This is a genomic window from Flavobacterium sp. GT3P67, from assembly GCF_004349155.1.
Lineage (GTDB): Bacteria > Bacteroidota > Bacteroidia > Flavobacteriales > Flavobacteriaceae > Flavobacterium > Flavobacterium ranwuense.
The window spans coordinates 173,014-230,684 of sequence record NZ_SMLF01000006.1 but is presented as its reverse complement, the minus strand read 5'-3'; the positions used below and the strand labels follow the sequence as shown (position 1 = coordinate 230,684).

At 35.1% G+C, this 57,671-nt stretch carries 45 protein-coding genes (2 of these 45 only partly in view); 26 read left to right on the top strand and 19 right to left on the bottom strand.

All coding sequences use genetic code 11. The features are described 5' to 3' along the window. A protein-coding gene (locus E0H99_RS11570) for a transcriptional regulator (protein ID WP_131995537.1) crosses the window boundary here: on the top strand, positions 1-139 show its final stretch. The gene continues 329 nt to the left of window position 1, outside the view; 139 of the gene's 468 nt are visible here — the last part of the coding sequence; its start codon lies off the left edge, out of view; it ends in the stop codon at positions 137-139. Between the two features lie 23 nt (positions 140-162). Beyond that, positions 163-813, top strand: a complete 651-nt coding sequence (locus E0H99_RS11565) for a nucleotidyl transferase AbiEii/AbiGii toxin family protein (RefSeq protein ID WP_131995534.1) — start codon at positions 163-165, stop codon at positions 811-813. A 146-nt stretch (positions 814-959) separates the two neighbouring features. Here the strand turns inward: E0H99_RS11565 and E0H99_RS11555 are convergent, their stop codons facing one another. The 3 genes from E0H99_RS11555 to dinB all read right to left on the bottom strand — a co-directional run bounded on the left by E0H99_RS11555 (position 960) and on the right by dinB (position 5,804). Next, positions 960-1,409, bottom strand: a complete 450-nt coding sequence (locus tag E0H99_RS11555) for a DUF1810 domain-containing protein (RefSeq protein ID WP_131995531.1) — start codon at positions 1,407-1,409, stop codon at positions 960-962. A gap of 152 nt (positions 1,410-1,561) precedes the next feature. Continuing rightward, positions 1,562-4,618 (bottom strand): DNA polymerase III subunit alpha, encoded by a 3,057-nt coding sequence (locus tag E0H99_RS11550; RefSeq protein WP_131995528.1) that lies wholly within the window; start codon positions 4,616-4,618, stop codon positions 1,562-1,564. Between the two features lie 4 nt (positions 4,619-4,622). Next, a complete protein-coding gene (gene dinB / locus E0H99_RS11545; protein ID WP_131995525.1) occupies positions 4,623-5,804 on the bottom strand; it encodes a DNA polymerase IV in 1,182 nt (393 codons plus the stop codon). Between the two features lie 88 nt (positions 5,805-5,892). Here dinB and E0H99_RS11540 point away from each other — a divergent pair, with 88 nt between their 5' ends. Continuing rightward, positions 5,893-6,669, top strand: coding sequence for an XRE family transcriptional regulator (locus E0H99_RS11540; protein ID WP_131995522.1), 777 nt, complete (start codon positions 5,893-5,895; stop codon positions 6,667-6,669). 142 nt (positions 6,670-6,811) lie between these two features. On the opposite strand, the gene E0H99_RS11535 is transcribed toward E0H99_RS11540, so the two are convergent. The 3 genes from E0H99_RS11535 to E0H99_RS11525 are packed head-to-tail and all read right to left on the bottom strand — an operon-like array spanning position 6,812 to position 8,339. Then, positions 6,812-7,798: a HipA domain-containing protein gene (locus E0H99_RS11535; RefSeq protein WP_131995519.1), complete on the bottom strand. Its 987-nt coding sequence runs from the start codon at positions 7,796-7,798 to the stop codon at positions 6,812-6,814. Continuing rightward, positions 7,795-8,124: a HipA N-terminal domain-containing protein gene (locus E0H99_RS11530; RefSeq protein WP_131995516.1), complete on the bottom strand. Its 330-nt coding sequence runs from the start codon at positions 8,122-8,124 to the stop codon at positions 7,795-7,797. Before E0H99_RS11530 ends, E0H99_RS11535 begins: the two co-directional genes overlap by 4 nt. Next, entirely contained in the window at positions 8,121-8,339 is a 219-nt protein-coding gene (locus tag E0H99_RS11525) for a helix-turn-helix domain-containing protein (protein ID WP_131995513.1), read from the bottom strand. Before E0H99_RS11525 ends, E0H99_RS11530 begins: the two co-directional genes overlap by 4 nt. A 431-nt stretch (positions 8,340-8,770) precedes the next feature. Between E0H99_RS11525 and E0H99_RS11520 the strand changes: the two genes are divergently transcribed. The 3 genes from E0H99_RS11520 to E0H99_RS11510 all read left to right on the top strand — a co-directional run bounded on the left by E0H99_RS11520 (position 8,771) and on the right by E0H99_RS11510 (position 12,590). Further along, positions 8,771-9,514: a sensor histidine kinase gene (locus E0H99_RS11520; RefSeq protein ID WP_131995597.1), complete on the top strand. Its 744-nt coding sequence runs from the start codon at positions 8,771-8,773 to the stop codon at positions 9,512-9,514. Continuing rightward, entirely contained in the window at positions 9,477-10,196 is a 720-nt protein-coding gene (locus tag E0H99_RS11515) for a LytR/AlgR family response regulator transcription factor (RefSeq protein ID WP_131995511.1), read from the top strand. The genes E0H99_RS11520 and E0H99_RS11515 overlap by 38 nt, the downstream gene beginning before the upstream one ends. A gap of 123 nt (positions 10,197-10,319) precedes the next feature. Next, positions 10,320-12,590 (top strand): cation:proton antiporter, encoded by a 2,271-nt coding sequence (locus tag E0H99_RS11510; RefSeq protein WP_131995509.1) that lies wholly within the window; start codon positions 10,320-10,322, stop codon positions 12,588-12,590. A 435-nt stretch (positions 12,591-13,025) separates the two neighbouring features. Here the strand turns inward: E0H99_RS11510 and mobC are convergent, their stop codons facing one another. The 3 genes from mobC to E0H99_RS11495 are packed head-to-tail and all read right to left on the bottom strand — an operon-like array spanning position 13,026 to position 16,722. Then, positions 13,026-15,008 (bottom strand): conjugal transfer protein MobC, encoded by a 1,983-nt coding sequence (gene mobC / locus E0H99_RS11505; RefSeq protein WP_131995594.1) that lies wholly within the window; start codon positions 15,006-15,008, stop codon positions 13,026-13,028. 17 nt (positions 15,009-15,025) lie between these two features. Beyond that, entirely contained in the window at positions 15,026-16,342 is a 1,317-nt protein-coding gene (locus E0H99_RS11500) for a relaxase/mobilization nuclease domain-containing protein (RefSeq protein WP_131995507.1), read from the bottom strand. Next, positions 16,330-16,722, bottom strand: coding sequence for a plasmid mobilization protein (locus E0H99_RS11495; protein ID WP_317128665.1), 393 nt, complete (start codon positions 16,720-16,722; stop codon positions 16,330-16,332). The genes E0H99_RS11500 and E0H99_RS11495 overlap by 13 nt, the downstream gene beginning before the upstream one ends. A gap of 663 nt (positions 16,723-17,385) precedes the next feature. Here E0H99_RS11495 and E0H99_RS11490 point away from each other — a divergent pair. Further along, on the top strand, positions 17,386-17,676 hold the full coding sequence (locus E0H99_RS11490; protein WP_131995504.1) for a hypothetical protein: 291 nt from the start codon (positions 17,386-17,388) through the stop codon (positions 17,674-17,676). A 172-nt stretch (positions 17,677-17,848) separates the two neighbouring features. On the opposite strand, the gene E0H99_RS11485 is transcribed toward E0H99_RS11490, so the two are convergent. Continuing rightward, positions 17,849-20,272 (bottom strand): aminotransferase class I/II-fold pyridoxal phosphate-dependent enzyme, encoded by a 2,424-nt coding sequence (locus E0H99_RS11485; protein ID WP_131995501.1) that lies wholly within the window; start codon positions 20,270-20,272, stop codon positions 17,849-17,851. Between the two features lie 247 nt (positions 20,273-20,519). Here E0H99_RS11485 and E0H99_RS11480 point away from each other — a divergent pair, with 247 nt between their 5' ends. From E0H99_RS11480 to E0H99_RS11465, 4 genes are all read left to right on the top strand, one after another. Beyond that, the gene (locus tag E0H99_RS11480; protein ID WP_131995498.1) at positions 20,520-20,894 is read left to right on the top strand and encodes a hypothetical protein; all 375 of its coding nucleotides are present in this window, start codon (positions 20,520-20,522) and stop codon (positions 20,892-20,894) included. Positions 20,895-20,920: 26 nt separating this feature from the next. After that, positions 20,921-21,841: a helix-turn-helix domain-containing protein gene (locus E0H99_RS11475; protein WP_131995495.1), complete on the top strand. Its 921-nt coding sequence runs from the start codon at positions 20,921-20,923 to the stop codon at positions 21,839-21,841. 159 nt (positions 21,842-22,000) lie between these two features. Next, the gene (locus E0H99_RS11470) at positions 22,001-23,491 is read left to right on the top strand and encodes a DoxX family protein (protein ID WP_131995492.1); all 1,491 of its coding nucleotides are present in this window, start codon (positions 22,001-22,003) and stop codon (positions 23,489-23,491) included. A gap of 96 nt (positions 23,492-23,587) precedes the next feature. Next, entirely contained in the window at positions 23,588-23,860 is a 273-nt protein-coding gene (locus E0H99_RS11465; protein WP_131995489.1) for a hypothetical protein, read from the top strand. A gap of 79 nt (positions 23,861-23,939) precedes the next feature. Here the strand turns inward: E0H99_RS11465 and E0H99_RS11460 are convergent, their stop codons facing one another. The 3 genes from E0H99_RS11460 to E0H99_RS11450 all read right to left on the bottom strand — a co-directional run bounded on the left by E0H99_RS11460 (position 23,940) and on the right by E0H99_RS11450 (position 30,991). Then, positions 23,940-26,156 carry a S9 family peptidase gene (locus E0H99_RS11460; RefSeq protein WP_165930292.1) on the bottom strand — a complete coding sequence of 739 codons (2,217 nt, stop codon included), beginning with the start codon at positions 26,154-26,156 and terminating at the stop codon, positions 23,940-23,942. A gap of 386 nt (positions 26,157-26,542) precedes the next feature. Continuing rightward, complete coding sequence (locus E0H99_RS11455) at positions 26,543-27,916, bottom strand: RagB/SusD family nutrient uptake outer membrane protein (protein WP_131995483.1); 1,374 nt, start codon at positions 27,914-27,916, stop codon at positions 26,543-26,545. Between the two features lie 39 nt (positions 27,917-27,955). Next, on the bottom strand, positions 27,956-30,991 hold the full coding sequence (locus E0H99_RS11450; protein ID WP_131995480.1) for a SusC/RagA family TonB-linked outer membrane protein: 3,036 nt from the start codon (positions 30,989-30,991) through the stop codon (positions 27,956-27,958). A gap of 1,393 nt (positions 30,992-32,384) precedes the next feature. Between E0H99_RS11450 and E0H99_RS11445 the strand changes: the two genes are divergently transcribed. The 11 genes from E0H99_RS11445 (at position 32,385) to E0H99_RS11395 (ending at position 44,867) form a co-directional block, all read left to right on the top strand. Then, complete coding sequence (locus E0H99_RS11445; protein WP_131995476.1) at positions 32,385-32,891, top strand: helix-turn-helix domain-containing protein; 507 nt, start codon at positions 32,385-32,387, stop codon at positions 32,889-32,891. A gap of 695 nt (positions 32,892-33,586) precedes the next feature. After that, complete coding sequence (locus tag E0H99_RS11440) at positions 33,587-34,636, top strand: hypothetical protein (RefSeq protein ID WP_131995473.1); 1,050 nt, start codon at positions 33,587-33,589, stop codon at positions 34,634-34,636. After that, a complete protein-coding gene (locus tag E0H99_RS11435; RefSeq protein WP_131995470.1) occupies positions 34,626-34,961 on the top strand; it encodes an STAS-like domain-containing protein in 336 nt (111 codons plus the stop codon). The genes E0H99_RS11440 and E0H99_RS11435 overlap by 11 nt, the downstream gene beginning before the upstream one ends. Beyond that, a complete protein-coding gene (locus E0H99_RS11430) occupies positions 34,958-35,536 on the top strand; it encodes a hypothetical protein (RefSeq protein WP_131995467.1) in 579 nt (192 codons plus the stop codon). The genes E0H99_RS11435 and E0H99_RS11430 overlap by 4 nt, the downstream gene beginning before the upstream one ends. Positions 35,537-35,816: 280 nt before the next feature. Beyond that, positions 35,817-36,785, top strand: a complete 969-nt coding sequence (locus E0H99_RS11425) for a hypothetical protein (protein WP_131995464.1) — start codon at positions 35,817-35,819, stop codon at positions 36,783-36,785. Next, positions 36,782-37,297, top strand: a complete 516-nt coding sequence (locus E0H99_RS11420) for a hypothetical protein (protein WP_131995461.1) — start codon at positions 36,782-36,784, stop codon at positions 37,295-37,297. The genes E0H99_RS11425 and E0H99_RS11420 overlap by 4 nt, the downstream gene beginning before the upstream one ends. Positions 37,298-37,711: 414 nt before the next feature. Beyond that, complete coding sequence (gene kwaA, locus E0H99_RS11415) at positions 37,712-38,296, top strand: anti-phage protein KwaA (protein WP_131995458.1); 585 nt, start codon at positions 37,712-37,714, stop codon at positions 38,294-38,296. Then, on the top strand, positions 38,289-39,260 hold the full coding sequence (gene kwaB, locus E0H99_RS11410; RefSeq protein ID WP_131995455.1) for an anti-phage protein KwaB: 972 nt from the start codon (positions 38,289-38,291) through the stop codon (positions 39,258-39,260). The genes kwaA and kwaB overlap by 8 nt, the downstream gene beginning before the upstream one ends. A gap of 289 nt (positions 39,261-39,549) precedes the next feature. Further along, on the top strand, positions 39,550-41,424 hold the full coding sequence (locus tag E0H99_RS11405; RefSeq protein ID WP_131995452.1) for an ATP-dependent nuclease: 1,875 nt from the start codon (positions 39,550-39,552) through the stop codon (positions 41,422-41,424). Continuing rightward, the gene (locus E0H99_RS11400; RefSeq protein WP_131995449.1) at positions 41,424-43,004 is read left to right on the top strand and encodes a UvrD-helicase domain-containing protein; all 1,581 of its coding nucleotides are present in this window, start codon (positions 41,424-41,426) and stop codon (positions 43,002-43,004) included. Before E0H99_RS11405 ends, E0H99_RS11400 begins: the two co-directional genes overlap by 1 nt. A 243-nt stretch (positions 43,005-43,247) precedes the next feature. Then, complete coding sequence (locus E0H99_RS11395; RefSeq protein ID WP_131995446.1) at positions 43,248-44,867, top strand: hypothetical protein; 1,620 nt, start codon at positions 43,248-43,250, stop codon at positions 44,865-44,867. Positions 44,868-44,902: 35 nt separating this feature from the next. Here the strand turns inward: E0H99_RS11395 and E0H99_RS11390 are convergent, their stop codons facing one another. The 3 genes from E0H99_RS11390 to E0H99_RS11380 are packed head-to-tail and all read right to left on the bottom strand — an operon-like array spanning position 44,903 to position 47,309. After that, positions 44,903-45,631: a GNAT family N-acetyltransferase gene (locus tag E0H99_RS11390; RefSeq protein WP_131995443.1), complete on the bottom strand. Its 729-nt coding sequence runs from the start codon at positions 45,629-45,631 to the stop codon at positions 44,903-44,905. Between the two features lie 10 nt (positions 45,632-45,641). After that, positions 45,642-46,280, bottom strand: coding sequence for a hypothetical protein (locus E0H99_RS11385; protein ID WP_131995440.1), 639 nt, complete (start codon positions 46,278-46,280; stop codon positions 45,642-45,644). A 27-nt stretch (positions 46,281-46,307) separates the two neighbouring features. After that, positions 46,308-47,309: a hypothetical protein gene (locus E0H99_RS11380; RefSeq protein WP_131995437.1), complete on the bottom strand. Its 1,002-nt coding sequence runs from the start codon at positions 47,307-47,309 to the stop codon at positions 46,308-46,310. 644 nt (positions 47,310-47,953) lie between these two features. Here E0H99_RS11380 and E0H99_RS11375 point away from each other — a divergent pair. From E0H99_RS11375 to E0H99_RS11360, 4 genes are all read left to right on the top strand, one after another. Further along, positions 47,954-48,625, top strand: a complete 672-nt coding sequence (locus tag E0H99_RS11375; RefSeq protein WP_131995434.1) for a hypothetical protein — start codon at positions 47,954-47,956, stop codon at positions 48,623-48,625. A 300-nt stretch (positions 48,626-48,925) separates the two neighbouring features. Next, positions 48,926-50,080 carry a hypothetical protein gene (locus tag E0H99_RS11370; protein ID WP_131995431.1) on the top strand — a complete coding sequence of 385 codons (1,155 nt, stop codon included), beginning with the start codon at positions 48,926-48,928 and terminating at the stop codon, positions 50,078-50,080. Positions 50,081-50,110: 30 nt separating this feature from the next. Further along, the gene (locus E0H99_RS11365; RefSeq protein WP_131995428.1) at positions 50,111-52,726 is read left to right on the top strand and encodes a M43 family zinc metalloprotease; all 2,616 of its coding nucleotides are present in this window, start codon (positions 50,111-50,113) and stop codon (positions 52,724-52,726) included. Positions 52,727-52,731: 5 nt separating this feature from the next. Further along, positions 52,732-53,778, top strand: a complete 1,047-nt coding sequence (locus tag E0H99_RS11360; RefSeq protein WP_131995425.1) for a lipid A-modifier LpxR family protein — start codon at positions 52,732-52,734, stop codon at positions 53,776-53,778. An 881-nt stretch (positions 53,779-54,659) separates the two neighbouring features. Here E0H99_RS11360 and E0H99_RS11355 read toward each other — a convergent pair. The 3 genes from E0H99_RS11355 to E0H99_RS11345 form a co-directional block, all read right to left on the bottom strand. Further along, entirely contained in the window at positions 54,660-54,923 is a 264-nt protein-coding gene (locus tag E0H99_RS11355) for a hypothetical protein (protein WP_131995422.1), read from the bottom strand. 1,310 nt (positions 54,924-56,233) lie between these two features. Further along, positions 56,234-56,410, bottom strand: coding sequence for a histone H1 (locus E0H99_RS11350; protein ID WP_131995419.1), 177 nt, complete (start codon positions 56,408-56,410; stop codon positions 56,234-56,236). A 176-nt stretch (positions 56,411-56,586) separates the two neighbouring features. Continuing rightward, positions 56,587-57,671: the 3' portion of a tetratricopeptide repeat protein gene (locus E0H99_RS11345; protein WP_131995416.1), read on the bottom strand. Its footprint extends 928 nt past the window's final position; 1,085 of the gene's 2,013 nt are visible here — the last part of the coding sequence; the start codon falls outside the window, past its right edge; its stop codon occupies positions 56,587-56,589.

Below are 57,671 nucleotides of genomic sequence, written 5' to 3'. Positions count from 1 at the left end.
GGACATCAAAAAAATAGACTGGCAGCAACAAAAAAAAGCGGTCATCAAAAGAATTTTTGAACGTGGCAATGAAAAAGAAAAAAAGGAGATTAGCCGTTTTTACGGCCCAGATACCGTAACTGCTATTCTAAATTCATAAATAAAAAAATCATAAATCAAACCATGCCATTATATTTCAATACCGTTACCCCACTTCTGAAAACCATTTTAGAGGATTTAATGCAGGCCAAGGAATTTGAATCTTTTAGACTCATAGGAGGCACGGCATTGAGCTTGTATTACGGGCACAGGATGTCTGTGGATATCGATCTGTTCAGTGATGCGGAATATGGAACTTTGGATTTCAACGCGATCGATGCATATCTGAGGGCGCATTATTTTTATGTGGACAGCATGGATATTGCTCCAATGGGCATAGGCAAATCGTATTATGTAGGAAGGAGTAGTGAGGAGAGTGTGAAACTGGATCTTTATTATACAGATGATTTTATAGACGAAGTACAAGAGTTCAATGGACTCAGACTGGCCAGTAAGGCAGAGATTGCAGCCATGAAACTTGATGTGGTGCAAAGGACAGGGAGAAAAAAAGATTTTTGGGATATCGACAGGTTAAAGGATGATTTTACAATCAATGAAATGTTTGTCCTGCATGAAAAAAGATACCCCTATACCCATGATAGGAAATTACTGAAAGAGAAATTCACGGACTTCACCCAGGCCGATGATGATTTTGAACCTTTATGCCTCAGAGGAAGACATTGGGAACTTATTAAACTCGATATGATTGAGTTTATTGGGCCACTGGAAGATTAATTTAATTATACAGTTGCCCTTACCAGGATAGTATAATAATTATCCGATTCCTCCTTCGTAAAAAAAAATCTATTAGTATAAGTTCCGTATTGGGAAGGTCAAATATATTTTTACCACCGAGACCAGAAAAAAATAGGTCAGTATCGTTAAAGAGTGTTATTGCTTAATTTGTTTTTTACCAGTAACAGCAGGGTAGCTTCATCTTGCAATCCATTGAAATATTTATCGAGGACTTTAGCAAATACAGGATCTGTATTTTCAACATTGGCAAATAATGTCATGCAGGAGAATAATTTCAGATCGTCAGGAGTTCCAAATATATCTGAAGCTATTTTTCCTTTTATATGCAATACCTCCGTAGAAATTTCAACCAGATGTTTGCCTAGAATGGGATGTTGTAAATAGGCAGTAGCCTCATTCAAATCTTTGATTCCATAGTACTGTGCCGTTTCAGTGGAACCCAATCCTTTCATTTGGGGGAAGATATACCACATCCAATGGGTGTTCTTTTTACCTTTTTTTATTTCAGAAAGCGCTTTTAGGTACACTTGGTTTTGTGCTTCTAAAAATCGGATTAATTGGTTGTTGTCCCTCATTTTTTTATGTATGTTGCCACTGAAAAATCGCAGGGCTAAATTAATTTATTTGTTTTTGTATTCAAAGAGTCAAAAAACTTTTTTTGTCATGATCCCATATCACTAGTATAGTAGTGTTGAAAAGTATCATCTTGAAAAAGTGTTACTAATTATCATGTACTCATTTTATACCTTGGCAGGTTGATTTCATGTTCCTGTGGGTATGGTGCCCGATGGGTCATGCTGACATCTTCCCGAATCTGTTGGTGAACTTTATATTGTCTGTCGCTTGTATTGGAATACCGCGGATCAGGAATGAACGGCATTTTTGCCATTTTGGTAACGGTAACGGTAGGAAAATGATAATCTACTTCTACAGTTCCCAGAACCAGGTAACAGCCACCGCCTTGGAACGGATATTCTTTAAGACTTTTTGTAAAATGTGCGGTATCGAAATATTCCCCTTCTATGTCTATCCAAGTTCCAAAATACATGGTTCCCATTTTGGTGGGCACGTGCTTTCTGGAAATGAGATAGGCCAGCATCTTTACCGTTTTTTTATGGTGACTCAATAAATCTTTCGCCATTACGTCCCCTCGATATTTTGTCTGCAATAAATCGAAAGGGGTACAGGAGACCGGAAAACTCAATAGCTCAATTTCATCAAAAGCATCTTCAAAAGGGGAGCGTTCGAGTATGGGTAGTTCGTATTCTTTTATTGGCTCCTGAAGGAGCATCCCGTTTCTGTTTTCGGGTTTAAAGTTTACCAAAATGAGCCTGGCGATTACCAGCAATTGGTTTTTTGTTTTACCGGTAAAACGGAATGCTCCGATAAAAATCAAAATCTGTATCCCTTCTATACCTATCGGAATGCGGTTGATGAAATCTTCCAAAGATTTGAATCCACCATTTCCCTCCCGTTCTTTAACTATACCATGCGCTAACTTACTTTCCAAACCTTCCAGATGCATCAAACCCAAATAAATTTCGATACCATAAACCGTAGTTTCATAGTCGCTCTTGTTTACACAAGGATTCTGAATAGTTGCACCCGACATTTTGGCTTCATGTACGTATACTTCGGTACGGTAAAAACCACCCTGATTATTGATAACGGCTACCATAAATTCAATAGGGTAGTAGACCTTCAAATATAAGCTTTGGTAACTTTCCACAGCGTAAGAAGCCGAGTGCGCCTTACAGAAGGAGTATCCAGCGAAAGATTCGATCTGTCGGTATATTTCTTCACTCAACTTAAGCGGATGTCCTTTTTGTGTACAACAGGCAAAGTAATTGTCCTTCACTTTTTGCAAAGCAGCTTTGGAACGTCCTTTACCACTCATGGCACGGCGTAGAATATCACCATCGGCTGCCTGAAGCCCTGCATAATGTAAAGCAATTTTAATTACATCTTCCTGATAGACCATCACCCCATAGGTTTCGCCGAGCTGTTCTTTGAACACCTCATGAAAATACTCGAACTTATCGGGATGGTTGTGCCGGAAAATGTATTCTTTCATCATACCAGATTGGGCCACACCTGGGCGGATAATGGAGGAAGCTGCTACAAGAGTTTTGTAATTATCGCATTTTAGACGGCGCAATAAGCCACGCATCGCCGGACTTTCAATATAGAAACACCCAATTGTTTTTCCGCGTTCTAAAAATGTATTGGCTTTGGCCTCATTTTTTGACAGTGAAGTATCTCGGATATCCACTTTGATCCCCCGATTTTTCTCAATCAGCTTGACACTGTCATCGATATGACCGATACCGCGCTGGCTGAGGATATCAAACTTTTCAAAACCAATATCCTCTGCAATGTGCATGTCGAACAAAACGATTGGAAACCCTTTCGGAGGCATTTCCAAAGGCGTGTAATTCGTAATGGGCTCTTCCGAGATCAAAATACCACAGGAATGCATGCTGTGTTGATTGGGGTATTTTTCGAGCAACATTCCGTATTCCTGAACTAGCTTTACGATTTGATTTGTATCATGCAACTGCATGGGGTTTTTAGCCAATTGATACAATTCCTCTTTGGGCAAACCAAAAACTTTACCCACTTCCCGGAATATAGAGCGGTATTTAAATTCCACATTGGTTCCACAGAAAGCGACATGATCGGCACCGTATTTATCAAAAATGTATCGGAGAATGGTATCGCGTTCTTTCCAAGACCAGTCAATGTCAAAATCGGGAGGGCTCTTGCGGTTCACATTGAGGAAGCGTTCAAAATACAAATCCAGTTCAATAGGGCAGATGTCCGTGATGCCTAGACAATAGCTTACAATACTGTTGGCTCCGCTGCCCCGACCAATGTGCAAAAAGCCTTGCCTGATGCTGTATTGAATGATGTCCCACGTAATCAGGAAATAGCCGCTGAATTCCAATTGATGAATCACCTTTAATTCTTTTTCCACTCTTGCTGTTGCTTGCGGATTATCGGCACCATACTTTTTGAATAATCCTTCCTGAGCCAATCGGGTCAAAAGCTGTATGTCACTTTCCCCACTCCCAGAATAGTGTTTTTTGTTTTTGGGTGTTTTGAAGTCGAATTCAAAATGGCACTGATCTATCAGTTTTTGAGTGTTTTCAATGATTTGCGGATACTCCCCAAATTTCGAAAGTAGTTCCTCCAAAGAAATCATTACTTCAGACGTCTTGCAATAATCAGCATCGGAAAGTCTTGATAAAATAACGTTGGTATCAATAGCCCTTAGGATTTTATGCAAATTAAATTCTCTTTTAGTACGAAAGGTGACGGATTGCAGAACCGCCATTTTGTTAAGCAATTCGTTCCATTGCGGGAGAAACAATTTGGGAAGCTGATCGGGAGCAATGCCTATATATTCATGTTCTTTTAATACCGCTGGTTTATTTTCGAAAGGATAAATAACGCATACGTCATTAAAAGAAGGTGCTGCCAATGGCAATGAAGTTCCATCAAAATTATGTTTGGTCAGAAAGCGGTTCATTTCGGCTAGACCATCGGCATTTTTAGCCAAGCCAATATAGCGCAATTGATGGTTGCAGCGAAATTCGATACCCACTACTGGTTTTATCCCAACCTCGTTGCATGCTTTTATAAAATCATAAATACCGGTGACAGTATTGATATCCGTTAATGCCATTGTTTTTACCCCACAAATAACAGCCTGCTGTACAAGTTCCAACAGCGGAATGGTTCCGTAGCGTAGGGAATGAAAGGAATGACAGTTGAGGTACATAGGGTTATAATTTACGTTTTAAAATTTCGGATTTGTTATTGGGTTTGAACGTTGCTCCGGCACACCGCATTACGGCATCAAAGCCATAACGAGTTTTCATTTTATCCATGGCTTGATACAAAGACAGCATTTCTTCGGTGTCCTCAAATAAATTGATTTGATAGGTACCCCTGACGAGTCCACTAAAACGAATTCCTATTAAACGGAGTCGCATGCGACGCTGGTATACTTTATCAAATAAGTCAGTAACGGTTTTGGTCAACATGTGATCAGCTGAGGTGTAGGGTACTTTGCATTGTTTGGTTTCCGTATCAAAATTGGAATATCTTATTTTAATGACTACAGTGGAAGTCAGCCATTCTTCTGAACGCAGTTGGAAGGCTAATTTTTCTACCATTCCGATCAGTATTGATTTTAATTTAGGAATGTCGATGGTATCCTGATTGAAAGTATGTTCCGTTGAAATGGATTTCCGTTCCGTATAGGGTTCCACGGGATTATTATCGATACCATTGGCTTTTTTCCATATCTCGATGCCGTTTTTACCGATCATCCGCTGTAATACTTCTGCAGGCATTTCAGAAAGTGTCTGAATGGTACGAATTCCAATTCGGGACAATAACTGAAACGTTACATCACCCACCATGGGTATTTTTTGAATGGAAAGCGGATTTAAGAAAGACCGTACCTTATTCTCGGGTATTTCCAGGTTTCCTTTGGGTTTGGCTTCGCCGGTACCAATTTTGGAAACGGTTTTGTTTATCGATAGCGCAAAGCTTATCGGTAATCCTGTTTCTTTGGTAACGGATTGTGCCAGTTCGTTGGTCCATTTGTAGCCCCCATAAAACTTATCCATACCTGTAATATCGAGGTAAAATTCATCGATGCTGGCTTTTTCCACGATTGGTGCTTTTTCTTGGATGACTTCGGTTACGTCATGCGATAATTTGGAGTATAGTTCCATATCGCCTTTCATCACTTTTGCCTGCGGGCAGAGGCGGAGCGCCATTTTAATGGGCATTGCGGAACGCACTCCGAAGGTGCGGGCCTCATAGGAACAAGAAGCCACTACGCCACGATCCCCGCCACCAATAATCAAAGGGATACCTTCTAATTTTGAGTTGCCTAATCTTTCACAGGATACAAAAAACGTATCCAAATCCATGTGTACAATTGCTCTTTCCATGCTCCTCTCTTTTTTATACTTTACAAAATTAGTACAGGTAGTAACAAATTTTATTATATTTGTTGTTACAAATTATAACAAAATAGCTATGTCTTTATTTTCCGACAACATCAGGAACCTTAGGGTGCAACAGAAAATTTCACAGGAAAAGCTAGCGGAGTCATTAGCGATAACAAGGGGTAGGTATGTCAAATATGAAGACGGAACTTCAGAAGCACCATATGAAATACTGAAGAAAATAGCCCATTATTACCATATCAGTATTGATCTGTTACTTTCTGTGGACGTGCGGAAAATTCCGACGGATGATTTGTTGAAATTGGAAAATAACAGATTGGTACTACCGATTACTGTTGATACCGACGGAGAGAATTTTATTGAAATTGTTACGCAAAAAGTTAAGGCTGGCTATTTGAATGGTTATGCCGATCCTGAGTATATAGAAAGTTTGCAACATATTTCCTTGCCTTTTTTAGGTCCAGGAAAGCATAGGGGTTTTCCGGTGGAAGGAGATTCGATGCCACCACATGAGGATGGTAGCATCATTGTTGGGCGGTATATTGAAAAGTTAGGAGACGTCATGGATGGTAAAACCTATATATTTATAACCAAAAGTGAAGGCATGGTATATAAGCGATTGAATAAAAACAAAAAAAATGCACTGGTTGTAGAATCTGACAATAGTTTTTACCCCGCTTATGAAGTTAAGGCTTCGAATATTCTTGAGATTTGGGAATATGAGTGTAATATTGGGAGAAGTGACAGGAAGCAGGAAATCTCTGAAACTGTAAGTGTGAAAGATATGTTTTTGGAGTTGAAAAGGGATATTAAGGAAATAAAAAGGATTACTTTAAATGCAACTTAATTTTGTAGCGTTATAATAATTTCCCTCGTTTACAAAGTATAGCACGTTTGTGAAGGTTATTATTACACTATTTGGAGAGGATTTTAGAAGAGAAATGCTAAACAAATAAGTTCTAGATTTAGTAGTTCTAAAGATTTTTAGCTTACATTTTCATTAATTGTTTTAAACGACCCTGATACGATTGTAAATAATTTCTTTTCGTGGTATCGTTGAGAAAAGAAGCTGTTGTCAATTTTTCTACCTTATCTGACTGTGATACCATCAAAGTTATGATATCATTAAAATTTTTTTCACTAATTCCTGCCTGTTCAGCCAGTATAGCAAATTGTCGACTAATTTTTCCTTGACCTAAATTTCGAGGTAACAGCCCGTCATCTAATGCAAATTCTTTATCTTCTATGTGAATACGACTATTGAGTAGGTCATAAGCAGGACTTAATCGGAAATCTCCCATAGGAGTTTCAAGTAAAGAAAAGTTTTTAAAATGAGCATCACCATTTGAAAATAGATAATTGAATACCAATATTTTAAGTAGTTTAGGTGCTTCCAACTTATAAGCAGGTAAATATTGCTGCATTAATTCAAATAGCTCCAAATAGTTTCCTAAGTATTTATAGTGCTCCCCATGTGTTTGTGGAGTTCTGCCAGCCAAGGAGGCAAAATCATCTTGGGCAAGTTTTGTACGATCTTCATTTACATCAAAACGTTTGGTGATATAGGCAGCCGAGCCGTCTTTAAAAAAAATCAGTGCATTTTCGGCTGTTTCAATTCCATAAACCTGACGTGCAATTTGCATCGTTAGGTGCTCGTTAGCGGGCATTTGGTCTGGTTTTCTTCCTGCACTAGGAATTGGTTTGAGGATATAGGCACCACGTTCTCCTTCATTAATAAGTCTTAATTTATTTTTTTCAAGTAGTACAGAGAATTTTTCCTGAACCCCTGAAATGGACATGCGCTTTCGGTTTTCTTCAAATAGCTCATCTGTTTCAGGATTGGATGCTGGCGAATCATAAGGTAATACATGATGCACCTTCTTACCTTGAAACACTCTATTCAAACAAGTTCTACTATAAGAATTGAAACCTTCTGCTAAGGTACCGGGGCAATATTGTATTTCAGGTAAACTCATTGTTTTTCTATTTTAATAACTCTAACGGCACCAATACTATCGTTTTTTGCGGTAGTCATCAGTAATCCAAAATAATCATCTCGGTCAATTTTATTATATTTACAGACTACTTGTTTGTTAGAGCCTTCAGGTAGCATGTTGAAAAAAAACGGAAATAGGAATTTTGAATGAAATTCTTGCGTGGTTTTAGGCAAAGTAAGACTTATGCCTGGTTTATTACTATCAGCCATCCAAGAATCATGATACTGAAATGTAAAAGAACCATCATCGTGTTGGGTTAGCACCCCAGCTTCTTCGTCCTTGTATACTATTTTTGCCTTTCTCATTCTTTACGGGATAGATTTTTAACATTTAGATTTACTTCCATGCCCAGGACATCCGCTAACTTTGATAAAGTAAGTAGAGTAGGATTTCCTTTTCCGCTTTCAAACTGTTTTAGGGTTCTTAAGCCAACGCCAGATAATTCTGCTAAGGTCTCTTGCGTTACCTGCAGTACTTCTCTACGTTCTTTTATTGTTTTTATTAACTCTTCAAAGTGCATTATACGACTCTTTTTTGTACAAATATAAACTATATATTATTAAATTTAACAAAAAGAGCATTAAAATGCACTATATTGTGTATTATGCTCTGTATACGGCTTTTGTTTGTGGATAAGTGCAGTATAAAGCACTATACGAATTATGTTGCATTTATTCTCTAGAGCCCAATTTTTTCAATGAGAGCTTTATTGATATGAACCTTTCAACGATAGTGGAAATTCCTTCTGTGCCAGTAAAGAAAGTGCATGTTTCTTATAAAAAAGGATGCTTGTGTTTTTTACAAGGACCCCTTTTCAATTAAATAACTGACTTAATTATTTGGTCAATTTCAACGCATCGTTAAAGAAAAGAAATAAAATAGTATGAAGATTATTTTTTAGTATTTTTGAATCAAATCTAAAGGATGAATAAAATTCAAGAAAGCAATATTATGATTTATCTGTTTCTAACTATTATTTTGAGCCTCGTAATCATACTTTGCTATTTTGTGTATCGCTTAATTCAGTCGGGAAAGAGCCAAAAAAAGGTTGAAGAAAAATTTTATTTGCTTGAAATGAAAGTAAATGACTTGCAATTGGAAACGCTGGAATCTAAACTCAATCCGCATCTTTTCAAGAACATTCTCAATTCGATTCAATCCCATGCCTACCAAACGTATTTTGCCTTGGATAAATTAGCGAATGTTCTGGATTATATATTGTATGAAAGCCAAAAAAAGTTTGTTTCGCCAAAAGAAGAGATTGAATTTGCACTGAATCTCATCGAAATCAATAAAATTAAAGTAAGTCCACTTTTTGAATTGAAAGTAAAAACCAAAATCAATGACGGTGAAAAGCTTTATGAGCAACGGATTTTGGCGCCTTTAATTTCGATTGATTTAATAGAAAATGCTTTCAAGCATGCCGATTTGCAGAGTGCCGATGCTTTTATTTCGGTAGTATTTGAATTTAAAGACAATTGTTTTTCTTTAACCGTTTCCAACAAAATTTCAGAGAAAAAAGCATTAAAAAAAGAACGAAGCGGTATAGGAGCATCTACATTGGAACAACGTTTGAAAATTATCTATAAAAATCAGTTCAAACTGGATAAATTTGTCGAAAATGACATTTATATTGCGCACTTAAAAATCAATCTTCTTGAATACAAAACTCAAATGCTTGCTGCTGGACGATGAATTACCAGGATTGACATACCTGAAAATGCTATGTGAGCAAATCCTGGAATTAGAAATCGTAAAAGCATTCAATAATCCGGAAAAATTACTGGCTGAAATTCCGGAACTCGATTTTGATTTGTGTATTTCAGATATTGAAATGCCAGGAATTGACGGTTTGACTCTTGCGAGTTTACTACAGAATAAATTAGTCATTTTTACTACTGCATATAGAGACTACGCTGCCGAAGCATTTGATATAAACGCCGTCGATTACATTACAAAACCAGTTACAAAAGAGCGTTTGCAAAAAGCTGTTGCAAAGGCTTTGGAGCGATTCAATACAGCTGCACCTGCTAAAAAATTTATTTATTTGAATACCGATAAAGGGAAAGCTTTGTTGTATTTTCATCAGATTCAGTACATCAGAACAGCCTTGACAGATAGTAGAGACAAGGAAGTATTCCTAGTTGATGGCAGTTCTCTGATTTTGAAAAATATTAATTTTGATTCGCTTTTAAGCCAGCTTCCTACTATTGATTTTTGCAGGGTGAATAAAAAAGAAATCATTGCAATAACAGCTGTAAAGTTTTTCAATCACAATGAAATTACACTCAATCGTCAGGAAAAGAATGCAAAATTCACGATATTAATTTTGAGTGAAACCTACCGTTCTGATTTTTTGATAAAAGTGAAAATCTAACTTATTACAAAGTTTTCCAATCTTGTTACATTCTACGAAAATTAGCGTGGGTTTCTCTTTATTTCCAAAAAATCACTTCCCATATTTGCATCGTTTATCAATGAAAATTTAAAAAAAAGTTGCATGAGAAGTATTAAAAATTCGTTTTTTTATCTGGTAATTATAGGGGTGTCTTCGGCTTTAATATATTGGATTATTCTGAAAGGAAAAATGTTGGAAGAAGGACAAAATATTGTTTCTCACCAAAAAGAAAACGGCCATTGGAATGATTTTATAACCTCGATGAGCCACAATTTGCAACATCCTTTAGCTATCCTTCTGGCTCAAATTGTCACTATTATTTTAGTCGCTCGATTTTTTGGATGGGTTTGCAGAAGAATTGGACAACCTACAGTAATAGGGGAAATGATTGCGGGAATTGTTTTAGGTCCTTCTTTAATCGGGATGTATTTTCCTGAATTTTCAGCAATGTTATTTCCAAAAGATTCGTTAGGCAACTTGCAGTTTTTGAGCCAAATTGGATTAATCCTTTTCATGTTTGTTATTGGAATGGAACTGGATTTGAAGGTACTTAAAAATAAAGCACATGATGCGGTCGTTATTAGTCATGCCAGTATTATTATTCCGTTTACTTTAGGTTTAGGACTTGCTTATTTTATATACCATTCTTTCGCGCCTCCAGGGGTTGAATTTCTTTCTTTCGGATTGTTTCTTGGAATTGCGATGAGTATTACAGCTTTTCCGGTTTTGGCTGGAATAGTTAGGGAACGTGGAATTCATAAAACGAAATTAGGGGCAATTGTAATTACCTGTGCCGCTGCCGATGATATTACGGCATGGTGTATTCTGGCAGCAGTAATTGCCATTGTAAAAGCAGGTTCATTCACCAGTTCTTTGTATGTTATTGCATTGGCTGTATTGTATGTAATTCTGATGCTAAAATTGGTTCGACCTTTCCTAAAAAGAGTTGGTGATTTGAATGCTACAAAAGAAAGCCTGAGCAAACCGGTAGTGGCTATTTTCTTTTTGACATTATTGTTATCTTCTTATGCGTCTGAATTAATTGGGATTCACGCTTTGTTTGGAGCATTTTTGGCTGGTGCAATTATGCCGGAAAACAATAAATTCCGTACTATTTTTATCGAGAAGGTTGAAGATGTTTCAGTTGTGATTTTACTTCCTTTGTTCTTTGTTTTTACAGGTTTAAGAACTCAAATAGGATTGATTGACGACCCTCATTTATGGAAAATTACAGGTTTGATTATTTTAGTTGCTGTAGTAGGTAAGTTTTTTGGTAGCGCACTTGCGGCAAAGTTTGTTGGACACAACTGGAAAGACAGTATGTCTATTGGGACACTAATGAATACAAGGGGCTTGATGGAACTGGTAGTGCTGAATATCGGATACGATTTAGGTGTTTTATCAACTGAAATTTTCACCATGATGGTCATTATGGCATTGGCGACGACCTTTATGACGGGTCCGGCTTTGGATTTAATCAATTACATTTTCAAAACTAAGGACAGTATTATCCCTGATGAGATCAGCAATAAAAGCAAATACAGGATTCTGATTTCTTTTGCCACACCAGAAAAAGGAAAAACGTTGCTAAAAGTAGCCAATAGTTTTGTCAAGAAACAAAGTGGGAATACTATTGTTACTGCAATGCATTTGTCATTAAGTACGGAGTTGCATTCCTTTGACGTTAAAGATTATGAAAGAGATACATTTTTACCGGTTATTTCTGAATCAGAAAAATTGAATCAAAAAATAGTAACTCTTTTCAAAGCGTCAAATGATATTGATTCTGATATAACCGATACGGCCAATCACGGTGAATATGACTTGCTCCTTGTAGGTTTGGGACAATCTATTTTTGAAGGAACACTGCTAGGAAAAGTACTTGGTTTTACAACCAGAATTATTAATCCGGATCGTTTGATTGATAAAATTACTGGTAAAGAAGGCTTGTTTGAAAACTCTCCCTTTGATGAAAGGACCAGACAAATTATTGCCAATAGCAAAATGCAGGTTGGGATTCTTGTGGACAAAGAATTGGAAGAAATCAATCGGGTTTTTATGCCTATTTTTAGCAAGGAAGATGCTTTTTTAATTGAATTTGCCCAAAAACTGATTCACAATAATGGTTCTCAAATTTCGGTTATGGATGTAGTTGGGGAGATAAGAAACAATCGAGAAATTCAAGAAGCGGTTCGTTCCATAGAACAAATAGCACCCAACCATATTATGATGATGAACGAAAGAACGATTAAAAAAGAGTTTTTGGAACAGCAGAATTTGATGATTATCAGTTTAGACAGTTGGAAAAAACTAATAGATTCTCACAGTATTTGGCTCAATAATACACCGTCGATATTAATTATTAAACCATAGAATCACGTTTGAAAATATTTAGATACCTTGCAGGATATTGCTTCTTGCAAGGTTTTTAAAGTCGTAAATTTTCTTTTCCAAGAGATTGCCTTCAAAATATTTATTATGAAACATAAAGCAATGCTATTCGTATTGATTTGATTGTAATTGCGTTATGTTTATTTATGTGATTTTCTGTCTATGCCCAACAAATTGATTAATGGTAACGTGTGAAAAACAATATAGTTCTTATCGCATGTGGTATGTAAATTATAGGACCAAGCTGTTTTTACGGTTTAGAATGAGTTTTGTGAATTATAGATCTATTAAGCTTTGTACATCATGTAAATAGATTAATTCTTCCTCGTTATATGGCATTTGTGCCAGCTGTACCAATTTGATGTGTTGGTAAAGTGAATTTTTCCAACCTAGATGAGATTGGAAAAGCGATGGAAATTATTTCCTCAATACCAAATAAGCCAGCCCTGGATCACCTAACAAGCGCTCCATTTCAGACTGCATGATCTCTTGAATATCCTGTTTTACCTGTAAATAGTTTCGTTGTACCATTGCGGTATCAATCTTCCTAATTACCGGAATATCTTTATAATGATCTTCTTCTTTTTTTAGCGCATCATGGTCATTAACAATTTCACAATGAAACGTTTTTAGTTCAATTTTGCAATCAGGATCATCGGCAACCATGCCTACAAATTCACCGGAACTTAAAGAAGAAATCTTGGAAGGAGGGACGGCTGACTCTAGTTGTTTGGAACGGCTGATGGAGGTGTCCCCGCTATTAATCGAGAGACTTTCCCGGTCCTGCATAATTTTTCCAAAACGTTCTGACAATTGCTTGGCCGTGTCACCGGTTACCTGACCACTAACGATATTTCCGGTGATGTTCATAATCACATCGGCCTGTTCGCGTCCATAATCTTTGCGAAGCTGACTGAAGTCTTGAATCCCTAAACAAGTGGCTACTTTATTGCTTCGTGCAGTAGCGATGAGGCTGTCCATATTGTTGAGATAGATGGTCGGAAATTCATCGAAAATCAGACTGCTTTTCAGTTTTCCTTTTTGATTGACCAGTTTTACCAAGCGGGAAACATACAGTGATAATACCGCTCCGTAAATTTGTATTTTCTGGGGGTTATTACCCATGCAGACAATCTTTGGTTCATCAGGATTATTGATGTCTAATGTAAAATCATTTCCAGATAAAACATAATACAATTGGGGAGAAGAAAGCCGGGCCATTGCAATCTTCGCGGAAGCAATTTGTCCTTCCAGTTGTTCCATAGCGTCATTGAGATAGGCATTTATAAAAGGATTAATCAGCACCTCAATTTCCTTCTCTGTACGCAATATTGTAAATAGGCTGTCATAGTCCAGTTGCATGAGTTCAATAACGTGCGGAAGCGTACAGAATTCTCCATCTTTGTACTTTCTTAAATACCATATTATAGCTGTCAGAAAATTGATAGGTGATTCGACAAAAAAGTCTCCCTGTCTTTTGATCCATTCTTTGTTTAGTCCCAATAAAATGGTTCTGGCTGATTCCGCTCCATCCGTAATGTCTGTCATGGCGGAGGGCTCCAGTGGATTGCATCGGTGTGTGCGGGTCAAGTCATCAAAATTGATTACATAAAATTGAGGTGGGATAGGATAGAGGTGCTTGTATTTAAGCCATGTATTGTACGTGATTTTAGAAAGGTCATCAAATTTAAAATCATAAATGAACATGGTAAACCCTTTGCGGATGTGCTGGGTAATAACATGCCGAATTACAAAATAAGATTTACCCGATCCGGGTGTACCCAAAACCATTAGAGCCCGAAAGGGATTGATGATATTGATCCAGCTGTTTCGCACTTTATCTTTCAAATGATAGCGCGCCGGAAGATTGATGGAATATTCATTTTCCAGCAATCGTTCTTCCTGCGGAAAAGTTTCATTTTCTTTATTGAAAATATCTTTGTTGTTCAACCTGTTTTTTATAATCCGGGATAGTAATGTCCCTCCGGAAAGTACCAGTAAAAATCCGATAATGGTACTACCGATATAAATAATTGCTACTATAGTGCTATCTGCTTTTACTACCAAGGATAGATAGCTTAAAAAGTAAATCAATACTCCTGTAATGATGTAGGCAAAGGCTGTTTTATGATTCAATTTCTCCTCTTTGCGCCCTTTTGCCCCAAGTAAGGAAATCAATAAAAATCCCAATGCAAAAATCTTGGATGTATGAAAATTACGGAACAATCCTGTACGCTGTATGTTGCCTAAAATAGTATCACTGAATCCACTAACGAAGTCCCACTCTTGAAAAGCAGTATAGCAGTAATAATAAAAATGGAGTAGTAAAATTACGATACTGATGAGTCGGGTCATATCGAGTATTTTCCGCAGTGCCTGTTCGTTTTCCCCTGTTTGCATAGCCATAATGATTTTGTTTATTGGTTATCAGATTGACCTTTTCGCTTCTTCTTTTTTCGCTTCTCTTTGAGTTGATTCGGCAGGTAAGCGGAATCTTGTTCCGACTGTGTGAGTGCGTTTACTAATTTCCCAATTTCGGTAGTAGAATCAACTGCCATATTTTTTTGTGAACCACTGCCGATTGATGTTCGATTAACTTCTTTAGGGTTTTCTTGCGAGATAGTTCCATAGGATTTTTCAATTTTGGAAACTGCAGTCTTTTGGTCCAACGATTCATTTAAACCACAGCGATCCTGAATGGCTTTTGCACTGTATAATTTGCCCAAAGCACTTCCATTAAATACACATTGTGTCTGATGATCTACATACGTAATACCATACAGTAAACCTGCTGCATTTTGTCTGAAAACCATATTGATTCCGGACAATTCCACTATTTTTTCCAATTCCTGAATCGACATTTTTTTGTTGTCCAGTAACGCAATATCAATTGCATTTTTTATTCTGGATTTAAAGGGCGTTCGTGCCTTTTCATTTTGAATAAATCGTTCTTCTAAAAATTTTAGCGTTGGATGGCTATAAAAATCACTGGCTTTAATAGGAACACCGACCTTACTGCCGACTTCATCCAGTATCCGATAAACCAATCCTCTATTTTGAAAAATTCTTGAATTTTCGCTTCCTCTGTCCGCTGTAACATTATACTGTTGGAGTACCGCATTTAATTCGGGTAGGCTCGTGTATTTATAATTTTGAATCACTTTATCCAATACGTTGGTTATAGCCCGTTTGGTGTCGGTACGTCCGTATTCAATTTTGCTGACGTCAACCGGTTTTGTGATCAATTCTTTTTCTCTTTTATGCTTTTCTGCCGGAACCAATCCATACGTTATTTCAATTTCTTTCCGGGCTGTTTCAGATTGGTTGCGACCAATATTCTGCATGTCAATACGACTGCCGTCATTCCTGACTTTTAGCGTAATGATGTGAATATGAGGATGTCCCGCATCATGATGTTGATAGACCAGATAGGGCTGTTCGGTAAAGCCAATTTTATCCATGTAGGTGTCTGCTAATTCCATTAGTTTCTCTTTTGAAATTCCTTTTTCAGTCACATCAAAATTGAGCGAAATATGCACGCTGTTTCGTTTCACATTTTCATTTAAATCTGCCTGTCTCAACAACCGGTTTAGTTTCATGGTAAAGACCATTTTGTCGATATCGACAGGGTAATTTCCTGCGCCGATACATTCCGCAACACCTTGTATAACTTTGTTTTCATTGTAGTTTAAAATCCGATGGATAGAGTGTCCCGTTTTGATTATTGCAACCATGATTCCGCAAATTTTTGAATGTGTTTTTTTATTTCACCGACCTTATTAAAAAGAATCTTTTTTTCCAATTCATAACTGATGAGCCAGTGCTTAAAATCGGAAATTTGCTGGAGTGTATGCAACTTTTTTACAGCCTGATTAAAGTTGTTTCCAATAGCATTAAGTTCGGTCCTCAGACTGATCATTTCCGCCATAAAATCATCTAAGGACTGATTTCGGTATTTGTTTACAATAGGCTTCTGTAACAGGTTTTTCCGGGAGTAATCACTTAGTTTTCGACATGTTGATTTGTTGAATTCTTTCACTATTTTTTGATATTCATCAGGGGTTAACCGTAGATGAAGCCACTTGGTGCGATTGTTGTTTTGCTCTTCCATCATCTATCATTTTCATGTTTTTAAACTCTTTTAACCTTTCAGTTTCACTGCCCACGAGTCCCGAGTTAACAGGCAGCAAGATATCGGTTGTGATACAACCGGACATCTTGCCGATTGCAGGAACGTGGCAATCTTCCGGATACTTTTAATGTCTGTTAGACTTTTCAATAGTTTTGAAATCTTAAAAAAGCTGATTTCTCATTTATAGCCTCTTTTTAAAATCTGAGATAGTAAAAAAAGTATTTCGAAGCGTCAGAAGCGCTACTGATATAATCATTAAATTTTATAGTTTTTGCAAAGCGTATCTTCGTCTTTGTATTTAGTACTCAAGGAAAGTGCACGCTGAGTAAAATTTTGTACTGTTGTTTCCTAGTAATCACATAGCCGGTTTGGTTCATAATTTTCGATTAAAGGAGCGTGCTCTTTCAAAGCAATTATTCGATTTTAAAGTAGCAAAGTCCTGACTGTTTTCAGGAAGGTTTTTGGTACTTTCTTTAAAGGGAAAAAGTGTCATAATAATTTGCTTTTAAGTTCATTAGTATAATCAAATACGAAGTTAAGTAAGCGGTAGCAATCTCACCCATCATAGGTATATTTTGCCCATGATAATTCAGAACCGCCTTTATACCTTTGTAATAGTAAATTATTAACTAAAACGTGAAAATTATGCTTACAACAAATGATGTGGCCAAAGTGTTTGATACAATATTGAGCACGCCTGGGATGAATGAGATGGTGAAAATAGATTTGAAGATTTCACGAAAAAATGTACTGTTATTAAACCATGTAATTGAACGTGGTTTGTCTGTTAAAGATGATGACAAATCTTTGTCACTATTAGGGAATGTTTCTGAAGAGAGTTTACAGGAATTAAAAGTGTTGGCAGACGAATGCCTGCATAAAGCCGGGCTTATAGAATTGAGCGAAAAGCTCAATACATTGGGCGACGGGAAGTAAACAAAAAGCCGCCAGTCCATTATGAAGTAAGTACAGTATTAAGTGCTCCTAATGGATTGGCGTTTAGTATAAGCATTAATAAATGGGATATAATTACTTTGGATTTTGATCTAGCACCTCGCTAAAAAACCACAAGATAAATTGGCATTATTTTGTTAACTAGAATCCATTTTTATTTGGTTTGCATGGTACCCAAAAACTCCATCGAAAAATTATCTTTTGCCTGAACGTAAGCTACTTTTGGAAGTACTCTGGCTCCCAGTTTTCTCTTTTCAAATGTGGCGGTAATTCCCAAATCAATTTTTTTATAACCCAGTTCCTGTGCCCGTTTAATTCCCTGAAATAATAGTTGGCGGTATAGGCTGAATTTTTTAGGAACAGCATAATCCATACCAATTAAGGAAGGTACATACGTTCGACCTGAGTTTTTGTAGCAGAAAAGGATTCCTACCAGAGCACTTTCATTTTGTGAATCCTCAGTATTTTTTAGATACAGCAGTATAAATTCCCAATGGGGATTAGTAGCCATTTTTGTAAAGACATCGATCGAATACGTAAAGGTATTGACGGCATAATTATTATTTTTCACATGCTGGTAAAGATGGTATCCCTGAGTCATTTCATCGGCTGTCAATTGTTCTTTTATGAGGATTTCGAATGCATTTTCAAAAGGTAAAATCTCTTTCATAAAATGCTTTTTGGAACGAGTGGAAAGGGTAGTGGCAAACTTCTCAATAGTATTCCAAGAAACGTTTTCGATGATGCAGGTTTCGGGCATGTTTATTTTGATAAAGCCTTGATTGTGGAAGATGCGATTCAGTGATACATCTTCGTCAAAATCCCGTAATACAAGCATGTCGGCATTCAACGTATGATTCAGGATTTCAATCTGTTCTAAAAGGAATCCGATTGCTTTTTCAGATAAGGGATGGGCATCATTTAAGTAGAAATGATGGCCTTCGGTAAAAAGCGAACCCATCCCTAAAACTTTTGAGGTCAGGTAGAAGGGGTCTCGAATTCTTTTTTCTTCTAGCTGCTGAGAAACGGATTCGGGGGCAAGCATATCATCTTTCCACAACCCAAAGGTGAAAAAAGTGGCTAGTACCGGAACATCTGTTGCATCTCTGATGAGATAGTAGTGAAAACTCCAATTATTTTCAGAATTTTCAGAATTTTTAAAAGCCTCTTCCAGGAAGCAAAGTCCGTCCCAGTCAAACGTACTTTGTCCACCAAGAAGTGCATTCCAAGTAGCCTTATCAATATGTTGTATCGATGTCTCATATTGGAAATTAAATGCGGTCTGCGGAATTAATTTTTCCGCATTCGGCATAATTTCAGGAATGCCAAATGCCATTGCAACTTGATGCAGCGTGTTGGAAGTCTCTTCCAGTGCTTTTGGGAAATGGTATTCCAGCGCTTGAACGAGTCCCTTTATATCTTCTTTTTGATTGTTGCGAGAAACGGTAATACGGATGCCTGAATTTTTTACAGGTACTGCCGGATAAAGTCCTGGATTAACAAAATAACCTTCGTTGAAAAGACGCTGCACTAGTCGATAGGCAGTCTGGGGCAGGGCTGTGCCAAGGAAAAAAACGGGAGAGCTATTCGGGGCTATTATCGGAAGTGATGTTGCTGTAATCAATGAATTGAAATACATAATCTTATGCTCGAGCTCTTCCTGTAAAATAGTTATTTCTGGTGAAAGATGGATAGACGCAGAAGCCGACGCAGCAGCCACCGAAGCAGGCTCCAATTGGGCTGAAAAAGTGAGCGGTCCTCCAAAATTCTTAATTCGATTGCGCAACGCAGTATCAGAGGTGATGAAGACGGCTCCGCTGGCACCAAATGTCTTGCTCAGGATACCTACAATCATGATGTTTTCCGGTAGTTCTTTTAGCATGTCAAGAACGTAGCCTGTACCATTTTTTCCCTTCCAACTCATGCCATGTACATCGTCAAAATAGAGTTGCAACTGTGCGTATTTTTTGCAGAGTTCCAGTAGCTCAGGTATGGGGGCATAATCACCAAACATGGAATAAACACCATCGGCCATGTACCATATTTTTTTGCATTTGGATGACAACTCTTTGATTTTCTCCTCTAACATTTGCAGGTTGTTGTGCCGAATCATCTCGACAGGAATCCCCCTTAGTTTTAAAAGTTGGCAGGCATTCTGGACACTCCAATGTACCTGATGATCTAGCAGTACTCCATCTTCATCTCGTATTGCAGTTGGTATGACAGCAAAGTGTCCCAATGTGCTGTTCTTGGTTACAATTCCGGGCACGCCATACATGGCCTCAATTTTGGTTTCCAGTTCATGGTATAAGGGATGCGAAAGGTACGTTTTAGAAAGTGGGAATTGCGTACCGTATTTTGTAATAGCAGAAATTGCTGCATCTTTCAGCCTATTGTCGTATTCAAGTCCAAGATAGCTGGTTGTGGCAAAATGAAATAGGGCTTTTCTGTTAATTAGAAGGGTACGTCCACTAAGGATTTTGTCTTCCGCATAGAGATGAATCGTGCCTTCATTTTTAGCCGTCGCTAATATTTCATCGACAGTATCGATAAAATTGTTGTGTTTTATTTTTGCCATGAGTACTTCATTTTTAGTTACGTTTTTTAAAGCTATAGTGCTAGACTGTAGCTCGTTAAAGTTCTGAATTTAAAAAGGTAGAATAGAAGTCGCTTTGTAGATAATCCCGATTTGATAAGTAATAATCCCGAATTGCTATGTGAATAATAATAATGATTGATTACTATTACATTTTACCTTTTTTTGGTAACTAATGGTAGAAAAGGAATAGCTAATTTGGCAGGTTCTAATAAAAAAATCAGAAGCTATGGATGATTATTTTGAAAATGAATTTGCCCTATTCTGGATTAGTGGGAACCTACTTTTTTTTGAGTATAAACCGGGTGTGGTCATTAATTTAGAAGCAGCGCAGCGCATAGTGACAGATAGGATACAAATGCAAAAGGGGAAAGCGTATCCAGTTTTATGTGATATCAGAGGCATTGCAGATTCTGACAAAGCCGCCAGGGATTATTTGGCGCAACATGGCTCTGTTCTGACGAAAGCCGTAAGTATATTGGCGCAGCAAACATTATCGATTGTAATGATTTCATTTTATCTCAAAATCAGTAAGCCTCAAGTACCAACCAAGGTATTTAATGATAAGGCCAAAGCGCTAGAATTTTTGAAAACATTTGTCTAGAAGTAATAATTTAAATACTATAGGATATGGATCAGGAAATAGACCAACAGAGAATAGATGTTATCTACGAAATGCTTCTCGAAATGGCAGAAGGGAATTTTGCATACCGCATACCAAGGACAAGAAAGGATGATGAACTGGAAGCATTGACCGTATTGGTGAATTGGATGGCAGAAGAAATGAAAGGGTCTCTATTTCATGCGGGTTTTACCAACCCTCACCTTAGCTATCAGTATCTAGCTCAAAGTTCATTCATAGTAGACAATAAATTCATCATAAAAGATTTTACTGAGAATGTAACGGATCTTTTAGGATGTACCTCCAATGAACTGCTGGAATTGGATTTTATGGAGCTTTTGGTAAAAGAATCGGTTCCCTTGTTGGAAACGATACTGCCTGAAGTATTGCAAAATGAATCCTTTCAAACGAGTATTGCGCTGGAGCTCGCTTCTTTCAAAAAATTAGTTGTTCCGGTAAACTGTACTATTTCGAGGCTATACGGAAGTGCTGAGGTAGTAATTAGTTTTATTGCTGCTACTGCAGATGACAACATGAAAAATTTTACGACAGAAAAGAAAATTTTAACGGCTGAAGAACAGAAAATTCACAACTATTTAGATGTAAAATCCACACAGGCAGTGTATGATTATATATTGGCCAATATAGATTCGGGGGTGCCAACCTTAAAAGTACTCTCCCGCATTTTTGGGACCAATGAATATAAATTAAAGAATGGTTTTAAGCATGTGTTTAAGACGACCATACAGCAATTTTATAATACCGAAAGACTCAAGCGGGCACAGCTTCTTATCCAGTACACCAAAATACCATTAAAAACGATTGCCATTATGACTGGTTTTTCTACCTATCCAAATTTTTCAAGAGCTTTCAAAATTAAGTTTGGGTATTCCCCATCTGACCTTGAAAGACAAATGCCAAAGATCTAGACTCCAGCTCTTCAAGATTAGTACGAATGCCCATGAAATAAACGGAGGACTTTCATGAATCAAAAAATCCTGATTTGATATTTCAATATCTTGATTTGATAATACTTATGTCATTATTGTTCGAGAAATTTACAGAACTAATTTTAATCACCTGACGAAATGAAAGCTACTCAAAACATAAAAAGGATTAGTATTGAAACGGTTTGCGTACTCTATGTTGTATTGTTTGTTTATGCGGCAGTCAGTAAACTGTTAGACTTTGAAAATTTTCAGGTTCAATTAGGACAATCACCATTGATGAGTGCTTTTGCAGGATGGGTTTCTTACTTGGTTCCTGTATTAGAAATAATAATTTCAATTTTTTTAGCAGTACCAACATTTAGAAAAGCAGGGCTTTATTGTAGCTTTATGTTAATGGCAATGTTTTCGGCCTATATTTTTATAATGATCAATTTTAGCCCTTTTGTGCCTTGCTCTTGCGGTGGAATTCTTGAAAAAATGGGATGGAATACCCATCTGTATTTCAATTTAGCCTTTTTACTTTTAGGAGCTCTCGGTATAATGCTGCTTGAAAATGATGGTACCACTAAGCAACCCTATTTAAAATCATCTTTGCGTTTGCTATTACTTGCTGTCGGCAGTGCAGGATTTATTTTTCTGGTCTATATCAGTTCAGAGAAAATGACGCATCAACGAAATAACTTTACAAGGAGGTTTCCCCATCATCCTACAAAGTTTATAAAAGAAATGGACATGGGCTTTAATTCCTACTATATTGCAGGTACGACCAAGGACAAAGTGTATCTGGGGAATCGTACTGCTCCCTTGACCGTCACGGAAATCGATTCAGCACTAGGAAAAAAGAAAGTGCATGTCATTAACATCCCTAAAACCGACAAAAAGTACCGGAGTTTAACTTTGACAGTAGCCCCTCCTTATTTTTACATTTGGGACGGCACAGAAGCTTTTGTCTATCGGGGTTCAACAATCAATTGGAAAGCTACAATCTGGATTGATCAAAAAGCCTTCTTTACCGCCTTTGCACCAATCAGCGGCAACCGATCAGCTATCCGCGCGATAAGTAGCACCACAAAAGAAAACGTACTTGGAAGCATAACTGTAAAAGACAGTATAGCTGTGCAGCTCAACCACAATCTTTTAAATAAACAGATTGATGGGCTATTTGATACTGACGGAACACTTTTATACAACAACCAATATCATAAAATCATCTATACCTATTACTACCGCAATCAGTATGTGATTGCAGATACGCTAATGACTACAAAAACGCTGGGTAAAACAATTGATACTACTTCACGAGCCGCTATAAAAGTTAAATATGTGAAGTCTCTTCAAGGTTCCAAAATTAGTGTACCAGTCGTTACGGTAAATAAAAGAACCGCTACTTATGGGAAATATTTGTACATCCATGCTGGCCTTTTAGGAAAATACGAGCCTCGGGAGGTTTGGGACAGTACGTCGATAATAGACGTTTACGATTTTACAACGAACACTTATAGCTTCAGTTTTTATATAGATGATAAGATGAAAAATAAAATAAAAGACTTTCGTATCGAAAACAATCTAATCTATACGCTCAGTGGGAATTATCTACGGGCCTATCGATTCAAAAAAGGATTTTATTAAACAGTAAGCAGCACCATTAAAAATATACCGCGCAGTGTCAGGGGAAAGATCGAAAACCTGGAACAGAGTAGATCAATAATTTAAATTTAATATATCATGAAAACAACAATTTTAAAACCAGCTTTAATGGTGGCCGTATTCGGATTTGCCATTTTTAGTGCCTTTGCGTTCAAAACTACAAAAAGTGATGCAGAACTGGCCGTTTTTCAAGGACACATTCAGGTAACTCCCGGAAATTGTGAAAGCAAGGAAGTGGATTGCCAGGATGTAAACAATGGTAGGCCCTGTCTGTTTGGAGTAACCCAGCTCCGAAAAATCAATTCAGGAGGTACTGCCTGCCCAGAGCTATTGTGGGAAATTGACCAATAGTTCCAATTTAAAAAGTAAAGCCGCATCCATAAGATTGCGGCTTTACTCATTTCTTTAATTTCGGTTTCATTACATTTTATTATTTCAAGTACGTGTCAAACCATTTCTTTATCCGTGAGGTCAAATCAAATTGTGCTTCGAGATTATTGAGGATATGCCCTTCGTTTGGATAGGCCAGTAAGGTGTTTGTCTTTTTCAACCTCTTGAGCGCAAGATGCAGTTCAACACTTTGTCTCCAGTCGACCGTACCATCCGCTTTACCAGTCCAGCTTAGCAGCGGTGTCGAAATTTTTTCGGCATTCATAACAGGAGAATTTTTTATATAGGCTTCCCAGTTGTCAAATGGAGCTATCCCCATTCTGTACTGCTGTGATTCGAATTTCCAGAATTTATTGCCTAGTGTTATATCATTAAGACTTAGATAATCGCTGATCATATTGGTTGAGGCTGCGCCTGCAACTGCTGCTGCAAAAATGGGTGTTTTAGTTAGTATAAGCGATGTTTCATGGCCTCCATAGGAATGACCAATCAGGCCGATTTTGTTTTTATCAATTGTAGCGGCTTGAAGTGCGACATCAACTGCTTTCAGTACACAATCTGCAGCCGATGTTCCTGGATCTCCAACAGTATAGGTAATGTCCGGCAGTAACACAAAATAACCATCATTCGTATAATTTGCAGGTGCGAAGCCTGTCGTTTGCCATAGAGACGGACTGTTGTAGGTATACAAGTGCTGAGAAAGCAGTTCGTAAATGTACACGATCATCGGATACTTTTTACCTTCTTCATATCCTGTTGGATAATGCAATACGGCATTTAGATCCTTTCCCTTTTTATTTTTGTAGGATAATAGTTTTACCCTCGGTATTTCATATTTTTTGTAATGACTGTTTGACTGGTATTGCAGTACAGCTTTTTTTGTAGAACTGTCGATAAGCCATAAGCTTGGTGGTACTGTTGCCGTTTGTCGCTCTATCAAAATGCTTTGTCCGTTTGCTGATTTACAACATACTGAAACCTTAGCTTTGTCCTTGTACAACAGGATAAGGCCTTTAGCGGGAGTCCATTTATAAATACCGGTGGTCTTATCAGGTAGCGACGCTTGCAAGATTAAACCTTCCGAGAGATTAAAATATTTTGTAGCTATTTCCTCATTTAAAAACGGTCTGTCTGACTTGTGAATTTCGTTTGCCGGACGAAATTTTATACCCGTTTCTTTTCCGTTTGTTATCCGCTTCTTTTGGGTGCTGTCAGGACTGATAAGCCAAATGTCCAAACCGATGTAAAGGATCATATACTTTCCATCCTGAGTCCAGCCAGGGCTTGTGCTTTTGTATTTTTCATCCTCTTCTTCTTTTTCGACCGAAGCCTTGTCAAAAATTAATCGATGTACAGCTGTTTTATAATTATAGATGTTCCAGCCGCTGTCATCGAAATAACCAATATAGGAGTCTTTTGGTGAGGGTGCCAGGAGGCCTGCGGCAGTACACTGCGATGGCAATAAGAGTTTGGTACTACCAGTCTGCAGGTCTAATAAATAATAATCAGCCACGGGGTTTTCAAGATGCAGATTTCCTACCTGATTGGGGTTGTATGCCAATACATAATTCCGATCAGGCAACAATCTTATTTTGGGAACGGTGTCGGACACCATTTTTTTCAAACGGTTGTCCTTCAAATCCCAGATGTGAAGTTTGGGGACATAGGGAATACGCTCTGTCTCTTTTTGGGCAGGATAATGTAAAGGCGTAGCGGCTTCCCAGACCTCAACCAGCGCATCATCAATAAGTGCTGGCTTTTCGGTTGATTTTGCATAAAGGAAAATACGTTGGGCTACCAGATCAAATAAAACCGGTTTTGAAGATTGAAGTTCCACTTTCATTTGTGCCAACGCTTCCTCTTTTAGAAATTGCATCTTTCCAGTAGTCAAATGATAGCTGACGGCGGTTGTTTTACCATTCGAAGCGGTTTTAAAAAACACAAGAGTGCTGCCGGAATCATCCCAAGTAAGGCCACTGAAGCTGCTTTCAGTATCCTCTAGAATTGTTATGGCTGGGGATTTGGAATCTTGCATTAACGCTATTCCCTTATTAGTAAACAAAGCCAATGCTCCACTGGAACTGAATGCAAAATCTTTAGTATTTGGTATTTCCTGTGGTTTTTTTTCTTTTGTTTTGTACAGGAGTAGTTTTGAATCATTTGCTGTTAGGATTGCCAAGATTCCATTTGCTTTATTGAATGCGTGTTTCTTTACATTTTCAACCCTGATAGTTGTTTTGTCGTTAAGGTTGTGCACTGCAAGCGCATTATCGATTGAATACAAGAACCAATTGGAGTCGGGAGTGAATGCTGCCTGATTGCCCTTCGGGAATTTCCGCCTCTTGCCGGTGGCTACATGCTGTAAAAACAAAGTGTCTGTTCCTACTCTATAATCCATTGTAAAGGAAATCCATTTGCCGTCGGGAGCCATTTTCTCGTCTTTTAATTCGCCCCATGTATTATACTCTTCGGGCAGGATTTTTTTCTTAGGCTGCGCCTGCAGGAACAGGACTGTCAAAAGTAGAACCGTTGTGATTTTAAAATGCAATGTTTTCATATGTAGATAATATTTGTTTTTTAATGGAATATGGTATTGCCATTCTTCATTTGTGTTTGTGATTTTTGAATCATGGCGATTTCATATTAGTAACCGGTATTTTGCGGAAGCAACTTCTCATTTAGCAAAAGTTCATTTTCGGGTAATGGCAAAACGATATGGGTGGACTGCCAATTGGGTTTTGTGATGGATAGTACTTCGTCAGCTTTTCCGGTACGTTTCAAGTCGAAAAATCGGTGCCCTTGTTCGGTAAAAAGTTCTAATCGCCTTTCTTTTGCAACAGCCTTAACTACTTCCGCTTGTGTAACTGCATCGGTATCCGCAAGTCCTGCACGATTCCTGATGGTATTAACATCGTCTTTTGCACCATCCAGATTGTTTAGCATCGCACGCGATTCTGCTCTGATCAGGTATAGTTCTGCCAGACGGAACAGTATCGTATATTCTACCGATGTTCCTGTATTAGTCGTCTTTTTATACTTATTTGCATGGTACCAGATAGTGTTTTGGGAAGCGATTGTTTTTATCCATAAGGTCCTGCGCAGGTCACCGGTTTCAAAGGTATTCAGTAAGTCAGATGATAAAGTGGAACGGGAGGGAGGACCGGCGGTAAACGCAAAACTTCTGGCATCACGAGTGTTTAGCCCTGCTACACCGGGATGGAAAGCCCAGATTATTGCCGGATTTGATTTTAGAAATTCAACTGAAGGGTTTTCCTGCCAGCGGTACAGTTCATTGTTAAGTACCGCTGTGGCATATTCTTGGGCATTTTGCCAATCTTGTGTATAAAGCGAGACTCGAGCTAACATGGCGGTAACCACCGCCTTGTTGGGACGTACTGGTTCGGACGTAGGATACGCATCAGGGATAAGCGACTTCGCTTCGATTAAATCGGCAAGAATCAGGCGGTAAACTTCTGGTACCGCTGCTTTTGGTATCCCGGTATTCACTCCATAATCAGTTGTAGTGACATACGGAATTTGACCGTACATATTGACCAGATAGAAGTGTAGATAGGCTCTGATGAATAACGCCTCGCCCATAAAGCGGTTGCGGTCTTCACCAGTAATCTTTACCGATGCACGTACGCCTTCAAGAAAAGCGTTTGTAGCATAAATGTGCGAGTACGTCGAACGCCAAAGTGTATTGATGTAGGTGTTGGAAGGTAAAAGAGTGTGCTTGGCAAACTGCTCAATAGTAACATTTGTTCCGTAGAATTGGAGATCGTCAGAATAGTTAGCCAGCAAGACCGTACCTCCTGTGTTGTTGCCGGTGACAACTCCTTCCTCACGGATGCGTGAATAGATGTCGGCTAACGCGGCATTTGCACTGGATGTTTCTTCAAAAACAGCAGGGGAGGTGATCTGGGTTTGGGGTGCATCCACTTCGGTGAAAGACTCGCAGGAATGCAGCAAAAGACATATCGATAGTGCAATCACGGATTTTATAATGTGTTTCATGATGTATAGTTGTTTGTTAAAAAGTAGCTGATTTTGGGCTTAAAAGGAAAGCTGAACACCCAAGGTTATTTGGCGTAAAGGCGGAAGATAAACGCCGGATTGGTTTTCGGGGTCTGGACCTTTGTAGTTAGTGAGTGTTAGAAGATTTTGACCTTGCAGGTAGATGCGTCCCGAAATGGCTTTGGTCCCTAGAGAGGGCAGCCCATAGGAGAGCACAACACTTTTCAGGCGGATAAAGGACGCATCCGTTACTACGGCATCACTTCGGGTAAAGTTGTTGAAAGCCGTTATTGCTTCAGCGTTTTCGCCCGTCGTATACTGTTGTATAGTGGAATCTGAGCCGCTCTGAGGATAGTTGTTCAATACGCTGGTGGGCTGGTTGGAAAAGGCTCCCGTTATCGGAAATGTTGCCAAGACATCAGTTCCTTGCTGCTTAACGAACTGAAATAGGAAATCAAGCGACCAATTTTTATAGCTCATTTGATTTGATAATCCTCCGAAGTATTCGGGTGTGGTGTCGATAATTACTTTTCGGTCTTCGTTGGAGCTAATTATGCCGTCGTTATTGAAGTCCATAAAAGAATACAGTCCGGTCTCAGGGTCGATTCCCGTGAATTGGTAGGCCTTACGGATATTAAGTGACGCTCCAATTACAAAGGTATTTTTATAGGTAGAACCCTCGAGGCCGGGGAATTCAAGGAGCTTGTTTCGCAAAAGGGAGAGGTTTAGAGAAGTGGACCATTTAAAGTTTTGGGTTGTTACGTTTACTGTGCGCAGGTCAAATTCTAAACCGCTGTTCTCAACTGTTGCTCCTAGATTTGCCTGTATACTTGGAAACCCGGTAGTGCCCGGAAGCGGTACACCGATAAGCTGGTTGCCCGAGCGGTTGCGGAACGCGGCTGCAGTCAAGAAAATCCTGTCGTTTAAAAAGCCAAGGTCAATCGCTGCCTCGAGTTTTTTGTTGGTTTCCCAACCGAAGTCAGGATTGAATAAACGAGTTGGTGCCATGCCGATGGTACCGTCGTAGTTATTTGCCGTCACCGCATAGGTATCGAGGTACTGGTAATCGCCAATTTGGTCGTTGCCGGTTATTCCGTAGCTTGCACGCAGTTTTCCAAAACTGATAGCGTGGCTGTTTTGCAGGATCTTTTCTTTAGAGAATACCCAAGCCGCACCGACTGCACCAAAATTAGCAAAACGCCTGTCAGGGCCGAAACGGCTCGAGCCGTCACGGCGTGCAGTAAGGTTTATAATATACCGACCGTCCCAGTTTATATTGAGCCTGCCAAAAAGGGCATTATAACGGTATTCCGTGATGTCGTGGTTCAGAATGGTAATTGTGGTAGCCGCTACAAGGCTATTAATAACCTCGTTACTAGCGAAACCGTAGCCATCAAGGGCTAAAGATTCCTGTTGCTGACTTTGGAAGGTACTTCCCGCCAGTACATTAATAGCTGCCTTATTCCATTTGTTGGCCCACGTTATTTGGGGCTCAGCAATCCATGACTGACGCGCGCCCTTATTTAGTAGGAGTTGAGAATCGGCGCTTGTAACTTCAAAAATCGGATTGTACATGGTGCTTGGTCGCGTTCTGATTTCGGAAAGACGCGTATCGGTGTAACCAAAGCTGGATTTTAGTTCGAAGTCGTTGCCAAGCCTGTAGGATAGCAGCGTATTGGCAATAAGGTTTTGGGTGTTGGTATGGTACGTCCCTTCCAAATAGGACAAAGGATTTTCGAAAGTCCCATTTTCCCAGTTCAGGTTGGCGTATTCGTCATAGAGTGCGGGAGCATTTGGTGCCAGCGTGTAGGCTAGTCGTGTGAGGTCGGCTCCTGGGAGTGTATTTTTGTCATTGGAATAATCCGCGGAGAATTGCAAGGTAAACCGCTCATCAGTGGAACGGTGCGTGATACTGCTATGCACAGCCCCTTTGGTGTAGTGTGCATCGCCCGGAAAAACAGTGGTTTCATCACGCCAAGTCCCTGTCAAGAGGTACTGTGTCTCAGCATTACCACCGGAAAGCGAGAGCTGGACGTTGCTGATATAGGAATTGGTTCCGATAAGTTGCTTCTGCCAGTTGGTGCTGCGTGTTTGATCCCATGTCCCGTTGAGATCGTAATCGGTATCTGAATATTGGGTTAACCCGTCGTTTTGGAATGCTTCACGGCGCATCGCCAGATACTGCTGGGTATTTAATAGCTTTAAATGATTTGTGATTTTGCCGACTGTTGTGGAAGCTTGTACACTAAAACGGGACTTTCCTGCCTTTCCTTTTTTGGTTGTAATTAATACCACTCCGTTGGCTCCGCGTGAGCCGTAAATTGCTGTTGCATCGGCATCTTTTAATACTTCAAGGCTTTCGATATCGGAAGGATTGATGCTGTTTAGCGGACTGGATTGGGTTTGGAGTACTCCATTGGTGAGTTCAGCATTTCCCAAAGATTGGGAAGCATAAGGCACGCCGTTGACAATGTAGAGCGGGTCATTGCCGGTACCCCTAATGGAGTTCAAACCACGAATTTGTATCGCGAAACCACCGCCGGGAGTACCTGTGGACTGAGTGATGTTTACTCCTGACATTCGACCCTGCATAGCGGCAAGGGGATTGTTAACCGGTTGTTTCTCTATGTCCTTTGCAACGATTTTGGCAATGCTTCCCGTGCGTTCACTTTCTTTCACGGAATAGTAACCAGCATTAATTTTGACTTCCTGCAGTGCAGTAGCATCTTCTTGCATTTGAATATTTACAACGGAGCGACCATCAACAGGAATACTAAGGGTTTTAAAGCCCATATAAGTGAAGACTAAAGTATCGTCAGGCAATGCTGTTATAGCATATTGTCCGTTAAAGTCAGAGATAGAAACAGTTGTTGCTTTTCCTTTTATAGTAATGCTAACACCCGGTAATGGGTTTGTACCATCAGTGATGGTGCCACTAATTTGGATTTGTTGAGGTAAGGACTGTATTTGCCTCAGTAGCTTGTTGGCTAGAGCAGGGGTACAGGATAATAAGAACCCGATAATAATCAGGTACCAAAAAGCCGAATCCCCCTTGTAAAATGAAAAATTTTTCATAATATTGGTTTAGTTAAATGAAACGTTAGTTTTGTTAGCGATGGTCCTCTATACTAGTTTGCTGACGGGTTAGAGGGCCTTTTTTTTATGCGCTTACTTTTTGTCACCCTGATAGTTTATACAGAGCGAAGTCGAAGTACAGTCGAAGGGCTTAGTTATCATTCTATCATAGGCACTGAGTTTTTGTTATATCATAGGCGTTTTAGTTATGAGTTGATGTTGCAGCTAAATAACCTGTATCTCAACCATAAATCCACAGGCACATCGTTGCTATAAAAAGTATAATTATTCCTATTTGTATTTGTCTGTAATATTTCATGGATATTTTTTTTAGTTAAGGGGTTAAGAGTTATGAGGTGTTGTTGCGACTAAATAACCTGCACCTTTATTAACAAATTCAAATTAAATTAACTAGGTGTTTTTATTCAAAGGACCTTTCAGTGCAGGTGTTTTTTAGTTATGGGTTATGGGTTATGGGTTTTACCGCGAATTCGCGAATTATTTATTTGGTTTGGGTGATCTGTTGTCTGTTATTGGTTTAAAGTTGACATAGGTATTCCCGACCGGTTAAGAAAAGGGTGTTTTTCCTAACTGGGATTAATGAATAACGGGTTTAGGGTTAAAAAAACTCCTTTTGCTCCCCTTTCTGAAACAAACTCTAAAAATTTTAATATACCATTTGGAAAATAGAAATAAAGGCAATACTTTTAAAGTGCGAGTTTAAAAATAGTAAAAGCTTAAATCTAAGTGCCAAAAGCATTTTAGGATTGGGTTAAGGTTAGATATATTAGGAGATTATTATTTTTATAATTCTCTTTTTTTATATCAAGGTAGGACTAAACACATCAGTACTAAAATTCTGATTTTGGAAGTGTCTCTGATAAAAGTACTTCTCGTTATTTTTCCTATCCTAACACAATGTTTGTTTCAGTTTTGGGATAACAAAAGGCAGCTTGCTTTTAGCAGGTAGTTAAGGTGGTTTGGTGACGGTTGTACATAAAAAAATCGTTCTCATAATTTATAGGTTTATGGTTATGAACGATGTATTTCGTGGTATGAAGAATACTTGCAAAAAAAGCAAGGAGCGGCCTCACACTTTAGAGTCAAGGGCGACCAAACCCATCTTTATAATCTTTCGATTGAAAAGGTACTATCTAAAGCTTACGTGAGAACCGCTCGCATGCCGTTTGCAAAAGTAGGGAACTTTATGACATGGAGCGACTTCACGATACTCTCGATAGTAAAATTGGTCGTTTTGACTCGAGAAAACATCGTTTTAATTATGCCAAAAAGGCTAATTATCAATTCGCTAATACAAATATAATAAATTATTTCAATCATGCAAATTAGTTTTAAAATAAATACCAAATAACATTAAAAATAAGTAATTAAAATGACTCATAAATTTGAAAAAAAGGAAAATAACGCGTCAATATATAGAATAAAACTTGGGATGAAACTTAAGGAAAATAGACTTATGAAAGGTTTTTCAATTTCAGACATAGTTGAAATGACGAGCATATCTAAAAGTAGTATTATAAAAATTGAAAAAGGAGAAGCAAAAGATATTGACAATTATGTTGAGTACGCAAAAGCTGTTGAGTACCCGTTTGAGACTCTAATTGATTTTAAAATTAAATTAGAGCCTTTGAACGAATTATCTGCCTTGCGGAAACAAGCTACCAAATTGACAGCGAAAATTCGTAAGAACATTGTAAATACTTCTTTTTTAGGTGCTGGAAAAACAACAGCTGAAATAAGGGGTGAACTAATCAGAATAAATGAAATTACTAACACAGTTAAATCAACTGAGATTGCTGGAGTTATGAGGAATCTAGTCGAAGACAGTATTTTAAGGAAAGAGAAAAGAGGAAGCAAGAATCTTTACCTGAAGGGTTAATATGTAGCTTTTATTATTTTGCATTATACTGATCGCGAGAAGTACTATTAGAGAATGTAGAAAGTTATTCTTCACTTTAATTGTGAATAAATTGTTCAGTATATCACTAATAGTGGGTATTGTATTAATAATTATACAAGCTTTTATTGATAACACATAAAACAGAAAAAGATGCCTAGGTATCTTTTTCTGTTTTATAGTGATACGGAATACTTGTCAATTCGGGATTAAAGCTTGTCAAAAACGGAGGAATTGATTTCATGCTAAAGAAGGATTTTTTATAGGTTCTATATTTGAGGTATGGAATGGTATGAGATAATAGGGCTAGTTGTGTTATGGTTTGTGGGGCTTTACCTAAAAGGGAAGTTTTATGAGTATTTGAGGAATAGACATTATAATGATAGCTGGAAGAGTAGGAGGAAGGAGTGAGAAGATGCTGATGAGGTTTCTTTTATTTTTTGATACTAGTGTGCTTACTTCCTAGCATTAGTCTTTGACAGCGTTAGGGATATTGTAAATAATAATCCTTTTGATTATTTGTGCGAATTTATTTCTATTTTAGCAAAAGCAAAAGGGATGATGTTTGTCAGACCTATCTCTCTGAATTAGGGGTGATAGGTCTGATTTTATCATACCTATATACAAGTTAGCTGTAATGTTGCCCAAAAATTGCACCAAAAGATTTAAATAAATATATGAAGAAACTTTACATAACATCTAAATTCAAAAAGCGTAATAAAAAAAAGTCTTTGGATGCCTTTAGAAAATATAAAAAGAGAAAAGGAAAAAAATATACACTTGTTCAGAAAAAAACAGAAAACAAGGAAAGAAACAAAGGTAAATTTTACAATACAGAAGTTCGAAAACCCAAAATAATACCTTTAAGTGCTCCAAGCGATTTTAGCTTAATAAATAATACTGAAAAAACAATAAACTACTTTAATTTAGTACACAATGCAATAAAAGCAAACAATGGTGTTTTATTTGATATATCAAAAATAACAACTTTAACAACGGATGCTATAGCTGTTCAAATTGCAAAAATTAAAGATGAACGATTTCATTTAAACAGACGAATTTTAGGAAACGAACCTGATGACGTAGATTTAAAAAAACTATTTACGCAAAGTGGATTTTATGAATATGTTAATACTACAAATAAACATGAAAAAAATGATAAAAAATTATTAATACATGAAATCACAAACAATCGAGTTGAACCAGATATAGCAAAAGAAGCTTGTCTCATTGGCTTGAAACATACTTTTAAAAACGAAGAAATTTTCGAACCATTATATGATATTTTAATTGAAATTATGCAAAATACAAATAATCATGCTGGCAATATTAGAGGAAAATACGACTGGTGGCTTCATGTTTATAATCATCCCGATTCATTGAAAACTAGCTATAGCTTTTTAGACCTTGGAGTAGGGATTTTTGAAAGCTTACCTGTTAAATCATTTAAAAGAGATATATTAGAATTAGTAGGTCTTACTTCCAATTTAGATTTAGTACCTAAATTGTTTGCTGGAGAAATTAAATCTAGGACAGCAAGACCTGAAAGAGGAAAAGGTATTCCTCAAGTATTCGAGTGTAGTCAGGATTCTGTATTTGAAAAATTTATATTAATTTCGAACGATATTTATGCAGATTTGAAAAGTAAGGAAAATAAAATAATTAAAACCCCATTTGAAGGGACGTTGTTCTATTGGGAAATAAATAATAATCAAAATGAAAATTAAAGATACATTAGTAATTGCCTTAGAATTTAAAGATAATCCTGGAGCAAGAGATAGAGAAGATGGACCTAATTCTGGACAGGAATTTTTGGAAGATGTTTTTTTAACAAGATTTAATAAAGCTATTGAAGAAGACTACTTAATGTTAGTCGATTTAGACGGAGTTTGGGGTTATCCATCTTCGTTTGTTAGTGGTTCCTTTGGTAAATTATCTATGGAACGTGGTTCAGAAATATTATTAAAACATTTAAGATTCAAATCAGATAAAAATCCAGTAAGAATAGATAAAATATTAAATGAAATAAAAAATCCAACTCCAAAAAAATGAAATATTTAAAAATATTACTGTTTATATTATTGTTTATTGGGGCAGTTGCGATTGGATATTTTATAAAAAGCTACCCAATCATCGAATTTGATAGAAAATTAAAAATATATGAAGTATTCAATCTAATTTTAACCGCAACAATTGGTCTATCAATTCCATTTTTTATAAAACGTTGGATTGAAGATAGTAGACATGTCAAGAATAATTTAATAAATGAATTAAAAGATACTCTTTCTGAAATTATTATTGTTAAATCAAAAATTAAACATTGCTTTAATGAAAATGCTATTTCTCAAAGGGATAAACAACAAATAATAGTTCAATTTGAAGAAACAGATTTAAAATTAAATTGCTTAGATGAGCAGTTTAAAGAATCTTATAATAATGAAACAAAAAAAATAAGAGAAGAAATTAAAACCGAATATTTTAATTATTGGAGATTTGCAACAGGTGCAGAAATTATGTCTGAAAATTTTAATACAGTATCTGAAAATTATTATAGAAGTCACAATGAAGTTTTTAATAAACTGGAAACAAAAATTAAGCAAGCAATAAATAAAGTTCATAGAATATAGAGTTAAAAAACACTACAGCTAACAGCTAGAGTTTCGTTGCGTGCGCAGCACGAACAATGAAACTCCTGTTGAACGGAACTGGAGGTAGTTTAAAAGAAAAATAATTGTAGTTTAGATCTAATATATTTGCTTTCTGATTAACTAAATAAAGTTCGTTTGAAGGGTCTTAGACGAAGTGACGTTACCTATAATTTTTTAGCTGCGGGAGAAATCAACAAAGAATTAAAAAAAAACTTTTATAACATACAAAACGCAAATTAAAAACTACTAAAATAGGCAAATGGAAAGTACTGAAAACAATCTTACGGAAGTCAAATTTCAATATTTTTCTTTAAAATTCACACCTTTAAATTCTTATAGTACTGAAATCGATAGTAACGACATTATGAAAAATGTGATTACTTATATTTCAAATAAACTTATTAATGACAAACAAGGACATTTAATTGACCGACATGAAGATCGACCAAATAGTCGTAGAGAACTTTTTATGAATCGAGCTGTATTTCTGCCAAAAGAACGTAGAATTAGATGTTCCATTGCTTTGTTAAGAACCGGTAGAGAGCCATTAATTAAACCGAAAGAACAATTTAAATTAGTCGCAATTGATTCTCTTGGAAGTATTGCTGAAGAAACACATTTTTTTATAGATTATAATAAAGGTTTTTCAGTTGTGTGCTGTGAATATCAACACTATGGGCCTCGCTTATCTGATATTGAATATTACTTTAGAAATGTTGCGCATAAAGTTCTCAAACAAAGTAAAGCTACAGAAGTCAACATGTATATGGATATTTCGATAGATAAAGCATTAAATAATTTAAAAAATGTTTTAAATATGGATATTAAAGTTCAACCCAAAAACCTACCACAACTAGATACTGATATTCAAGGAAAGTATTTTAGTGGAATGAATAATATAGCGAATATATTAAAACCAAAATTTATAAAAATTGAAACATCATTTCAAACCCCTGTAAAAGGCATTGCAAGTCGAGAATTGAATAAAGAAGCAAACAAAATGGTTACTGAAATGCTCCAAAGATTCAAGGGACGTTCATTTAATATAGATGCATTTGATGCATTTGTCGTTAGATATGAAGATAAAGAAGGAAACGAAGAAATCTTTAATTTGTTAAATAGTAAGCGTGAACTTATACTCAATGTAGATTTAAAACAGATTACTAAATCTAAAGATTGGTATTCATTAGTTGAGGAAGATTTTAGTACATTCATATCAACCTTATGATTGTAGATATATATTTTAAACGACCGTTTTTATGGGATTATTTGACAGCAATACTATTGTCAATATTTGGTTTTGTATTATTCTATAAAAAGATAATTACCAAACCTACAGCTGAAGAATGTATTTCAGTCACCACTGATATCACTAATATTAGTTTAACAATGTCTGGCTTTATTTTAACTCTTTTGACCGTCTTGATAACATTTAAGAGTGGTTCAAAAATTGCCAAAGTTGAAATTGATAGTGAGGAAAGTTTATTTGAACTTTTTTTTGCAACAGGTTTTTATCATGAAACAGTAAGACATTTAAAAAATTGCATAAAATCATTAATTATCGTCGCAATTATTGGTTTTATATTGAAATTATTTTCTCCAGAATCATTAAAAATAGATATTTTCTATTTTAATATTGGCGGGCTTACAATTGTTATAATGACAATTTTTAGATGTCTCCTTATTCTAGGTAAAGTGATGGATTTACAAAAAGAAAGTGATGCGAAAAATAATGAATAAAACTACAGGTAACAGCTAAGCTTCGTTGCGCGCGTAGTACGAACAATGAAATCCTGTTGAACGGAACAGGAGGGAGTTTTAAAAGGTACTGTTTTTAAGCTTTGTGGTTTGAAGACAGGAGTAATACTATGTATGAAAAGATGCTGATGAGGTGTCTTTTTTTTTACTGATAATGTGGGAAACCGTAAAGAATTAAAATTATTATGGAATACTTTTAATTCCTACACTTTTAGTAATATCACTAAATGTGGGTATTGTAACAATAGTTAAAAAAACCTTTATTTACGAACTAGTATATATAAGCTTACGTTGTGGTAAAACTTTAAAAAAGGGTTACTTGTTGAGGTTATATACTAGTTATAGGCAAGCTTACAGCAGAAATCGAGAATTCAATAACAAACAAAATCAATATCAATGATTAGAAAAATAGGCTTATTCTTATTATCACTTTGGCTTCTTTTTATTCTAATAATTTTAATTACAGCCAAAATACCACTTGACGTTTCATTAAATGCAGTTTTTGTCGGATGGCGTTTTCTTGTAGTAAATAATATAATCCCAATTTTTTGCCTAATTGCGCTGATAATCGGCTACATTTCGTATCGAGACTTTATACATCAAATCAAAGGAACTCCAGAACTTTCATTTAAAGTAAAAGAAATTGAAAAGATTGATTATGAACATTTAACCTTTTTAACGACATACATAATTCCGTTGGTATGCTTTCAATTCGATAATCTAAGATATATATTCGCCTTTTTAATTATTCTTTTTGTTATTGGTTCTATATATATAAGAACAGATTTGTTTTATGCGAACCCAACGCTAGCTATATTAAATTTCCGTATTTATAAAGTTTCTGGAGAATTTCGAAATGGAGAAACTAGGCAAAATAAAATTTTAATTAGTAAAGACTTAATTGAAAAAGAAGATAGAGTAAAATATTATAAACTTGACGAAAGAATATATTACGCAACTAAAGTAAACTCAAATGACTAAAATTGAATTAGACAATGCCCTAGCTTTTATTAACAATCCTCAAGGCGAATTGCAGATAATTATTTATGCTAATGTTGAGGATGAAGATGAACCAAAAAAATTGGATATTAAAGCTGATGATTTACCTGAAATCAAACAAATATTTATTGATGGAATTAATAATTTTATAATAGGCAAAAACGACTACACTATTTTACAACTTTCAGCAGCAGATGAAAGAGGAAAATGTTTTTATCAATATGATTTGGAAATACCTGAAGAATTAGAACTTTTGGAAAGTGTTATTGGAAATGATAATTTGCAAACTTTTAATTTTCAAGTAAGCCAACTTTCATCAATCAAGTCTTTAGTCATTTTACTCGCAGATGACAATAACGAATTGACCTTGTATAAAAAGTTATCTCCTGTTGAAGTAATTGGAAGAGGTGGACATATATTTAAAAAATCAAATCAAAGACTTGAAAAGTTTGAAGATCAGCTTTTAAGAATTACTGCGAAGTTTCAAGTAATGAGAATTGCTGGAGAGATCATAATTATAGATTTAGCATCAATTGAAAGAAGTTTTGGATTTCACGATGTGATAACACGAGAAGCTTTATTAAGTATTGAGGCAATTAATGATATGCAAATTGTTGCAAACATTGATAGCTTAAATGAATTAGTTAACAATGTTAGTTTTGCTAGAAAGCTTACCAAAGTTGCAAAATTCTCTCCTGTAATAAAGCTTAACATTCCAGTAGCAGACATAATAAATTTCGCGAAAAATCATCCTCTCACTAAAAAGAAAATGAGATATAATCTAGAAGGTACTCAATTTAATTTAGATACTCGTGTTTCAAAAGATTTACTAATTAAAATATTAAATGATGACTTGCTAACTTCGGAACTTACAAAACTGTATTATGATAGTTTAGCAAAAGATGGTATTGAAGTAGAGGAAGAGAATGAAGTTGAAAATAATTAAAAAGCATACCGCTAACAGTTAAGGCTCGTTGGGCTTGAAAAGCCAATAATGAAACTTGTATTGAAGGAAACCTGAGGCAGTTTAAAAAGTACTGGTTTTAAGCTGCGGATTTTTAAGACTGAAATAATACTATGAAGGAAAAGATGCTGATGAGGTGTCTTTTTTTATTTGAGTAATTACTTTATAATTAATATATTAGTTCGATATAAACATATATATATATATATCAATATTTAATTATGATAATATATTTACTGACAATTATAAACCAAACCTTTACTCTAATTTTATGTACATATCAAAACTTGTAATTAAAAATTACAGAACCTTTAAAGATTTTGCAATCAGTCTTAAACCGCTGACACTTATAATTGGTGAGAATAATATAGGAAAGTCAAATCTTTTGGATTCTATTGGACTAATATTTGGGCAGGACGTGTCATTTTTTAAAAGGAGGATTTTAGAAGTAGCTGATTTTAATTACGATGTCTTATTGAATTTTAAAAAGCAAATACTTGATTTCAGTATTCCAATAGACCAAATTGAATTTCCAGAGATATTGATTGAGGCCACCTTAACTGATTGGGATGATGATCAAGAATCTGTAATATCTGATTGGTACAGTAATGCAGGTTTTACGGAAGCGACTTTGACTTATATTTTTGCTCCGGCTTCTAAGTTTAATAAACTGGAGGAACTTCAGCAACAAAGGGATTTTATTGAAAATTATAAAAATGAAATCACGACAGAAGCTTTTAATAAACTGCTTGATAGTGCAAAGTTAGATTTAATCAATTTTCCTATTTCTAAGTATCATTACAATATCTATGGTGGAGCGAGTAATAATACCCTTGCTAATGGCTATCATCTGAATCAATTAAAATTTGAACTGCTAGATGCTTTAAGAGATGCCTGTACAGAACTGGTTGCTAGTCATAATAATAAATTGCTTTTCAGAATCCTGAATTCAAAAGAAGAAAATGAATACCAGGATCTAAAGGGACAACTCGTAGGTTTACAACAAGCAATTAACGATAACAAATCTTTGCAGGAAATAAAAAAAGGGATTTCGTTTCAGCTAGACAAAATTTCGTTAGCAACAGATGAAACGTCTAATATTGTTGATTTAATATTTACACTTCCCGATGTATCTGATTTATTAAAAAAAATCAGCTTAATCTACGGTGATAATCCTATAAAAATTGAGAGAAATGGAACAGGCAGGAATAACCTTCTGTTTATATCTCTGGTTTTATCTTACATAGAGGATGTAACGAGGGCGCAAAGCTCGTATTTTAGAGTAGTAGGTTTAGAAGAGCCTGAATCACATTTGCATCCAAACCTTCAAGACCATTTGGCTCACAATATAGAATCATTAATAAAAGTTACTGGTCAAAAAGATTATCGTAAAGACATTCAATTGCTTATTACATCTCATTCGACGCATATCACGACCAAAATTGATTTTGAAAATACAGTTGTTCTATACAAAAAAGATAAAGAAATTATATCACATTATATTCTTGATGGTTTTAGTGATACTGCATTAGGAAAAAAACAAATCAAGTATTTGAATAAATATTTAGATGCCGTTAATGCGAATCTTTTTTATTCGCGTAAAATAATATTAGTTGAGGGTATATCAGAAAAACTTTTGATTCCCATATTTTTTGAAAGAATAGCAAAACACTCTACAGAAAAATCCAGTTGCTGCGTGATTAATGTTAATGGTCTAGCATTTAGCTATTTTTTGGAAATTATAAAAAATGGATTCTTTCAGAAATGCTTAGTTTTAACAGATCGTGATTCAGACACTAAGACAAAAGATCGTGCTGATAACTTAGCTGCTAAATATGCGGGTGTATCTGAGATAAATGTTGGCATCACAACTCATTCTACTTTTGAAAAGGATTTGATTGTAGCAAATAGCAGTGGTAAGGGGCGTGATATATTATTAAAAGTGATACAGGATGTAAGGCCTAATTCAGGAAAAGCATATTTTACTAAATTGGGCAAAGGATCTATTTTAGTCGATGATTATTTTGGACTTATTGAAGAATACAAATCAGAATTTGCATATAGCCTGATGCTTAATCTAACTGATATTAATGATGGATTTGTAATACCGTTATATATTTCTGATGGAATAAATTTCTTATCTTGATGGCAAAGCAAAAAGTTTCTGGAAAATTGATTATTGCGGGACCAGGTGCGGGAAAGACATATAATATGGTTGAATCAATCCTTCAAGCACTTCCAGAACTATCCCCATGTAGGTATCTGGTCGTTATCACATATACAAATTCCGCAACTAATAATATTTACAAACGGCTCTCTAAAAGAATCAGCACCATACCAGAAAATTTGTTTATTGGAACAATGCACTCTTTCTTGAATCGATTTATTGTAATTCCTTTTGCTTCTTTTGGTAGTGATATGGTAGGCAAAGAAAAGTTATTTATTCAATGTGGAATAGATGATGTTTTTCTAAAGGTTGAAAAAATGAAAGATAAAGATAAGAGAAGTAAATCTCCAAAAGATTCAGCTATTGTCAAATCTAATATTTTAAAAAAACTGAATAAAAAAGGTTACATAACATACGATCAAACGTTATCAATATCCAAAAATTGCATGTCCAATAATTCTATTAGTCGTATAATCAGTAATCGATTGCAGTTCTTATTCGTGGATGAATTTCAAGATACTGGAAATGATGTTTTCAGTATAATTGATAGTATTAGAAGGCAAAATAAAACTAAAATTTATTGTGTTGGTGATCCAGAGCAATATATTCAGAGTTTTGACTCATCTATCAGAACCTTTAAAAATATTCCGATTTTAAAAGCATCAGAAAGTAATAATTACAATATTGAGATTAATGGCAGAAACTTTAGATCGACAAGTAAGATAGTTGATTTCCTAAATAATTTTAATGGTAGATATTTTAAATCTCAAAAATTTACGCAAAAGGCTTCACCAAAACAGACAGATCCTTCAGCAAAGATAGAAATTGGAGAGGATATATTATTTATCACAAAATGGGAAACTGTAACGCCAATTATTGAGGAATTTTATATTAAGTGCGAGAGTATATCAATTTCAATTTCAAATAGATGCATCCTTGCTAAAAAAAATGATGTTATAAAGAGGGTTATTGCAGCAGTAAATGGCCGATACATGAATCCTAAAAAGAATTCAAGTGTACTGCCAATGAGCACAATACAAGATACATTACTCTCCACTTTGCAAATGAACCAAATTGAATTTTGTAATTATTATCAAACAAATATTTTTACACTTAGGAAACATGCTGTTTCGATTTTTAAAGCTATGCGTGATGGAATAATAACTAATGAAAATACATATGGTAAATTTGTAACTGATGTTCTCAAATTGCAAATTAAAGAAGGATTACCTGTAAAAATTGAAAATTTAAGATTTGATTTTCATAATGAAGAAGTTGGTAATGTTATCACTGTTGCAAATATACATACGATCAAAGGCTTGGAATCGGAAGCTGTGTTAGCAATTGCGAAAACTGAAGAGGAACTTTTATTATGGATAGAAACTGACCATTCAATAAGAGAAAGCAAGCGGGATACAGATGAAAAAACTGATTATCCGCGCTTGGGTTACGTTGCATTTAGCCGGGCTGAACGGTTATTATGTATAGCTTGTCTGGAAAAGATTACTGATAAAACATTATTGAAGCTGAAAGATTTGGGTGTAATTATTGGAATTTAAAAAACAAAAAAACGAGTTTAATAAAACGGATAAAAGTAGACGTCTAAAAAATTGCGATTCTCAAAACAAATAAAATGTATTATATTGTGACAATATATAGTAACAATATTTTAATTATTTAGTTTTTAAAATATTTCAAAACGCTGACTGTCATTGTTTTAAAACAAATATTTTACAATGAATTTAAAAAAAGCGATGCTTATAAAAATTTAAAAATAAAATTTATAAGGGCAGTGTGACAAAATGAAAACAAAACAACTCTCAATACAGGATAAATATAATTCTTTTCTCAACGAAGTGTTGAAGGAAAGACTTTTCGAATCTGGAATAAATTTAAATCAGCTGCTAGTAGATACTTTTATTGTGTCCGCCGATAATGCTCGACAAATTGTTAAGAGAGCTGTGTCACATAAGGTCATTAAATCGTCATCTCCTTATACATTTGGTAAGAAGCAATACATTTATATTTACAGTGAATATGAATTGGATAAATCAAGTATAAAAATTATAACGGAAAAATCCCGTCCTCCGATATTCAGATTACTTGAATTAATGGATCTAAACGATGGGATTATATCTTATTATGAAGGGTTGAAAATTACCGCTTCTCCGTTGGAAAATAGCTCGACTAAAGTCTCTTCATTAGAGGATATTTTGAATTTGCTTATGAAGTTAGATGTTGTTTACCAAAAAAGGGATCATAACAATGTTGTTTATATACTATACAAGCAGAATAAGGAAACATTGCCAGAAAGGATTGAAGAATTATTAATGGGTGGTCATTATGCAAAAATGGTGATGGATTGTAGCGTTCTACCGGATATCTTGCGATGGTTGGGTAAATCTAATCTGATTGGAAATTCAAATGCAATTTATCGCAATAAAAAAACACCGGCAATAGGTGCTAAACACAATAATTTAGTTTGGGATGCTTTTACTTATACACGTGCAACTGGAATTAACCCAATACTAGGTTCAAAAGCTGATACTATTGAAAAACAAACTTTAGTAGTTTTGGATGTAGTTCTTTCTAGTGAATATTCTCAAATTAATTTAGATGCATTTTACAATAGGATTCAGATTAACAGGAATTCAGTGGAGGGTGATGAAAGAAAAATTCTGCCTATTATTATATATCAATCCTGCCCAGAGCTTACCATTAATAAAATAAGCAAACTTGGTATAATTGCTTTCGATATAAGTGCGATTTTTGGAACAAGAATTTATGATATACTAAATAAGACACAAGAATTGTCTGTATTTTTTAAAGAAACAGAGAAGATTGATCGAACAATCGAGAGTATTTTAAAAACTATAAGTAGTGCAGGACAAGATGATGCACTTAAAGAATTAAGAGGTACATTGTTTGAATTTTTGATGTATCCATTGTTATCTAGCCTTTACCCTGTAGCTGCTATTGAAAGAGGAAAGACTTTGACAAGACTTAATGAAAGGGGTGAGAAAGAAGGTTATGAATATGATTACATAATTCATTCGAGTAATCCTCCTGAAATTGTATTTGTAGAACTTAAGGGATATCATTCTGGTGCAACTATACCGTTGGGAGACCATAAGACAAAGGCAAGCTTAAAATGGTTTTTTTCAAAGACGCTTCCTTTTGCTATAAAAGAGTATAAAGCTGATATTGATAAAGGAAAAGTGGCAAAAGGTGTTTATATTACATCGGCAGGATTTTGGGAAGATGGGAAAGAATTTTTAGCAAATATGGATAAGGGGAAGCTAAAATCAGTTGTTTTAAATACGGGCTATGATAGGGATGCATTGTTAGAACTGCTTAAGCAACGTGGATTTAAGAATGAGATTAGAATAATAGAGAGATTTTATACTAAAGAAGTGCAGTAGCATGCGATTGCTATCAGGTGATAATAAAAATATGATTACGTTATTTCCGACAAATTTTTGATAATAACATAATCGATGATGTTTTCATCAAAGTGCTGTAACATACAATCTTTAATAACTCTATCTCTAATTTTCCATCGTATTCTCCATTTGTAATTTACATACTGAATTATTGGGGCTATAAGAATTCTTGTGCCCTCCCTGAATTTCAATTCCCATGACCATGTTGGCTTATCATCTACCGTACTATATGGCTCATTATTCCAAATTTCAATAGTTTCACCTTCGTTTATTTTATTTGTTGTTTCAAGAATAGGTGTAATTATTCTGTATAATATTATGTTTTTATTTTTTTTATTTTCAGTTGATTCCGGAATATTGGCAAATCCAAGTTTCTTCCATATAGTTTCAGACGAAGCAGGGGCACACATTAGATCCAAAGCATAGTAATTATGTTTTAATAAAAAATCAATAATTTGATTCAAAAAAAATTTTGCAACCCCTTTGTTTCTGTATTCAGGATGAATTTCGGCTACGCTAATTGTGGCAGTTGAATCATTTTTTTCTAGTGCAAAAAATCCAATTGTTTTATTTTCAATAGAAGCAGTAACCAATCGATTTTTACTAAATGCAGAATTTATAGCCAGCCAATTGCCCTGTGATTCTTTGGGTAATTTTTTTTCATTCTCCATCCAATTTATGATCTCATCAAGATTTTGTTTATCAGGGCAGAAAGAAACTAAAATATCTGTTTTTATCTTCATTTTTTATGTTCTAAAAGCTGTCTGCTTTTTCTAGTAAAGTAATTACTTGTTGTTGGCTTTCAGTTAATGTGTATGATTTTGAATAATGCTTAAGAGTTTCAATAACTTCAGCAGGTTTCCCTATTTGGGTAAATTGGTTCTTATATAATTCAACAATTTCAAAGTTTGATAATGTTGAGTTTCCAGATAATGAAATATACAATCCCTTATTCGAATTCATTTTGATTCCGACTTTATATATGTTTCCACTACTAACAGAATAATAAACTGAATTTACTTTGCTTAGTTTTTCTATCTTTTCCTGTGTTGATTTGAATAAGCGGTGTTTTCGCTCAGTTCTTTTTTTAAACTTATTTAATATTTGAAAACCGACATCAATCCTTTTAAATTCGTCTTTAAATTTATCATTCAATAGTAAGATGTCATAATCAGACAATCCTATTAAATTTTCATTTGGATAAATTAAAAGTTCTTTAATACAACCATTGATAAGTGCTTTTTGTCTTGTTTTTAAATTTGAAATAGGAAAATTAATTTCAGCCAAAATTGCATTTAACTCATTAATATGTTTTGCACTATCATCGCTAATTTTTTTTCTTAAACTGATGGATTCTTGGATTGTCAATTTTTCTTCATGAGTAAATTCCATAATATTTTTTTTGTTTTTAAATTATACTTAGAGTGTATCCGTGTCAATTGAATTCAACAAATTATACCTGTCTTCATTACTTTCAAATTCAAATGTCTTAAAGTGATAGTTTCTTCTTTCCACTTGATTGGTATAGAGCATTCTTTGGATTTCAGAAGTATCCAACTCAAGACTCATAGCTCTAATGTCTAAATCATAACATTCTGAATATGATTTGTGTTTACGAGAGGGAAAAGATTCTTTATATTTGATGTTATATTTTGGCTGAAAATATTTGATTAAGGCTGCTTCGGTAAAATTTATAATTTGTTTTGGAGTAAACTTATATCCGTTATTATTGAAAAAATGCTCTGATTTATCGTCTTCCTTTTTTTTATTTTCTTCTTTAACTTTAACTAGGTTAGTGCCAAAGGATGCTAATAGACTTTTCCGGGAAAAGTTTGCTAACATTATCCAAACATCGGAATCTGGATGCTGAGTTGATGCTTGAGAATATATTTTTAGTAACGTCTCATGAGACATAAGCCTATCAATGGCAGTTCTTTTTCCGTCTTTTCCGTACGCCTGCCCAACGTATAAAACTTCAAAATCCAATAGTGGTATTTCTAATTTTTCTTCAGTATATAATTCGTCTAATAATACAGCAGGTCGAGCTGTTATGTGGTGTTCATTTTTATCATAAATATGAAAAATATTATGGGGATAATTGGATTTAAAAAAAAGTTCTGATTTTGCATTTTCAAAATCCATACTGATCTTTAATGGCTTAAATTCGTTCTTGTTCTGGATCAGACAATCAAAAGAAATATTTGGTTTGTTGATAATAACTGATTCTGGGGCGACAGTGACTTTGGATCTTTTGAGAATAAAATAGATATTACAGGGATTTTTTTCCGTAAAGGTTTTCTGTTCGATTGCATATTGTTCCAAATCAGCTCCTAATATGATTTGAAATTGATTCAAATACATTATTAAAAAACTTTCAGTACCATACTTAAATATGTTTTTATTAAATATTTTTTCTGTCATTACGGTACATTATTTTTAAATATTTAAAACTACTGCTAAATATAAATAACATTTCAAGGAGAACCTAATGATGAGCTAGGATTATATCAAAAATAGTAGGCGACTTTTTTATTGATGAGGATGTTCTATTCAGTTTTTCAAGAATAGGAGAGAGGATACAGTTAGAATGTTAATCTAGATTTCAGTCTAACTATTTTTCTCCCATCTGTTCCAACACCTTTTGGTACTTAAGGAAGTTGAAGTTTTTTTACTACTCATTTTTATAATGATTATTTCAGATAAATAAGCCGATTTTGTCTGCAAAAAAAAAATCATTTAGGATAATCTTCAAAGTCCTCTTTATGATTAGGAACTAATTTATGCATTTCGTGAATTAGTTCCATTCGAGACATTACTATCCTGTTTAAAATCCATATCCTCACTCACTTTTTTATCAAGGACGGGACACTCATCTACAAATGGAAGAATTACAATAAAAAATTTAACTATGAAAAAGCAGTTGTATAGTAAGTTCAGGATTAAAAATTATATTTGTATAGCTATAATAGGATTTATTTAATAATCTGTATAGTTATTTTAGGACGAGGCATAGGTATGATTTTATCAGACCTATATACAAGTTAGGTAACATTTTATTGAACTCAATGCTAAAATTTACACCACTTTCAGACAATTTAGAGCAAAAACTTTTTTGCACACAAAGCTGTATAGTTGAATATTCCGTAATAAATGAAGACCTTCATCAACTTTATAACTTTTGCTTAAATTTTCAAAGCTCAACACTTGATAAAATAAATAGTCTAAAAGAAGAAAAAACGAATTTAGAATCTGATTTATTTAAAATTCAATGTGAGTATGATGGATTAGAATTTAGAAGTATTGATTTTATCCATGGTCTTGAGGAATTCGAAATCCCAACTTGGGATAATAGCTATAATTTTATCGTTCCGCTGAATCAGTTATTACTCATATCTATATTTTTGGAAAAATCTTTAAAATCTTTGTGTTCAGAATATTCACCCGAAAACAATTCTGATTTTTATGGAGGTTATAAAATAGTTTTGCAATCGAAAAGGAAAAGTAAAATCGAAACTTACATCAACTATCTAAAAACAGTTTGTAATCTTGAAATTAAATTATCGCAAGAGATTTTGCTTTTTTTAGATCAAACAAGAAATGTCAGAAATGCTTTTGTTCATGGAGATTGGGATGAAATAGGACAAATGTTTATTGATTTTAATTCTAACGAATCATTTATTATCGTTTCAAAGCTACTCGAGGAAATTGAAAAGGCGTACATGAAAAACGTCTCCTAACAGCGGTTTTGCGCAATTGCTGTTTTTCTGGTTGCTGGAACATACTTTTTTAATAGCTTCGTTTCGTCTGACCGACAGAACTCAGTTCCAATGTCCGCAGCTGTCGCAAAGCCACGGGACGTCAAACTGCCTTATAACAGCGTTTTTTTTGTTTATGTGACCGTTGACTATGATAAGATCAAATTATGTTAAATAGTTTATCAAAATAAGTGTTAACATTTAATTTCTTACTTTTTAATTTTTATTCTTATATTTGAAAGTAAGTAATTCTTCCAGTTATCAATTAATAGAGGGTTTCACATGAATAGTAAAGTTAAGGTAGCAGTGCTCTTCAGTTTTGTTTTAAACATAAGCTGCAACAGCATTGATAGATTATACATTAATTATGGAACTGTTAAAAAGCAATTTGAGAGTGCCAATTCGGATGTGGCAATGATCTTTTTTGATCGGAAAGGTAATATGTATCCTGATTATCCTATTGATGATTCTTTTTTAAGGGCTTCAGATTCCCGACTGGAGCAATATTATGAAAATGATTCGGTTACTTATAATGCTATTTGCAAGCAATATAATCTTAAACCGGACATCCATAATCTCAGCGTAACCAATAGTCCTCTACAAGAAGCTTTAATTTCAAGGAAAGCTTCCCAGCTTAATTATTCAGAGAAAGAACTTTTTTTCATTATTCATGGCTATAACGAGCATCCCTCGAAACCGGATGACGACAGTTCTTCTATGGGAATGAAAAAAACCAAAGAGTGGATTGAAAGTCACTATCCCAATCGGTTTTTATTTGTTGAAGTGTATTGGGATGGTCTTTCACGACAAAATGGTAATAAAATATTACTATATAACCCTGTCTACATATGGGATAACGCTCAGGCAAGCGCGAGTAACACAGGATTCGAATTACGACGATTGTTTTCAAAATTAAACAAGAAAAAAAAATATGTTTTAACTCATAGCCTTGGCGCTTCTGTAATTACTACTGCGCTATTTAATGTTGAAAAACTAAAGAATGCACAACTTAACGAATTAAAAATGAAATTTGAAAATCCTGTATACAATTCACCCTCACAGGAATTTCATATTGGAATGATAGCTCCTGCAATTCCAGGAGAAAATACATTTCTTGAGTATCATAATCGGACTATTAAGGGAAAAAATATCAGAACGACAGACTCCAATTATTTTTTTATTACTGGCTTTAATTCCTATGATCCTGTGAACAGTAAAGGATATTCGTTATCTAGATTTTTAGGTTCAACTACTTTAGGTTGTAAGAGAAATGAACTGGAAAAAACCCGAAGAATTTTTATGAACGAGGATTTTATTTTTGATTATGAGGATTTCAGTTATTTCGATGGGAATAGGAAACAACGATCACACAGTTGGCTGAAGTATATTGAAAATAATTTTCATTTTAAAAATTTTGCAGAAAAACTCATCGAATAATTACGCAGAATACCCCTAAACCTATCTGAAATGAAGAAAAAAGTACTTTTATTATTATTTAGTTCATTATTTATAACCAGTTGTGGGACCAGAAGAGGACACACTGATGATCATATTGGTACCGGAGTACAGTTACCTGCTGGAACATCTATTGATGAGGCAGGAATTACTACCATTCCTGTTCCAGTAATTTTCCATGTCCTTTATAAAAATGATAAGGAGAACGTTAGTGATGATGCTATTAAAGCAATGCTCACATCACTTCAGAAGGATTTTAAGGGTGAAAGTACACTTTTGTATCCGGCAGAAAGGCCTAAAGATGCTGCGTATAACAGAACGGACACTAAGTTTCGTTTTGGAAAAGCGGAAGTATTACCTGATGGGACAAGAACCAACGGAATCATCAGAAAGAAAACGGCAACAGGGATTTTTAGATATCAAAAAAGAAAAGCGTTTGCCGAGAGTCCGCCTTATGACCCTTACAAATATCTGAATGTATATATCTGTGAAACGAATACGGGAGCGTATACGCCAGTAGAAACTGCTAATCACGGAATCGTAATCCATTATGACAACGTGAATTATGAAAGTAAGACGCTAACGCATGAAACTGGGCATTGGCTAGGCTTGCGTCATATTTTTGAAGGCGGCTGCAACAATAGTGACGGAATAGATGATACTAAGGCACAGAAAAAATTCTTTGGTGATAAAAAATATCCATACGTAAGTTGTACTGATGCTACGATGGTAACCAATTTTATGGGATACAATGCCTCCCGTGATTTTTTTACGGAAGGACAGGCAAAAGAGATGAGGCAAAATGCATTGAAATATATGACACTGCCGGAACTGCGTAAAGATGTGAATATTATAAAAAGAGAAAAATATAATGTAAATGGAGATGTATTAAAATTGATGACTGCCGACAAAACTTCAAAGGAATACGGCACGTATGCTGAGGATATCTTAAAGAAATATACCGGATGTCAGCAGGTTAAGACAGCTGACCTGATAAGGAAATTTTCACAATCAACACAGAAATTGGAAAAGGGTTTAGATGTGGAAGTTCAGCAACCCGAACCTGCAAATTCTTTTAACTGGCAGGCTGCCGTCATTAATGAATTATCCCTGATTATTGCGAAACAATTTGAAAAAGAAATGTTTCATCTGGCCCTGAACCGTTTTTTTAAAGACGTCATAGAACCGGATAATGACAATAGCTCTAAAATAGTGCAGGCGAACTCTTTTTACGCGCTGTTCCCTAAAACCACTGAACACATCCGTAAAATATACGAGTCAGGTAATTCGTATACCGGTTTAGACATTGCTGCAGTACAATTGCTGATTAAAAACGATCTTAAGGAACTCCCTATCCTATTTAGAGAAAAGCCTGAACTCCTTTTCCCAAAAATAAACGATTATCCAAAAGTAAAGGACATGCTTACCCTAGGAGATATAATAGTAAGTTCCAGCGCGCAGGGCTATAATTTGCAAAGCATTCTCAATAAAGTTTCTGCAAAACGATATACGTCACCCAAGCTAAACGAAATAACGAGCATTGCAGCCATTCTTTCCAATGCTTTATTACCTACTGCCCCTAATGACACTTTCTGGCTTGACCCCATAACACAACTGGATCCAGAATCAAAAGAAGACAGGGTTAGAAACACTTATGAGTTATTGTACCAACAATTAAGCTGTTTTCCTGAGTTGAAAACTCATTTAGACAGTTTAGAAGAACTCGAAAGAAAAAGGGAGATACAGGAGTTACTTTTGTTTGTCCGAAAATTAAATGATTCCTATTCGTTTATTAAAAGTAAAGGTTATAAGCTTGAAACCTTTCAAGATCAACTGGCTTATGTGAAACTGATAAACGACAGTTTTTATGAACTGTTCCATACGATATATAAAAATAAAAAGCTAAATGAGATCTATGAACTTAATGAAAAAATCATCAGGACTTCCGCAGCCTGTATCTCCATTTTTGAAGCTTTAACCCTAAAAGAATATCCAACCGCCATTTCACAAATAGTGACCGATTTCGGAACGCTTATGCAGGAAGACCACACGGAGTACAAATTACTGCTTGTTGCCGCACAGATTGCCGGTGACAAAGATGGTACACAGATAAAAAATATTCTTAAAACCTATATTGAGCCGATAGGTACATCCAGCCAAAAGAGAATTGCACCATTCAATATTTCAGTGAATAGTTATGCTGGAATAACCGGTGGTTATGAATCCATTAAAAACAATAGCTCAGAAGATTCCTATTATGCCGGAATTACCGCTCCAATTGGTATTTCTCTTTCATTTATGCCAAGAAGATTAGGGTCAGTGTCTTTGTTTCTTGAGCTAATTGATCTGGGTTCTTTGGTCAATACGCGGTTTAAAGGTGACAATACTACGTATGCTGAACTTCGTTTTGAGCATTTTTTGACTCCGGGTGTTGGCCTTTTTTATAATTTCAATAAGACTCCGATTACCATTGGCGCTAAATACAATTATATCAGTAATCTTAGAGAAATAGAGTACACTAACGATACTACTACCGTACCAGAAGGTATAAAAGATGTTTCACGTCTAAGCTTTTCAATTCTTATTGATATTCCCTTGTTGACCCTATATTCAAAATCTAAAAAATAAAGAGGATGAAAAAAATTATGCTACTATTGCTTTTATTCAGCGCGTCAAAAAATATGTCGCAAGGGACTAAAGGTTTTCAGGTTGTAATAACTCATGACAATGACTTTCTTGGTTTGGGCAATGAAGATGAAAATTACACCGGTGGTTTAAAAGTTGAAGCGCTATTTCCGGAAATGAAAACAAAATGGCTTTTTATAAAATACAAGAGTGAACATTCCTTAAATGTTAGTAGGATTGGGCTGGGTGCCACTGCTTATACTCCTCAGGATTTAGCAGAAGCAGCGGTTGTAACCGGAGACAGACCGTACGCCTCCTTACTATTTTTAAATTTCGGAAACAATTTCTATGCTATGGACCGGGCTGAAATGGTTCAATCTGAATTTATTGTTGGATTAATGGGTACCTCTATTCCCGGAAATGCCCAATCCCATCTGCATGAGAATCATTGGTTCGGATCAGAAAGACCAATTCCCAGAGGATGGGACAATCAAATAGGCTATAACGGGAGTTTGATTTTGAATTATAATACCCGTTTTCAAAAACAAATAACTAGAGCTGACGGATCAGACACAGACTTTAATTGTTTCATTGCAAGTGGTGTTGGGAAAATTGATATTGGAAACTATATGATCAACCTGCAAGCCGGTATGAAATTTAATTTCATTAATATAAATTCCGGGATATTTCAGGACAGTTATGTAAATATGCCCACTTTGATAAAAGAGGGTAAGGAAATAAAGTATGATTATAAGGAGCAAAACAGAAAATTCAGATTTAGTTTTTTTGCTGAACCAAATATTAGATTTGTGGGGTATAACGCGACGCTTGAAGGCCTGATGTTTAATGATAAAAGTGCTTATACCATTGATCATTCTGATGTTAAAAGAGTATTATTTGAATTTAATGCAGGTTTCAATATGACGATATGTGACTTCCTGTCTTTAAAATATGCCCATTTTGGGCGAAGTAGGGAATTTGAAGGGGGCAAATCATTTCATAACTGGGGAGCAGTAACTATAGGTTTTTCACCAGCCAGATGGAATTATAAATAATAATCACGTACTAGAAGTTCTGTACGTCGTTACGAGCGGAGTGCAACACAGTGCGGGAAACCATAGGCTTGTATCATTATCTCAAGACAATAATACAAACGAAAAAGCTAATGAACATTCTCAAAAATGTGGGAGACGTTACTGGCTGGTCTAGGAAAGTTGCGGTAATTTTTGAAAAACAGAATGGATACTGGAAAAGAAATAATTGAATTTAAGAAGCAAGTGCCCTTCTCGGAGCCATCGCAGGAAATGTAATTAAAGAAAAAAAGGAATTGACTTATGACTACTTTTCAATGAAATATTATTCTATTGGAAAAAGTGGATATAATTGGAGTGGAAATAAACATTGAAAGTAATGTCGCAACTGAATACCGACAGGAAGAAAAAACAAGTTGAAATTAGAAATAATTGAAGAGCCTAGTGCTATTGATAGATTTCGAAAAGAGCTTTGTCATTTAGGAAAAAACGAAGAAGGCTCAGTGATTCTTTACGGTAACGACAAAAGACTTTACATCTAATTATCCTAAAAGATGACAGCCACTAACAGGTACTACAACGGATTTGTGCAATTAGCTTAATTTGAATATATTTTTATACCTGCAAATTCAATAGATCTCTGAAAAAGCAGGTTTCCTTTTCCCTACCTGCAAAAAACGGACGCAAAAAATAACGAGGGTAAATTTTACCGTCAAAAACAAAACGAGATTAAATTTTTCATATTCTCACACTTGTATACAAAACGAGTGTAAATAACACCCTTGTTCAAATAATAACATTATGAGCTAGAAACCGTAAGGTAATTCTAAAAACGAAGTTATAAAAAGTAAATACATAATTTATAGAAACTAGTTGAAGCAGACTTGCTATTTATAAGATAAGGGTCAGTCGGTAATAAAAACACATTCAGATTGAGCAGCTATAGTTAAACGTTCTCTAGTTAAAGTGTTATCATGAAGTAGAAAATCTTTAATGAAATAGCGTAGTTTTTCAATAGATTCAGTTTTTAATATTTCGGTATAGCATTCTTTGTTTTTTGCTTTTGAGAATACATTAATGATCTCATTGCCTAATAGTTCTTTTTGAATTGGATTATTTTCAGAAAGTAAATCGATTATTTTTTGTATAAAATTGGATTTATTTGACATAAATAGGTTTTAATTAAATCTAAATATAAGGAATTATTCAGTGAAAAAGAAATAAAATGATTGTATTGCAGAAAGACTTTTTTTTTGAAATCGATAGCGTATTAAATGATAAAAAACAATTTTGTATATCTTGGTAGTTCACGGATGTGAAGTGAATTATTTGGTATTATTTTTTTTTTACTTTTAAAACGTTGTATTCTTCTCATTTCGAGCTTGTATGAGAATAGCTTTATCTAGCACATGTGGAGTGTATCAGTAATACTATATAACAGTCAGTATAGAAAAAAAAAGGAGGCCTTTTAAAGGGCCTCCGATTGTAGATTCTGATTTACCATTGATCAACTCATACCGTTAAGCATGAAATGATTATTTGAATTAGCTTTTCTTTTCAGATAGTTTTACTCAAATGATGAATCAAAACCACACTCAAAGATACAATTATATAAATAGTAAATAATTAGAAATAAACGATTTAACTATTAATTAACCTATTAACTATGAAAAATCTGCGGTATTGAAAGTTCAGGATTAAGGATCAAAGTTGCATGGTTAGAATAGGATTTATTTAATAATTGGTATAGTTATTTTAGGACGGGTCACTGCGCTAGTTGTTTTTTGCAAAAAAAGATAAATGATAGAGTGAGCTTTGGATTTAAACTGGTTTAAGAGTGAATTTGGAGTATTCAATTCGCGAATTACACACTTTGTTATTTGCTTTTTATAAAAAAGATAACGTTAGAGAAAGCTTGGGGCTTGAAGTAGTTTTAGTCTAATTTTAAAGTATTCAATTCGCGAATTACACACTATGATTTTCACTTTTTGATAGATAAAAGAGTAAGGAAGGAGCAACGTTGTATTTGAAGTATTCTAAGTTTAAATTTATAATGGTCAATGTAAGAATTAAGCACAATTACAATTGCTTTTCACAAACAAAAAATAATACAGGAGTGTCTTTAGATTTGAGGTAGTTTAAATCTTAATTTTAAGTATTCAATTCCGGAATTGCATGTGATACTACTAAAATTTTTCTAGTTTCAAAGTTGATTTATGAGTTCTTGTCCCTCCGTTGGATAGGTTATGAGTTTACTAATCCAAAATTAATCGAAGCCGGAATTAAAGCGGTTGATTAACAGAGGCAAATGATAGTAAAAAATAGAACAAAGAAATAGCCATTGTATAATAGATTCAAGAACAAGAAGTATTGTTATGTTTCAACAGAGTAGCGCATGTTGCAACAAGGTGGTGAGGTAAAGTAGTGGCTAATAAAAAACCCTCCAGAAAATCCAGAGGGTTAATCATTAAATAAGAATTTATTTTTTTGATTCTTCTATAGAAACTTTTCTAAACTCTTTTAATAGTTTTTCCAGCTCCAAAGTTGATTTACGAGCTCTCGCTCCAGCAGCTTTAACACCTTTTTCAATTAATGATTCAGATTCTGTTTTGAATGTTTCGAATTCAGCGTTGATTTTTGCAATTAAATCTTTCATGATAGTATTTATTAAATTAGGGCGCAAAAATAGAATTTTGCTCCATAGTCAGAAATAATTTGCTGTTAAAATTAGTAGTATTTTTAGCGGTAACTACGGCTTTAGTTAAAAAAGCCTGAGAGAACTTTGGGAAAAACGTATAAATTGGAAGGTTGTATAATAGTATTGATTATCTATTAAAATACTATTTCTATAGTAGTCCCATTTTCTGGACTTGAATTAAGTTTTAGTTCACCCTTTAATATTTTTGCTCTGTCTTTAATATTTTTTAGCCCTATTCCGTGTCTCACTTTTTCAGTATTAAAACCAATACCATTATCCCAAATGCGGATGGTTATTTTATCTCCTGTTTTTAGTAGCATTATGAAACATCTTTCAGCTTCGGAGTATTTATTACTATTCTGTATGGCTTCCTGAATGATCCGATAAATATGTATTTTGTTGGCCCCCGTTATAACAGACCAATCAATATATTTATCGACTGAGAGATCAAATTTTGTATTGTATTTGTTTTGTTGAGAGTCGACCAAGGAATTAAGAATCTCCGGTAAACTTTTATCCTCAAAAAGAAGATTTTGAGTTAAATCATGAGAAACTCTTCTGATTTCTTGCTCTGTTTTTTCAAGTTCATTTATTAGTTCTTGCTTTTTACTAGGAGAATTCGATTCTAATTGGATTAAATTAAAACGGGTAGTAAAAACGCTATTTATTATGCCATCATGTAATTCCATTGCTATGCGGTTTCTTTCTTCATTTCTGGCATGTTCTGTTTCAGATTGCTGTGCTAGCATCAGCTGATAGATTTTTTCGTTTGCTTCTTGCTGTTCTTTAATAAATTGCAACTCTTTGTTTTTCGATTGTAGACGATATAAAGCAAAAAAGACCCCCAAGAAAATTATAATAATTCCAGAACCAAGAATAATATTGGTATTTTTTTGAGATAGGATTTCATTTTTCTCCTCTATTTGATCCGTTTCATAAGCTATTCTTGCAAATTTATTTCTGGTAATTCGCTCTACATTTTGAATACTGTCATTTACTTTGACGTATAAATTGGAATAATAGCTTTTATTTTTGGAATCATTTTCCGTTAACAATTTTAATGATCGTATTATAAAAGGACCAGCTTCAATTTTTTTAGCTAGTTTAAAACCCTCAGTGATATAAGATAATCCTTTGATTGTATCATTTTTATATAAATAATATTCTCCAATGTTAATTTTACTGGATACAATACCCTGAGCTATATCCATACTGTCAC

Bases quoted from the DNA above. Each gene is read 5' to 3' on its own strand.
- E0H99_RS11565 (WP_131995534.1), top strand. From the start codon at position 163: ATGCCATTATATTTCAATACCGTTACCCCACTTCTGAAAACCATTTTA.
- E0H99_RS11555 (WP_131995531.1), bottom strand. From the start codon at position 1,409: ATGAGGGACAACAACCAATTAATCCGATTTTTAGAAGCACAAAACCAA.
- E0H99_RS11550 (WP_131995528.1), bottom strand. From the start codon at position 4,618: ATGTACCTCAACTGTCATTCCTTTCATTCCCTACGCTACGGAACCATT.
- dinB (WP_131995525.1), bottom strand. From the start codon at position 5,804: ATGGAAAGAGCAATTGTACACATGGATTTGGATACGTTTTTTGTATCC.
- E0H99_RS11540 (WP_131995522.1), top strand. From the start codon at position 5,893: ATGTCTTTATTTTCCGACAACATCAGGAACCTTAGGGTGCAACAGAAA.
- E0H99_RS11535 (WP_131995519.1), bottom strand. From the start codon at position 7,798: ATGAGTTTACCTGAAATACAATATTGCCCCGGTACCTTAGCAGAAGGT.
- E0H99_RS11530 (WP_131995516.1), bottom strand. From the start codon at position 8,124: ATGAGAAAGGCAAAAATAGTATACAAGGACGAAGAAGCTGGGGTGCTA.
- E0H99_RS11525 (WP_131995513.1), bottom strand. From the start codon at position 8,339: ATGCACTTTGAAGAGTTAATAAAAACAATAAAAGAACGTAGAGAAGTA.
- E0H99_RS11520 (WP_131995597.1), top strand. From the start codon at position 8,771: ATGATTTATCTGTTTCTAACTATTATTTTGAGCCTCGTAATCATACTT.
- E0H99_RS11510 (WP_131995509.1), top strand. From the start codon at position 10,320: ATGAGAAGTATTAAAAATTCGTTTTTTTATCTGGTAATTATAGGGGTG.
- mobC (WP_131995594.1), bottom strand. From the start codon at position 15,008: ATGCAAACAGGGGAAAACGAACAGGCACTGCGGAAAATACTCGATATG.
- E0H99_RS11500 (WP_131995507.1), bottom strand. From the start codon at position 16,342: ATGGTTGCAATAATCAAAACGGGACACTCTATCCATCGGATTTTAAAC.
- E0H99_RS11495 (WP_317128665.1), bottom strand. From the start codon at position 16,722: ATGATGGAAGAGCAAAACAACAATCGCACCAAGTGGCTTCATCTACGG.
- E0H99_RS11490 (WP_131995504.1), top strand. From the start codon at position 17,386: ATGCTTACAACAAATGATGTGGCCAAAGTGTTTGATACAATATTGAGC.
- E0H99_RS11485 (WP_131995501.1), bottom strand. From the start codon at position 20,272: ATGGCAAAAATAAAACACAACAATTTTATCGATACTGTCGATGAAATA.
- E0H99_RS11480 (WP_131995498.1), top strand. From the start codon at position 20,520: ATGGATGATTATTTTGAAAATGAATTTGCCCTATTCTGGATTAGTGGG.
- E0H99_RS11475 (WP_131995495.1), top strand. From the start codon at position 20,921: ATGGATCAGGAAATAGACCAACAGAGAATAGATGTTATCTACGAAATG.
- E0H99_RS11470 (WP_131995492.1), top strand. From the start codon at position 22,001: ATGAAAGCTACTCAAAACATAAAAAGGATTAGTATTGAAACGGTTTGC.
- E0H99_RS11465 (WP_131995489.1), top strand. From the start codon at position 23,588: ATGAAAACAACAATTTTAAAACCAGCTTTAATGGTGGCCGTATTCGGA.
- E0H99_RS11455 (WP_131995483.1), bottom strand. From the start codon at position 27,916: ATGAAACACATTATAAAATCCGTGATTGCACTATCGATATGTCTTTTG.
- E0H99_RS11450 (WP_131995480.1), bottom strand. From the start codon at position 30,991: ATGAAAAATTTTTCATTTTACAAGGGGGATTCGGCTTTTTGGTACCTG.
- E0H99_RS11445 (WP_131995476.1), top strand. From the start codon at position 32,385: ATGACTCATAAATTTGAAAAAAAGGAAAATAACGCGTCAATATATAGA.
- E0H99_RS11440 (WP_131995473.1), top strand. From the start codon at position 33,587: ATGAAGAAACTTTACATAACATCTAAATTCAAAAAGCGTAATAAAAAA.
- E0H99_RS11435 (WP_131995470.1), top strand. From the start codon at position 34,626: ATGAAAATTAAAGATACATTAGTAATTGCCTTAGAATTTAAAGATAAT.
- E0H99_RS11430 (WP_131995467.1), top strand. From the start codon at position 34,958: ATGAAATATTTAAAAATATTACTGTTTATATTATTGTTTATTGGGGCA.
- E0H99_RS11425 (WP_131995464.1), top strand. From the start codon at position 35,817: ATGGAAAGTACTGAAAACAATCTTACGGAAGTCAAATTTCAATATTTT.
- E0H99_RS11420 (WP_131995461.1), top strand. From the start codon at position 36,782: ATGATTGTAGATATATATTTTAAACGACCGTTTTTATGGGATTATTTG.
- kwaA (WP_131995458.1), top strand. From the start codon at position 37,712: ATGATTAGAAAAATAGGCTTATTCTTATTATCACTTTGGCTTCTTTTT.
- kwaB (WP_131995455.1), top strand. From the start codon at position 38,289: ATGACTAAAATTGAATTAGACAATGCCCTAGCTTTTATTAACAATCCT.
- E0H99_RS11405 (WP_131995452.1), top strand. From the start codon at position 39,550: ATGTACATATCAAAACTTGTAATTAAAAATTACAGAACCTTTAAAGAT.
- E0H99_RS11400 (WP_131995449.1), top strand. From the start codon at position 41,424: ATGGCAAAGCAAAAAGTTTCTGGAAAATTGATTATTGCGGGACCAGGT.
- E0H99_RS11395 (WP_131995446.1), top strand. From the start codon at position 43,248: ATGAAAACAAAACAACTCTCAATACAGGATAAATATAATTCTTTTCTC.
- E0H99_RS11390 (WP_131995443.1), bottom strand. From the start codon at position 45,631: ATGAAGATAAAAACAGATATTTTAGTTTCTTTCTGCCCTGATAAACAA.
- E0H99_RS11385 (WP_131995440.1), bottom strand. From the start codon at position 46,280: ATGGAATTTACTCATGAAGAAAAATTGACAATCCAAGAATCCATCAGT.
- E0H99_RS11380 (WP_131995437.1), bottom strand. From the start codon at position 47,309: ATGACAGAAAAAATATTTAATAAAAACATATTTAAGTATGGTACTGAA.
- E0H99_RS11375 (WP_131995434.1), top strand. From the start codon at position 47,954: ATGCTAAAATTTACACCACTTTCAGACAATTTAGAGCAAAAACTTTTT.
- E0H99_RS11370 (WP_131995431.1), top strand. From the start codon at position 48,926: ATGAATAGTAAAGTTAAGGTAGCAGTGCTCTTCAGTTTTGTTTTAAAC.
- E0H99_RS11365 (WP_131995428.1), top strand. From the start codon at position 50,111: ATGAAGAAAAAAGTACTTTTATTATTATTTAGTTCATTATTTATAACC.
- E0H99_RS11360 (WP_131995425.1), top strand. From the start codon at position 52,732: ATGAAAAAAATTATGCTACTATTGCTTTTATTCAGCGCGTCAAAAAAT.
- E0H99_RS11355 (WP_131995422.1), bottom strand. From the start codon at position 54,923: ATGTCAAATAAATCCAATTTTATACAAAAAATAATCGATTTACTTTCT.
- E0H99_RS11350 (WP_131995419.1), bottom strand. From the start codon at position 56,410: ATGAAAGATTTAATTGCAAAAATCAACGCTGAATTCGAAACATTCAAA.